Below are 57671 nucleotides of genomic sequence, written 5' to 3'. Positions count from 1 at the left end.
CCAGTGGATCTTCAACACGGGCCTGGCGATGATCGTGGCCCGGCTGGGCAGCAAGATGACCGACCTGGCACAGCTGATGCCGTTCATGCTCCGCACCTGGATGTACACCTCGGGCGTCATGTACAGCATCGAGAACCTGACCTCGCACGCCCCGCACTACGTCCGGATCCTGCTGGACATCAACCCTGCCGCGGTCTACATCGACCTGGCCCGGTTCGCACTGATCGACAGCGTCACCTCCTCGCAGATGCCGCCGCACGTGTGGATCAGCGCGGTGGGCTGGGCGGTACTGGCGGGCGCCGGCGGCTACATCTACTTCTGGAAGGCGGAGGAGCAGTATGGCCGTGGCTGAGCAGCAGCCTGTCGCGTCACCCACGCAGACGGCCGATGCCCGCATCCCGACGGTGATCGTCGACGATGTGCACATCGTCTACAAGGTCTACGGCGCCGGCACCGGCAAGGGCAGTGCCACCGCCGCGCTCGGCCGGCTGCTGCTGCGCCGCGGCTCACCGAACGTCCGCCGGGTGCACGCGGTGCGCGGGGTGAGCTTCACCGCCTACCGCGGCGAGGCGATCGGCATCATCGGCTCGAACGGCTCGGGCAAGTCCACCATCCTGCGGGCCATCGCCGGCCTGCTGCCGCCCGAGAGCGGAAAGATCTACACCGACGGCCAGCCGTCGCTGCTCGGCGTGAACGCGGCGCTGATGAACGACCTCACCGGGTCCACCAACGTGCTGCTCGGCGGTCTGGCGATGGGCATGTCGCAGGAGGAGGTGCGCTCGCGGTATCAGGGGATCGTCGACTTCTCCGGGATCAACGAGAAGGGCGACTTCATCTCGCTGCCGATGCGCACGTACTCCTCCGGCATGGCGGCCCGGCTGCGCTTCTCGATCGCGGCGGCCAAGAACCATGACGTGCTGATGATCGACGAGGCGCTGGCCACCGGCGACCGGGCCTTCCAGCGCCGCTCGGAGGCGCGGATCCGGGAGCTGCGCAAGGAGGCCGGCACCGTCTTCCTGGTGAGCCACAACAACAACTCCATCCGTGACACGTGCGACCGGGTGGTGTGGCTGGAGAAGGGCGAGCTGCTGATGGACGGCCCGACCGACGATGTCATCAAGGCCTACGAGGCACACACCAAGTAGCCGCGACACCTCGCGCCGCGGCGGCGCGAAAGACGACGGTCCCCGCCGGATGATCCGGCGGGGATCGTCGTGTTGTGGCAGGTAGTGTGCTTCGCGCCCCCGGCGTACGCCGGACAGTGGCCCGACGTAAGCTGTACCGGTGCTGGGAGCCCTCTGATGATCGATACCGGGTGTGCGACGCCCGGCGCGGCGGCGTGTCCGAAATGGGAAGATCCGACCGGGCGGTGTAGAACGGGGGATGTGGCGGCCATGACGAACGGGACCATCCTGCTCCGGGGCACGTATCCCGCCTTGCCGCCGGGCAGCTCGCGGTGACCGGGGACGACACGTCCCGGGCCGTGCTGGACAAGGCCGCGCGCGAGAACTTCCCGGTGGCCCCGGTCTTCCTGCCCCGAGCGTGGCGGCAGGACCTGATGGCGGTCTACGGCTTCGCCCGGCTGGTGGACGACATCGGCGACGGCGACCTGGCCGGCGGCGGCCGCCACGACGCGGCGCGGCTGGGCCTCGACCCGGCCGCGGCCGGCGACAGGATCGCGATGCTGGACGCCTTCGAGGCGGACCTGCGGCGGGTCTTCGACGGCACCCCGACCCACCCGCTGCTGCTCGCCCTGCAACCCACCGTCCGCCGCTGCGACCTGACCCCCGACCCCTTCCTCGGCCTGATCGCGGCCAACCGCCAGGACCAGCAGGTGGCCCGCTACGGGACGTATGACGACCTGCTCGCGTACTGCGAACTGTCCGCCAATCCGGTCGGCCGGCTGGTGCTGTCCATCACCGGCACCTCGACGCCGGAACGGGTCCGCTGGTCCGACGCGGTGTGCACCGCGCTGCAGATCGTCGAGCACCTCCAGGACGTCGCGGAGGACCTTGGCAGGGACCGGGTGTATCTCCCGGCGGAGGACATGAAACGCTACGCCGTGGATGAGGCCGACCTGGCAGCACCGCAGGCGGCCCCGCAGGTGAAAGCACTGGTCGCGTTCGAGGCCGAACGCGCCCGCGAGCTGTTGAATGAAGGTACCCCCCTGGTGGGTAGCGTCCGTGGCAGGCTTCGGCTGCTGCTCGCGGGATTCGTCGGCGGTGGGCGTGCGGCACTGAAATCGGTCGAGCGTGCCGGATACGACGTGCTTGCGGGTTCGCCCAAAGCCACCAAGAGCGGCCTGCTGCGCGAAGTGGGGTCGACATTGCGAAGAAAGGGGTGAGCCGGACCGTGAACGGTTCCGCCCACACGTCCGGACCGGTACTTGCCGCATACAGCTACTGCGAGACCGTGACCGGCCACGAGGCCCGCAACTTCGCGTACGGCATCCGCCTGCTACCCACCGCCAAACGGCGGGCGATGTCGGCTCTCTACGCGTTCTCGCGGCGCGTCGACGACATCGGTGACGGCGATCTCGCGCCCGCGGACAAGGCGGCCAGGCTCGATGTCACACGGCAGCTGCTCACCCGCGTCAGGAACGGCGAGATCCGCGAGGACGACACCGACCCCGTCGCGGTCGCGCTCGCCGACGCGGCCCGGATCTTCCCCCTTCCGCTCGAAGGCCTGGACGAACTCATCGACGGTGTTCTGATGGATGTTCGGGGCGAGACATATGAGACCTGGGACGACCTGGCGGTTTACTGCCGTTGTGTGGCCGGTGCGATCGGACGGCTCTCGCTGGGCGTGTTCGGCACCGTGAATGGGCACGATCATGAGCGTGCCGCCGAATACGCCGACACGCTCGGCCTTGCTCTGCAACTCACCAACATCCTGCGCGACGTCCGCGAGGACGCCGGCAACGGACGGACCTATCTTCCCGCCCAGGACCTCGCGAAATTCGGCTGCGCCGCCGGATTCCACAGCGACACCGCCCCGCCCGGCTCGGATTTCGCCGGCCTGGTGGAATTTGAAGTACGCCGTGCCCGCAGCCTCTTCGCCACCGGTTATCGGCTGCTGCCGATGCTCGACCGGCGCAGCGGCGCCTGCGTGGCCGCCATGGCCGGCATCTACCGCCGGCTGCTCGACCGGATCGCCGCCGACCCCGAGGCCGTCCTGCGCGGCCGGGTGTCACTGCCCGGACACCAGAAGGCCTACGTCGCCGTCCGCGGGCTGGCCGGCCTGGACGCGCGCCGCACCGCCCGCAACCCCCGGGAGGACACGTGAGACCCACCCGCGAGGGCGCGGGTCCACGGCACGCGGCACACCTGTCGAACCGTCACCGGACGCACCGCACACGCCAGCAGGCAACCCCGCGCCCGTGCACCGCGTCACTTCCCGCGACAGCGCTCCGCGACCTGCGGCGCCGGCACCGAGGGGAGGGCGAATGACGAGGCCCCAGGGCGGATCGCCGCAGTCGCCCGACCGGACCGCGGTGGTCGTCGGCGGCGGCCTGGCCGGCATCACCGCCGCGCTCGAACTGGCCGACGCCGGGCTGCGGGTCACCCTGGCAGAGGCGCGCCCGCGGCTGGGCGGGCTGGCCTTCTCCTTCAAGCGCGGTGACCTGACCGTCGACAACGGCCAGCACGTCTTCCTGCGCTGCTGCAGCGCCTACCAGTGGTTCCTCGACCGGATCGCGGCCCGCGACCTGGTCACCCTGCAGGACCGGCTGGACGTCCCGGTGGTCGACGCGAACACCGGCAGGACCGGCCGGCTGAGCAGGGCGGCCCTGCCGGTCCCGCTGCACCTGGCGGCCAGCCTGGCCCGCTACCCGCACCTGTCGCTGCGCGAGCGCGCCTCGGTCGGCCGGGCCGCCCTCGCGCTGCGCGGCCTCGACCTGGCCGACCCGGCCCTGGACGACGTCGACTTCGCCAGTTGGCTGGCCGGCCGCGGGCAGTCCGCCCGCACCATCGAGGCGCTGTGGGACCTGGTCGGGGTGGCCACGCTCAACGCGACGGCCGCGCACTCCTCGCTGGGCCTGGCCGCGATGGTCTTCAAGACCGGCCTGCTCACCGACCCGGCCGCGGCCGACATCGGCTGGGCCAACGCCCCGCTCGGCGACCTGCACGACGGCCGCGGCCGCAAGGCGCTCGACGCGGCCGGCGTCCGCACGCTGCTGCGCACCCGGACAAGTGACATCAAGCACTCCGCGGCGGGCGATTGGCAGGTCTCGCTGGAGACCGGACCCGGCCGCGGCGAGCAACTGACAGCGGACATCGTGGTGTTGGCCGTCCCGCAGCGCGAGGCGCATGCCCTGCTGCCGGAAGGCGCTGTCCAGCATCCGGAAAAGCTCTTGCAGATCGGCACCGCGCCGATCCTCAATGTCCATGTGATCTACGACAGACAGGTGCTGCGGCAGCCGTTTCTCGCGGCGCTCGGCAGCCCCGTCCAGTGGGTCTTCGACCGTACCGAGAGCTCCGGCCTGACCGGCGGCGGCCAGTACGTGGCCGTGTCGCAGTCGGCCGTCGAGGACGAGATCGACCTGCCGGTCGCCGACCTGCGCGACCGTTACCTGCCAGAGCTGGAACGCGTCCTGCCCGAAGCCCGTGGCGCCGTCGTCCGGGACGTCTTCGTCACCCGCGAACGCACCGCCACCTTCGCGCCCACCCCCGGGGTCGGCGCGCTGCGGCCGGGCCCGGTCACCCGGTCACCCGGGCTGTACCTGGCCGGGGCGTGGACCGCGACCGGCTGGCCCGCGACCATGGAGAGCGCTGTGCGCAGCGGTCTGCACGCCTCACGAGAAGCTTTGTCCGCCCTCGGCCTGCCGGTTGACAACGGCGTCCTGGAGACGGCATGAGTGCTATTGGTGCAACCAGAGGAGAGAACGTGACCGCTGCCGGCGTCATTGCGCTGCTGGAAAACGGCCGCATCCTGACCACCCCAGTGCTCCGCGCGGCAGTCGCACGCCTCGCACCCCCGATGAACACCGTGGCGTCCTACCACTTCGGCTGGATCGACCAGACCGGCAGGCCCGCGGACGGCGACGGCGGCAAGGCCGTACGCCCCGCGCTGGCGCTGCTCACGGCCGAGGCCGCGGGCGCTCCGGCGGAGACCGGCATCCCCGGCGCGGTCGCGGTGGAGCTGGTGCACAACTTCTCGCTGCTGCACGACGACCTGATCGACGGCGACGAGCAGCGGCGGCACCGCGACACGGTGTGGAAGGTGCACGGCCCCGCCCAGGCGATCCTGGTCGGCGACGCGCTCTTCGCCCTGGCCAACGAGGTGCTGCTTGAGCAGGGCACCCCGGAGGCCGGCCGGGCCACCCGGCGGCTGACCACCGCCACCCGCAAACTGATCGACGGTCAGGCCCAGGACATCTCCTTCGAGCACCTGGAGCGGGTCTCGGTCCAGGAGTGCCTGGACATGGAGGGCAACAAGACCGGCTCGCTGCTGGCCTGCGCCGCCTCCATCGGCGCGGTGCTCGGCGGCGCGTCCGACGCCGACGCCGACGCGCTGGAGGAGTACGGCTACCACCTCGGCCTGGCCTTCCAGGCGGTGGACGACCTGCTGGGCATCTGGGGCGACCCGGCGAGCACCGGCAAGCAGGCCTGGAGCGATCTGCGGCAGCGCAAGAAGTCCCTTCCCGTGGTGGCCGCACTGGCCGCCGGAGGTCCCGCATCCGAGCGGCTGGGTGAACTGCTCGCGGCGGATGCGAAGAATCCGGAAAACGATGCCTTCAACGAGGAAGAGTTCGCCATGCGCGCGGCGTTGATCGAAGAGGCCGGTGGGCGGGAATGGACTTCGCAGGAAGCCAGAAGGCAGTACGCAACCGCCGTCGCCGCGCTGGACAAAATGGACATGCCGGAAGAAATTAATCGTAAACTCGTAGGTCTTGCGGATTTTGTGGTGGTCCGCGAGAAGTAAAGAACAGCAACGTGGAGCGCTGACGTCGCCGGTCCCTCGCATGTGACGGCCGACGGCCGCCCCCGACGCCGCAGAAGTCTCAACTGCAAAGGGGAAGCCATGACAGCGACGACCGATGGCAGTCCAGGTACGCCAACACACCGGACACCCTCGGCCAGCAGCACCTCGGACCCGGATCCTGTTCCAGCCGGAGACACCGAGGCGGCGGCGCAGCGTGCCGTGCAGCGCGCCGCAGACCACCTTCTGGCGCGGCAGCACCCCGACGGATGGTGGAAAGGCGACCTCGAAACGAACGTGACCATGGACGCCGAGGATCTGCTGCTGCGTCAGTTCCTCGGCATCCAGGACGCCCGCACCACCGCCGCCTCGGCCCGCTGGATCCGATCCCAGCAACGCGAGGACGGCGCCTGGCCCACCTTCCACGGCGGCCCGGGCGACCTGTCCGCGACCGTCGAGGCCTACGTGGCGCTGCGACTCGCCGGGGACTCCCCGGACGAGGCGCACATGTCGCTGGCCGCCAAGTGGTCGCGAGGCGAGGGCGGGGTGGCGGCCAGCCGGGTCTTCACCCGGATCTGGCTCGCGCTGTTCGGCTGGTGGGACTGGGACCACCTGCCGGAACTGCCGCCCGAGGTCATCTACCTGCCCAAGTGGATGCCGCTGAACATCTACTCGTTCGGCTGCTGGGCCAGGCAGACCATCGTGCCGCTGACCGTCGTCGGCGCGCTGCGCCCGGTGCGCCCGGCGCCGTTCGGCATCGACGAGCTGCACATCGACCCCGAACGGCCCAACCCCAAACAGCGCAGGGCGCCCATCGCCAGCTGGGACGGGGTCTTCCAGCGGCTCGACCAGGTGCTGCACGTCTACCGCAAGTTCAGCCCGCGCCCGGTGCGGCGCGGCGCCATGAACGCGTGCGCCCGCTGGATCATCGAACGCCAGGAGGCCGACGGCTGCTGGGGCGGCATCCAGCCGCCCGCGGTCTACTCGGTGATCGCCCTCCACCTGCTCGGCTACGACCTCGAACACCCGGTGCTCAAGGCCGGGCTGGACTCGCTGGATCGTTTCGCCGTCTGGCCGGAGGAGGGCGTCCGGATGATCGAGGCCTGCCAGTCCCCGGTCTGGGACACCTGTCTGGCCGCGATCGCGCTGGCCGACGCGGGCCTGCCCGCCGACCACCCGGCGCTGGTCAAGGCCGCCGACTGGATGCTGGAGGAGCAGATCACCCGTCCGGGCGACTGGTCCGTGCAGCGCCCGCAGCTCGCGCCCGGCGGCTGGGCCTTCGAGTTCCACAACGACAACTACCCGGACATCGACGACACCGCCGAGGTCGTCCTCGCGCTGCGCCGGGTGGCCCACCCCGACCAGGCCCGGGTGGACACCGCCGTGGACCGTGCGGTGCGCTGGACGGTCGGCATGCAGTCCAGGAACGGCGCCTGGGGCGCCTTCGACGCGGACAACACCAGCCCGTTCCCCAACCGGCTGCCCTTCTGCGACTTCGGCGAGGTCATCGACCCGCCGTCGGCCGACGTCACCGCGCACGTGGTGGAGATGCTCGCCGCCCTCGGCGTCGAGAACGACCCGCACGCCCGCAGCGGCATCGACTGGCTGCTGGCCGAGCAGGAGGACAACGGCTCCTGGTTCGGCCGCTGGGGGGTCAACTACATCTACGGCACCGGCTCGGCCGTCCCGGCGCTCGCCGCGGCCGGCCTGCCCGTCGACCACCCGGCGATCCGCCGGGCCGTCAGCTGGCTGGAGTCGGTGCAGAACGCCGACGGCGGCTGGGGCGAGGACCTGCGCTCCTACTCCGACCAGGAGTGGGCCGGGCGTGGGCACTCGACCGCCTCGCAGACCGCCTGGGCGCTGATGGCGCTGCTGGCGGCCGGCCGCCGGGACACCCCCGCCGTCGAGCGCGGGGTGCGCTGGCTGGCCGAGACCCAGCTGCCGGACGGCTCGTGGGACGAGCCCTACTTCACCGGCACCGGCTTCCCGCGGGACTTCTCGATCAACTACCACCTCTACCGCATGGTCTTCCCGCTCACCGCGCTCGGGCGCTACGCCCGCAGCGAGCCCTTCGGTGCCGCGGGCCACACCGTCGCAGCCGCACCCGCAGGAAAGGGGGCTTAGTTCGTGGGTCATACCCGACCACCGCTGCTGGTGGTGTGCGCCCTGCGCATCGAGCGTTTCGCGCTGCGCAGGGGGGCGGCCAGGGGCGTCGCACACCAGGTCACCGTGCTGCGTACCGGCATGGGGCCCACCGCCGCGGAAGAGGCCGTCCGCACGGCGCTGCACGACCCGGCGCTGAGCGGGGCGGCCGTCGTCACCACCGGCTTCTGCGCGGGCCTTGCCCCCGGCATGCGGCCAGGTGACGTCGTGGTCTCCGACGAGGGGAACGACGGCACGGCGCTCGCCGCCGCGCTCAAGGCCGCCGGGCACACCGTGCACACCGGCCCTCTCGCGGAGTCCGACCATGTCGTACGCGGTGCGGAACGCGCCGCACTGGCGGCGACCGGTGCCATCGCCGTCGACATGGAATCGGCCGCCATGCGGCGTGCCGCGCTCGCAGAAGGAGCGCAGCACATCGCCGCGGCCCGCGTTGTCGTCGACACGCCCGAATACGAACTCGTGCGCGTCGGAACGCTTCGCACCGGGATCATCGCATTCCGGGTGCTCAGAGATCTTGTACCCGCCTTTCTCGATTGGCACCGCACTACCGCTGCTCCCCCGGAGGTGAGCTAGATGGCTATGCCGCTTCGTCAGACCGTCCGTATCGCGTCGTACCTCTTCGAACAGAAAATGGTCCGGCGGCGCGAAAAGTTCCCGCTCATCGTCGAACTGGAACCTCTCTTCGCGTGCAACCTCGCCTGTGAGGGCTGCGGCAAGATCCAACACCCCGCCGGGGTGCTCAAGCAGCGCATGCCGGTTGCGCAGGCCGTCGGGGCGGTGCTCGAGTCCGGGGCGCCCATGGTGTCGATCGCCGGCGGCGAGCCGCTCATGCACCCGCAGATCGACGAGATCGTCCGCCAGCTGGTGGCGAAGAAGAAGTTCGTCTTCCTCTGCACCAATGCCCTGCTGCTGCGCAAGAAGATCGAAAAATTCACCCCGTCGCCCTACTTCGCCTTCACCGTGCATATTGACGGCATGCGGGAGCGGCACGACGAATCGGTGGCCAAGGAAGGCACCTTCGACGAGGCCGTCGCGGCGATCAAGGAAGCGCAGCGCCGCGGATTCCGGGTGACCACCAACTCGACCTTCTTCAACACCGACACCCCGCAGACGATCATCGAGGTCATGAACTACCTCAATGACGATCTCAAGGTGGAGGAGATGATGCTGTCGCCCGCGTACGCCTACGAGAAGGCCCCCGACCAGGACCACTTCCTGGGCGTCACCCAGACGAGGGAGCTGTTCAAGAAGGCCTTCGAGGGCGGCAACCGGCGCAAGTGGCGGCTCAACCACAGCCCGCTCTTCCTGGACTTCCTGGAGGGCAAGGCCGACTTCCCCTGCACCGCCTGGGCGATCCCCAACTACTCGCTCTTCGGCTGGCAGCGCCCCTGCTACCTGATGGCGGACGGCTACGTCCCCACGTATCAGGAGCTGATCGACAAGACCGACTGGGACAAGTACGGCCGCGGCAAGGACGACCGCTGCGACAACTGCATGGCCCACTGCGGCTACGAGCCCACCGCGGTCCTGGCGACCATGGGTTCGCTCAAGGAGTCCATCCGCGCCGCCAGGGAGACCGTCGCGTCCAACCGCGCGAAGTGACCTCACGGTGAGAACGGGTACGAGCCACCGGCCGGGGCAAGCGGCCGGTGGCTCGTACCCGCACTGCCGCCGGCCGGCGAGCGGTCGGCGGCCCAGAGCAATCCCGGCAGGAACGAGGTCTGTACATGTCGATGCTGGAGAACATCAAGGGCCCGCGTGACCTGAAGGCGCTGCCCCACGGCCGGCTGGACGAGCTGGCCGCCGACATCCGCCACTTCCTGGTCCAGGCGGTGGCCAGGACCGGCGGCCACCTGGGCCCCAACCTGGGCGTGGTGGAACTGACCATCGCCCTGCACCGCGTCTTCGACTCGCCCGCCGACCGGATCCTGTGGGACACCGGCCACCAGAGCTACGTGCACAAGCTGCTGACCGGCCGCCAGGACTTCTCCAAGCTCCGCAGCAAGGGCGGCCTGTCCGGCTACCCCTCGCGCGCCGAGTCCGAGCACGACGTGATCGAGAACAGCCACGCCTCGACCGTGCTGGGCTGGGCCGACGGCCTGGCCAAGGCCAACGAGGTCCAGGGCCGCGGCGACCATGTCGTCGCCGTCATCGGCGACGGCGCCCTCACCGGCGGCATGGCCTGGGAGGCGCTGAACAACATCGCCGCCGCCAGGGACCGGCCGCTGATCATCGTCGTCAACGACAACGAACGCTCCTACGCACCGACCATCGGCGGCCTCGCCAACCACCTCGCCACCCTGCGCACCACCGACGGCTACGAGCGCTTCCTGTCCTGGGGCAAGCAACTGCTCCAGCAGACCCCGGTGATCGGCCAGCCGCTCTACGAGTCGCTGCACGGCGCCAAGAAGGGCTTCAAGGACGCCTTCGCACCGCAGGGCATGTTCGAGGACCTGGGCCTGAAGTACCTCGGCCCCATCGACGGCCACGACGTCACGGCGATGGAGTCCGCGCTGCGCCGCGCCCGCCGCTTCCACGGCCCCGTGCTGGTGCACTGCCTGACCGAGAAGGGCCGCGGCTACCCGGCCGCCGAGCAGGACGAGGCCGACCGCTTCCACTCCGTCGGCGCCATGGACCCGGCCACCTGCCTGCCGCTCGCCCCCTCCGGCGGGCCGTCGTGGACCTCGGTCTTCGGCAAGGAGATGCTCGCGATCGGGGCCGAGCGGCCCGACGTGGTCGCCATCACCGCCGCCATGCTCCAGCCGGTGGGCCTGGAGGCCTTCGCCCGCGCCTACCCGCAGCGGGTCTTCGACGTCGGCATCGCCGAGCAGCACGCCGCCACCTCCGCCGCGGGCCTGGCCACCGGCGGACTGCACCCGGTCGTCGCGGTCTACGCGACCTTCCTGAACCGGGCCTTCGACCAGGTGCTGATGGACGTCGCGCTGCACAAGTGCGGCGTCACCTTCGTGCTGGACCGCGCCGGGGTGACCGGTGTCGACGGCGCCTCGCACAACGGCATGTGGGACATGTCGATCCTGCAGGTCGTCCCGGGCCTGCGGATCGCCGCCCCGCGTGACGCCGACCAGCTGCGCGCCCAGCTGCGAGAGGCCGTCGCGGTCGAGGACGCCCCCACCGTCATCCGCTTCCCCAAGGAGACCGCGGGCGAGGCGCTGCCCGCGATCGGCCGGGTCGGCGGCATGGACGTCCTGCACCGCCCCGCCGAGGGCCAGGCCGAGGACGTCCTGCTGGTCGCCGTCGGCGCGCTGGCCGGCTGCGGCCGCTCGGCCGCCGAACTGCTCGCCGGGCGCCGGATCGGGGTGACCGTGGTGGACCCGCGCTGGGTCAAGCCGGTCGACCCCGCGCTGCCCGGACTGGCCTCCAGGCACCGCATGGTGGCCGTGGTGGAGGACAACGGGCGGGTCGGCGGCGTCGGTTCCGCCGTCGCGCAGGCGCTGCGGGACGCGGGCGTGGACGTGCCGGTGCGCGACTTCGGCATCCCGCAGCAGTTCCTGGCCCACGCCAAGCGCGGCGAACTGCTCGCCGACCTCGGCCTGACCCCCGCCGAGATCGCCGGCGGCGTCGCCGCGGCCCTGCTGCGTATCAACGCCAGGACCGCGGGACCTGCCGCCGACCCCGCGGCCGCCCCGGCGATCCCCGCGCCGCATACTGCCGGGAGCAGCACCCACGTACGCAAGGAGCAGCTGAGCGATGACATCGTCTGAACCGGCCGGTAGGCAGCCGATCGGTGCGGAGCCCGCCGCCGGCGGACCTGCGGCGGGCGAACCCGGGGCCCCGGGCGCGCCCGCCGGGCAGCCCAAGGGCTTCGACCTGGCGACGCTGCTGGCCGAGCGCGGCGGCGAGCGCTACGACCTGCACGGCAAGTACCTCAACCACCAACTGCCGCGCATGCTGCGCACCATCGGCTTCGACAAGGTCTACGAGCGCGCCGAGGGCGCCCACTTCTGGGACGCCGACGGCAACGACTACCTCGACATGCTGGCCGGCTTCGGCGTGATGGGCCTCGGCCGGCACCACCCGGTGGTCCGCAAGGCCCTGCACGACGTGCTGGACGCCGGGCTCGCCGACCTCACCCGCTTCGACTGCCAGCCGCTGCCCGGCCTGCTCGCCGAGCGGCTGCTGAGCCACACACCGCACCTGGACCGGGTGTTCTTCGGCAACAGCGGCACGGAAGCCGTCGAGACGGCACTGAAGTTCGCCCGCTACGCCACCGGCAAGCCGCGTGTGCTGTACTGCAAGCACTCCTTCCACGGCCTGACCACCGGCTCGCTGTCGGTCAACGGCGAGGCGGGCTTCCAGGACGGCTTCGCCCCGCTGCTGCCGGACACCGCCATCGAGATCGGCGACCTCGACGCGCTCGCCAGGGAGCTCAAGCGCGGCGACGTGGCCGCCATGATCATCGAGCCGATCCAGGGCCACGGCGTCTACATCCCGCCGCCCGGCTACCTGCGCGCCGCCCAGGAGCTGCTGCGCCGCCACAACGCGCTGCTGATCGCCGACGAGGTGCAGACCGGCATCGGCCGCACCGGCGCCTTCTACGCCTACCAGCACGAGGAGGGCGTCGAGCCCGACCTGGTGACGGTCGCGAAGACGCTCTCCGGCGGCTACGTCCCGGTCGGCGCCACCCTCGGCCGGGACTGGATCTTCAAGAAGGTCTACTCCTCGATGGACCGGGTGCTGGTGCACTCGGCGAGCTTCGGCTCCAACGCGCAGGCGATGACCGCGGGCCTGGCCACCCTCGCGGTGGTCGAGGACGAGCAACTGGTCGAGAACTCCCGCCTGATGGGCGACCTGCTGCGCACCCGGCTGGCCGCGCTCACCGACCGCTACGAGCTGCTCAAGGAGGTCCGCGGCCGCGGCCTGATGATCGCCGTCGAGTTCGGCCGGCCCAAGTCGCTCGGCCTGCGCAGCCGCTGGACGATGCTGCAGACCGCCCGCAAGGGCCTGTTCGCCCAGATGGTGGTGGTGCCGCTGCTGCAGCGGCACCGCATCCTCACCCAGGTCTCCGGCGACCACGTCGAGATCATCAAGCTGATCCCGCCGCTGGTGGTGAACGAGGCCGACGTCGACCGCTTCGTGGCGGCCTTCACCGAGGTGATGGACGACGCGCACGGCGGTGGCGGGCTGATGTGGGACTTCGGCAAGACCCTGGTCAAGCAGGCGGTAGCGAACCGCTAGGCCGTGGCGCGCCCCCCGCTCGCGGTGGGGCGCGCCGGCGCCGGCGGGCCGGCTCAGGCGGGCGTCAGCAGCCGCTCACGGAGCGCGGCCCGGCGCTCCGGGGTCAGGCCGAGGCCTTCCGCGAGGTAGCGGTCGACGGAGCCCCAGCGCTCCTCGATGGTGTCGAAGGCGGCCCGCAGATACTCCACCCGGGCCTCGAACAGCGGGCTGAGCAGCTCGCTCACCTGCGGGTCGATGGCGGTGCCCGTGCTGCCGTCGCCCCGCACCACCTTGTAGCGGCGGTGCCTGGCGTTGGACTCCAGGTAGTCCGCCTCGATCGCCGACCGCTGCACGCCCAGCGCCAGCAGGATGATCGCGATCGACGTCCCGGCGCGGTCCTTGCCCGCCGCGCAGTGCAGCAGCGCCGGAACGGCGGGGCCGTCCGACGCGCTGAGCAGGTCCAGCATCCGGGAGTGCTCCTCGGTGCGCTCCAGGATGAGCTTGCGGTAGGCGGCGACCATCCGGGCCTCGCCGCGGCCCTCGCCGAGCACCGCCTGCAGCGACGGCACGTCGCCGTCCCTGACGGTCTGCCAGAATCCGGCGTTGTCTGCCGGGTCGTTGAGCGGCATGCTCAGGTTGCGGGTGCCCCGCAGCGCGACGTCCTGGCCCTCCAGCGCGACGTCGTCGGGATTGCGGAAGTCGAAGATCGTGTTCAGGCCGAGCCCTTCGAGGAAGTCGGCGTCCTTCGCGGTGGCGTGCGCGAGGTGGCCGCTGCGGAACAGCACCCCGTGCCGGACCCGGCGGCCGTCGGTGGTCGGCAGACCTCCGACGTCACGGAAATTGCGTACACCGGCCAGGTCGGGCTCCGGGCCCGGCCCGGTCGGGGTGGACTGCCGCACTTCCTGCGTCACCTGTGCTCCTCCATAGGTCGCTCACCGCTCATGCTGGGGCACATCCGACGATACGGCAGCCGGGATGGCGCGTACCGGCTGGTATGTGTCCGTTGGACCACTCCTGGGGGTGCAACCATTGCCCCTCCGCGGGGGCGGGGCCGATGATGTCCGGACCCGATCGGGACAGGGGGCGTACCGATGATCGAAACGGGCCGGTCCGGCCGGCTCTGGCTGCTCTCCGGGCCGGCCGGCAGCTACGCCCTGCACGTCCCGGAGCGCGACGAGCTGCTGCACCTGCACTGGGGGCGACGGATAGCGCTCCGGGACGCCGAGGCGCTGGCCGCCGACCCGCTGCCCGCCGAGCGGCCCTACGCGTCCGCGCTTGACGGCCACGAGGAGTACCCGGTCGAGGGCGGCCCGCGCTCCGCCCGCCCCGCGCTGTCGGTACGGTCCGGCGGGGCGCGCGGCGCCGAGTGGTGCTTCGAGGAGTCCGAGACCGCGGCCGGCCAGGCCGGGGACGAGCTGCGGCTGCACTTCCACGACTCGCTGCACCATCTCGACCTCACCCTGCACTACCGCCTGCGCCCCGGCTGCGACGTCATCGAGCGCTGGACCACCGCCACGCACGTCCCTGGCGGCCACCGCGACCCGCCGGAGCTGCTGCGGGCCGACGCGGCCACCTGGACGCCGCCGTACCGCGACCGCTGGCGGATGTCCCAGCTGCACGGCCGCTGGGGCGCGGAGAGCCGCCTGGTGCGCGCCCCGCTGACGCCCGGCGAACGGGTGATCGGCAGCCGCCGCGGCCATACGGGCCACCAGCACCTGCCGTGGTTCGCGCTGGACGCCGGCGACGCGGGGGAGGAGCACGGCGAGGTGTGGACGGGGGCGCTCGCCTGGTCCGGCTCCTGGCGGATCACCGTCGCGGGCCTGCCGGACGGCCGGGTGCAGGTCACCGGCGGCGCCGGCCACGACGACGCGGGACCGGTGACGCTGGACCCCGGCGCTTCCTACACCAGCCCGGTCTTCGCCGGCCTGTGGACCGACGGCGGCTTCGGCGCCGCCAGCCGGGCCTGGCACGCCTACCAGCTGGCCCACGTCGTGCCCGGCGCGCGGCGGCCGCGCCCGGTGCGTTACGACTCCCGGGACGCGGCCGGCTTCGCGGCCGGCGAGCGGCGGCAGCGGGAACTGGCCCGCCGGGCCGCCGCGATGGGCGTGGAGCTCTTCGTGCTGGACGACGCCGGGCCCGGCGACCGGCTGACCGGCCGGGCGGCCGTCGGCGACGTGACCCCCGACCCCGATCGCTTCCCGAACGGCCTGAAACCGCTTGCCGACGAGGTGCACGCGCTCGGCATGCGGCTCGGCGTCCGGGTCGCGCCGGAGACGGTCGACCCCGACGGCGACCTGCACCGCGCCCACCCGGACTGGGTCAAAGGCCACAACGGCCCCCACGGCACCGGGTACGGCCACCGGCTGGTGCTCGACCTGGCGCGCACCGACGTACGCGACCACCTCGCCGAGCAGCTGGACGCACTGCTGCACAGCGCCCCGGTCGACCACGTCACCTGGGACTTCGACGGCTGCTCCGGCGGCCCGGGGAGCGCGGGAGAGCGCTGTCCGGAACAGTCGTGGAGCGGCCACGTCGAGGGCCTGTACGAGCTGGTCGACCGGTTGCGGGCCGCGCACCCCGGTGTGGCCTTCGAATCCTGCTCCGGTGGCGGCGGCCGGGTCGACCTGGGCATCCTGGCCCGCACCGAGCAGGTGTCGACCTCGGACAACACCGATCCGCTCGACCGGCTGCGGATCCAGCACGGCTTCAGCCAGCTGCACCCGGCCGCGGTGATGGCCACCTGGGTCGCCGACAGCCCGGGCCGGATGCTCAACCACCGCCGCAGCTCGCTGCGGTTCCGGTTCGTCAGCGCCATGGCCGGCGTGCTCGGCATCGGGGGCGACTTGCTGGACCGCAGCGCCGAGGAGCGGGCGGAGGCCGCGAGTTGGGTGGCGCTGTACAAGACGGTCCGCCCCGTCGTACAGCTCGGCGACCTCTACCGGCTGCGCCCGCCGGGCGGCGACGGGCTCAGCGCCGTCCAGTACGTGCACGGCCCCGACACCGTCGTGCTGGCCTGGCTGCCCGCGCAGGACTTCGGCGACCCGGTGCCGCCGCTGCGGCTGCGCGGCCTCGAACGGGAGGCGTCCTACCGCGATGTGACCACCGGTGTCGTCCAGCGCGGCGCGGTGCTGGCCGAGCGCGGTCTGCGCACCACGCTGGCCGGCGACCTGGACGCGGCGGTATTCCATCTGCGCCGACTTTGACCTGGTGGGATGAATCACGTCGCGTCAACCCCTCCTTACGGTCGCGTAGGTCACAAGGAAAGGAGAAAAATGTTCCGACGTGGCTGACGATTCGCAGGGACACCAGGGACACCGGGGAATCGACGATGGCGTGATCGGGTCGTACACCGCGGTGGGGGACAGCTTCACCGAAGGCGTCGGCGACATCGGCCCCGACGGGTCGTACGTCGGCTGGGCCGACCGGCTGGCCGTCCTGCTCGCCGACCGGCGCGAGGAGCACACCTTCCGCTACGCCAACCTCGCGGTGCGCGGCCGGCTGCTCGACCAGATCGTGGCCGAACAGGTGCCGCGGGCCATCGAACTGGCCCCCGACCTGGTCAGCTTCTGCGCCGGCGGCAACGACATCCTGCGCCCGGGCAGCGACCCCGACGCGGTCGCGGAGCGTTTCGAGGCCGCCGTCGCCGATCTGACCCGCTCGGTCGGCACGGTCCTGGTCTGCACCGGTTTCGACACCCGCGGAGTGCCGGTGCTGCGGCATCTGCGGGGCAAGATCGCCACCTACACCGCGCATGTGCGCTCCATCGCCGACCGCCACGGATGTCCGGTTCTCGACCTGTGGTCGCTGCGTTCCGTCCAGGACCGCAGGGCCTGGAGCGAGGACCGGCTGCACCTGTCGGCCGAGGGCCACACCCGGGTCGCGCTGCGCGCCGGGCAGGTACTCGGCCTCGACGTGCCCGCCGACCCCGACCAGTCGTGGCCGCCGCAGGGCCCGCGGCTGCCGTCCGAGGTGCGCAGGGACAACATCCACTGGGCGCGCGAGCATCTGGTGCCATGGATCGGCCGCCGGCTGCGCGGCGAGTCCTCCGGCGACCACGTCGAGCCCAAGCGCCCCGACCTGCTGCCGCTGCGCTAGGACGTATCCGAACACCGCGCGGCAGCCGGGGCTTTCCGGGCACTCCCCGGTGCGGGTCCGCCCCGGCTGCCGTCGCTCACCGGGGCCGCCGGGCGTACGTCGCCCAACGGCCCCCGGGCGGTAGCCATCGGGCCCGGCGGAGGCGGTCCGGTCAGCGGCCCAGGCGGTGCGCGGCCAGTTCGGCCCACACCACCCTGCCCGTACCGTCCTCCGCCGGGTCCGACCCCCATGCCAGCGAGAGCACGCTGACCAGCAGCAGCCCTCGCCCGCCCTCCTCATCGGCGCCGGCGAGCCCGGGCGCCGGCACGCCCGTTCCCCGGCCCTGATCGGTCACTTCGACCCGCACGACACTGCCGCGGTCGTACAGCACACAGGTGATCTTCTCGCTTTCCGTGTGCCGTACGGCGTTGGTGAACAGTTCGGTCACCACCAGACTCGCGTCATCGCGCAGTTCCGCGCCGGCGCCCCATTCCCGCAATCGCGCACGTATCCGCCCGCGGGCGTCCGCCACGGACGCGCTCAACGCGGGCAGCCGGAACACGTCACGGCGGCCGAGGTCGCCGACACCGTCGCGGCGCTCGCGCCGGAGGGCGTCAGGTGAAGGAACCACTCCGTAACTATGAGGCTCGCGCAGGACACATGGCAAGGTCCGTTCTGTAATTTACAGAATCGCTGCTACATGCTGTCGCGCGCGCTGACAACATGACAGACTGCTTCTCAGCCAAGGAAGTTGGAGGATGAGCCACGTGATGGACCCCCGGCCGGGAGGAGCCCCGACCGTCCTGCGCATGGTGCTCGGCAAGCGCCTTCAGGATCTGCGGGAGCAGGCCGGAATCAGCCTGGAGGAAGCCGGCCGGGCGCTGGACGTCACGCACGCAACCGTCCGACGGATGGAAAAGGCCGAAGTCGGGCTGAAGATCCCGTATGTCGAGAAACTGCTCATCACGTACGGAATCACCTCACCCGAGGAGATCAGCGGCTTTCTCGCCCTCGCCCGGGAGGCCAACAGGCCCGGCTGGTGGCACAGCTTCCGCGACGTCCTCCCCGACTGGTTCAGCGCCTTCGTCAGCCTCGAAGGAGAGGCCGCGGTCATCCGCGCCTACGAACCGGCCTACGTCCCCGGCCTACTCCAGACCCCGGCCTACGCCCGGGCCACCCTGCGCGCGGGCTTGCCGCACGCGGCGGCCCCGGAGATCGACCGGCTCGTCACGCTGCGGACAGAACGCCAGGCCCTGGTCACCCGGGAGGAGGCGCCGCCGCTGTTGTGGGTCGTGATGGACGAGACGGTGCTGCGCCGCCCGATCGGTGGACTGCGCGTCATGCGCGAGCAGTTGGACCGCCTGATGGAGGCCACCGAACTGCCCAACGTCCGGCTGCAGATCATGCCGTTCGCGGCCGGGCCGCACCCGGCCATGTACGGCCCGTTCCACATCTTCCGTTTCCAGCTCCAGGAGATCCCGGACATCGCCTACGCGGAAAGCCTGGTGGGCGGCGTCTACTTCGACGAACGCGACGACGTGTCGGCGTTCCTGGAGGCGCTGGACCGGATGTGCGCGCAGGCCGCGCCAGCACAGAGCACCAAAGCCATCCTCGATGGCATGCGCAAGGAGATCTGAACGATGGATCGCGTCGGCAATGACGGCATATGCGGGTACGAGGACATATACGACGGTATCTACAACGGAATGCCCGCCAACCAACTCGGTGTCGAGGGCTGGCGGAAACCGTGGAGCGGCGGCAACGGGGGCTCCTGCGTCGAGGCGAAGAGACTCAACGACGGCAGGGTGGCGCTGCGCCAGTCCACCGACCCCGACGGCCCGGCCCTGATCTACAGCAATCACGAGATCACGACTTTCATCCTGGGCGCCAAGGCCGGCGAAGCGGACTTCCTGCTCGGCTGATCCGCACCACAGCGCGACGGCACGACCCACGTAGGACGCACCGCTTCTTCCCGGCACCACCCGCGCACCACCCATGCATCCACCACGCACCACGCACCATGCACCGCGCACGAGCTGGCGCAGGCAGCGAAGGAACGGAGGACGGCCTTGACCGACCAGGGATTTACCGCCGAGCAGATAGACACCAGCAGGCCGCATCCGGCCCGGATGTACGACTACTACCTGGGCGGCAGGGACAACTACGAGGTGGACCGGGAGGCCGCCCAGCGGGTGATCGACCTCTTCCCGGACATCGTCTCCATGGCGCAGGGCAACCGCCGCTTCATGCACCGGGCCGTGCGGTTCATGGCGGAGAGCGGTATCCGGCAGATCATCGACATCGGCACCGGCATCCCCACCTCGCCGAACACCCACCAGGTGGCGCAGCAGGTGTCACCCGACGTCCGCGTCGCGTACGTGGACAACGACCCGATCGTGGCGACGTACGCCGGGGCGCACATGCTGGGCGCGGGGAACACCGGGTTCTTCCTCGGCGACCTGCGCGACCCGGAGAGCATCCTGAAGCACCCGACCATCGGTGAGCTGATCGACTTCGGCCGGCCGGTCGGGCTGATGCTGGTGGCCATCCTGCACTTCATCAAGGACGACGAGGACCCGGCGGGGCTGGTCGCCGCGTATCGGGACGCGCTGCCCGCCGGCAGTCACCTGATCCTCAGCCACACCACCGGCGACTTCCACCGGCTCGACGGCGACGCGGGCGAAGCCCGTGACGTCTACCGGGACAAGGGGGCCACCGCCACCTTGACCCTGCGGTCCCACGAGCAGGTGCTGAGCTTCTTCGACGGCTTCGAACTGGTCGAACCCGGCCTGGTCCAAACGCCGCTGTGGCGCCCGGACGGTCCGGTGCCCTCGGACCAGGAACTGGCCCACGTCGGCTTCTACGGCGGCGTCGGCATCAAGCACTGATCACCGCACCTCGGCATCGCCGCACCACGGGCACGACCACGCACCACCCCGCCAGACCACCAGGCAGCACGGCGCCGCGCACCACGCGTCGCGCGGCGAGAAGAAACCGGAGGACGGTGTTGACCGAACAGGGATACCCAGTCGGGGAGATCAACACCAGCCGGGCGCACCCGGCCCGGATGTACGACTACTACCTCGGCGGCAAGGACAACTACCTGGTCGACCGCGAGGCCGCCCAGCAGATCATCAAGGCCTCGCCAGAGATCGTGGACAGCGCCCTGGCCAACCGCGAGTTCCTGCGCCGCACCGTCGCGTACCTGGCGGGCCTCGGGATCAGCCAGTTCATCGACATCGGCACCGGCATCCCCACGTCGCCGAACACCCACCAGATCGCCCAGTCGGTGAACCCCGACGCCCGCGTCGCGTACATCGACAACGACCCGATCGTGGCCGCCCACGCGGGGGCCAGGCTGCTGCGCGCGGGCAACACCGCCTTCGGGCTGGTGGACCTGCGCGACCCGCAGGCCATCCTGGACCACCCGGCGGTCACCACGCTGATCGACTTAGCCGAGCCGGTCGCCGTCCTGCTCGTCTCCGTCCTGCACTTCGTCAGCGACGACGAGGACCCGGCGGGCACCGTCGCGCTGCTGCGGGACGCCGTGCCGTCCGGCAGCCACCTGGTGCTCTCGCACGGCACCGCCGACTTCCACGCCCAGCAGGTCGGCGAGGCCGTCTCCGTCTACGGCAAGGCCACCGCGAGCCTGAGCCTGCGGCCCCACGACGAGGTCCTGGCCTTCTTCGACGGCTTCGAGCTGCTGGAGCCCGGCCTGGTCCGGGTGCCGCTGTGGCACCCGCACGGGACGGAACCCGGGCCCGACGAGCTGCGCAACATCGGCATCTACGGCGGTGTCGGCCGCAAGCCCTGAGCCGGCCCGCCCACCCACAGACCAACCATCACCGGGGAAGGGAAGGACGGCGGCCGCAGCGGTAATCTCGTGCCGCTCGGCCGCCGTCCGGCCACCACCGGGACCAGCGGGCTCACCGCAGCGCGGCCATGGTGACGGTCACCCCGTCCAGGGTGCCCGCGAAGTCCGCGCCCAGCGCCCGCGACGGAGTCTGGAAGCCGGCCGGCAGCTCCGGCAGCCGCCCGACGATCCGCAGCACCGAGTCCACTGTCAGCCGGTACGGGTTGGGTCCGGTGAGCGTCGCCGACACCGTGTTGCCCGCCGCGTCCCTGGCCCGCCCCCACACCTCGCACCCGGAGCCGTTCAGCGACCGCTCGCCGGGACCGCGCACCAGCCGCCCCACCGCCCCGCCGACCGCCCCCCGCAGCGGGCCGAGCCGCAGCACCCGGGTCGCCGCCAGCGCGGCCGCCGGCACCGCCGTGTAGGCGGTGATGTCCGGGATTCCCGTCGAGTGGTACGCCGTACTCACGTCGCCCCACGGCACCGACACCACCATCCGCGCCCCCGAGGGGAAAGCCGCCCGCACCTGCCGCGACCCGAACGGCACGACACGGATCTCCCCGCCGGAACGGATCCGCCCGCCGTCCGCCGCGCTCTCCACCGCGGTACGCACCGTGCCCGGGCTCGCGCCACCGCCGGTGAGGAAGGCCAGGTCCAGCTGGGTGGCGTCCGGCAGCCGGGCCGCGAGCAGCGCGGCCACGCAGTCCGTGGGCACCACGTCGAATCCCGCGCCGGGCAGCAGCGTCACTCCGGCCGACGCCGCCCGGGCGCCCAGCGCGTGCAGCGACTCGAAGACGTCGATCTCCCCGGTGATGTCCAGATAGCCGGTCCCCGTCTCCAGGCAGGCCGTCGCCATCGGCAACGCGGTACGCGCGAAAGGCCCCGCGCAGTGCGCCACGCTCTCCACACCCTTCAGGCCGCGGCGTATCGCGCCGGCCTCCTGCAGGCCGAACACCCGATGCTCCAGGCCCAGTTCGGCCGCCAGCGGTACCACCTTCGCCGCGCTGCGGCCCGCCAGCACAGGGCGCATACCAAGAGCGACGGCGCGGCGGGCGATCAGGCGGCCGGTGTAGCCGGAAGCGCCGTACAACAGCCAGGTCATGGGTCTGATCCTCCTCCGAGGGCGTGACCGGAACCGTACACGCGCCACCCACGCCGGCGATATCGGGTGGGCCGCGGGGCTGCGGCGTGCGACTCTTGATGGCATGACCGACCAACAGCAGCAGGCCGCTGCGGCCCCCGCGGCCGCCGAACCTTCCACCGAGGAGCCCGAAGTCGCGGCCCCCGCCGAGGACGAGGACGAGGACGAGGTGAAGCGGAAGTTCCGCGAGGCGCTCGAACGCAAGCAAGGCGCCCGCCGCGGGGCCGGCGCCACCGGCACCGGACCCGACCAGTCCAAGATCCACGGCGCCCACGGCCGCGCCGGCGGCGCCCGCGAATTCCGCCGCAAGAGCGGCTGACCCCACCGCCCGCCCGGCCTCCCGGGCGGGCTCTCTCCTTCCTGCCCGAGACCGCGCACCCCGGGGCGCCCGGATCCACGGCGCCCGGACGCGCCCGATGCCGCCCGGCGCCCCGCGGGCGGCAACCGCCCGCGCGACCACCGGCCCCGCAAGCCCCTCCACCACCCCGGGGAAGATCCGTCCAGGCCCGCATAATGGAACAGGCGGATCTTCCGCCGATCAGAAGAGTCCCTGCCTGGAGGAAACGTGACCGGCGCCGGCCGACAGCCGTCCCGCCTCGTGAAGGCGCGCCCCGCCCCCTTCGGGGCCGACCCCGCCGGCGCGCGTCTCGAACGTATCCTGCGGTCACCGAACTACGCGGACGGCGTGTTCGTGAACCCGGTCGCCGCCCACCAGGGCCCGAGCCGCGAGATGTTCAAGTCGCTGCCCGCGACCCTCCGCAAGGAGGCCCGGGTCACCAGGAAGCCGGCCAGGCCGGTCCCGGTGCACCCCACCACCCTCGCCGACCTCGCCGTACCGCCCGCCTCCGGGCTCCGGCTGACCTGGATGGGACACTCCACCGTGCTGGCCGAGATCGGCGGCCGCCGGGTGCTCTTCGACCCCGTCTGGGGCGATCGCTGCTCGCCGTTCTCCTTCGTCGGCCCCAAGCGCGTCCACCCGGCGCCGGTCCCGCTGGGCTCGCTGACCGGCCTCGACGTGGTGGTCATCTCGCACGACCACTACGACCACCTCGACATGCCGACCATCGCCCAACTCGTCCACAGCGACGTCGTCTTCGCGGTGCCGCTGGGGGTCGGCGCGCACCTGGAGCACTGGGGTGTCCCCGCGGCCCGGCTGCACGAGCTGGACTGGAACGAGTCCACCGGGATCGCCGGCCTGCGCCTGACCGCCACCCCGGCCCGGCACTTCTGCGGGCGCGGCCTGCGCGGCCGCCAGCAGACCCTGTGGGCGTCCTGGGCGGTCACCGACGGCACCCACCGGATCTTCCACAGCGGTGACACCGGCTACTTCCCCGGCTTCGGCGACATCGGCGCCGAACACGGCCCCTTCGACGCCACGATGATCCAGGTCGGCGCCTACAGCGAATTCTGGCCCGACATCCACATGACGCCGGCCGAGGGCATGCAGGCGCACACCGACCTGTCCGGCGGCACCCCGCACGGCGTGATGCTGCCCATCCACTGGGGCACCTTCAACCTCGCCCAGCACGCCTGGGCCGACCCCGCCGAGGGCACGGTGGCCGCCTCCCGGACGACCGGCGCGAAGATCGCCACCCCTCGGGTCGGCGCGCCCTTCGAGCCCGCCGACCCGCAGCGGGACGACTGGTGGTGGCGCGAGGTCGCCGTCGTCCCGGCGGGCGGCTGGCCGGTGCACCCGGAGCGCCCACCCGGCACCGACCACCCGGCCGCCCCGGCGGCTCCGGCCGCCCTGGCGGCTCCGGCCGCCCCCGCCGACACGGCCGACACCGCCGGCGACTACGAGGCAGCCCGCCCCGAGTAGCCACCGGCCGCCTCTGCCACGTCGGCACACGTACGTGCCGCGCGCACCGGCCAGGGGCGCCCCCGCGCCAGACACCTGCCGGTGCGCGCCTCGGCACATGTGGCGAAGAGCGGCCCGGCACACGTATCCGCACGCCGGGCCGCCACGACCGCTACGAGGTGGCCCGGCCCAGATACGTCAGCGCACCCGGGTCCGGCACCGCGATCTCGTGGAAGCCGAGCCGGTCGTAGAAGGCCCGGGCGGCGGCGTTCTCGGTGAGCATTCCCAGGTGGACGGCCGGCACCCCGCGGGCGGCCAGTGAGCCGAGGAAGGTGTTCATCAGCGCCCGCCCGTGGCCCGCGCCCTGATACTCGGGCAGCACGTCGATGTGCAGATGCGCCGGGTAGCCGGCCAGCGCGGGCAGCACCATCCGCTCCGGGGTGTGCAGCAGCCAGGCCATCACCTCCGTGGGTGTGACCGGTTCGCCGCCCGGCGCCGGCCAGCGGGCGGCGACGGTGGGCAGCCATTCCTCGCGGAAGCGCCGGACGAAGCCGGCCGTGTCCGCCGCACCCAGCACGTACCCGACCGCGTGCCCGTGCCCGGCGTCCAACACGAAGGTCGACTCCGGCTCCAGGACGGCGTAGGGCGCGGCGAAGATCGTCCCGAGCAGGTCGCGGTCCTCCTCGGGATAGTCCGCGCTCGCGTCGCCGCCGGCGGCCCCGGTCCGCAGGCAGATCTCGTGGAGCGCCGGCAGGTCGGCCGGCCGGCAGGGGCGGACCGAGACGCTCACTGCTGCTCCAGGTCGGCCGGTGGGAACTGCCCGGTGGCCTCCAGCGGGACCAGGGTGAGGGAGAAAGCGGCTGGCGCGGCGTCCAGGCGGAAGCCCGGCAGCACCTCGGGGCCGCAGGACCCGCTGCCCAGCCCGTGCAGCGCGTGGTCCACGTGCACCCACAACGTGCCGGAACGCTCCAGGTCGTACGTGTGCTCCGCCGCGTCCAGCGCCTCGGTGCTCCACGGCCGGGCGGTCAGCCAGAAGGCCGGTTCGCCCTCGATCCGCACGCCCGAGCCGTCGGCCCTGCGCAGTTCGGCCCACCGCACATCGGACCTGGCGCCGTTCTCCTGCGGCCGCACGTACGGGGTCTGCATCTCGTCCACCGATGCGTGCCACCGCCCCATCCTGGCGGCGCTCCGGCTGTCGGGGTACGCCTCGCCGGGGCCGCCGCCGTACCACTCGACGGCGTCCAGGGTGGGGCACAGCCCCAGCCGTACGCCGAGCCGGGGGAGCGGCACCCGCCAGTCGCCCTCGGGCGTGACCGCGACGTCCAGCCGCAGCCGGCCGCCGGTCGCGCTCCAGGTGCTGACCGTCCGCAGGGCGTGGCCGGCGGCGGCCGGGGCGACCCGGGTGGTGACGGACAGCGTGTCGCCGCCCACCTCGACCCGCACCACCCGGTGCTGCATCCGGTGCAGGCCCGACTCCCGCCACTGGCGGTCGAGTTGGCTGTCGGTGTGCCAGGGCATGCCGCGGTCGTTGTCGGTCGCCGCCCGCCACACGTCGAGGCGCGGCGCGTGCACCTGGGCGGCGCCGAGGTAGCGCAGGGCGCCGGTGGCGGCGTCGAAGGTGCCGGGGCCGAGGATGATCATGCCGCCCTCGGCCAGCCGGGGGGAGTGCGGGCCGCCGGTGCGGCCGGCTGGGGCGGGTGTCGGGGGCGCCTGAGCGGGTGTCGGGGCGGGTGCCTCAGCGGGCTTCGCGGCGGGTTTCCCCGGCGTCGCAGCGAACTGGGACCAGGCCACCTCGTGGCCGGCCGGCGCCCACGCGGTGTCCTCGGCCAGCACCGCGCGTACGGTCCAGCGGGCCTCGCCGTACTCGGGTACGTCGCCGGTGCCGGTGCCGGTGCCGTCCTGGTCGCCGTCGCGGCCCGGGGCGGCGTCACCTTCGCTCCCGTGCCCGCCGGGGGGGCAGGGCGTCCGCGGCAGCTCCAGGAGAGCGCTCTCCCCGGGGCCGGTCGGCGGCACCGTGAAACGCCCGCCGTCGCCGGCGATGCCGTCCACCTCGTAGGACCAGCTGAAGGCCAGCCCGGAAAGGTCGGCGAAGTCGTGCCGGTTGGTGACCGTCACCACCCCGCGCTCCGGGTCGCCCTCGATCCGCACCGGCTCGATCACCTTCTTGTACTCGACCAGCCCCGGCGACGGCGTACGGTCCGGGAACAGCAACCCGTCGCAGACGAAGTTCCCGTCGTGCAGCTCCTCACCGAAGTCGCCGCCGTAGGCGAAGTACGCGGTCCCGTCCACCGTCCGCCGGCGCAGCCCGTGGTCGATCCACTCCCAGACGAAACCGCCCTGGCAGCGTTCGTACGTCTCGAAGATCCGCTGGTATTCGGCAAGCCCGCCGGGCCCGTTGCCCATCGCGTGCGCGTACTCGCAGAGCAGGAACGGCATGTCGCGCCGGCGCTTGTCCAACTCCGCGTCGACCAGTGCCGGTTCGGTGCGGCGCCCGATCAGCTCGGACTCGGCGTGGTCGGCGTACATCCGCGAGTAGACGTCGGTGTCCGCGCAGCTGAGATCGCCCTCGTAGTGGATCGGGCGGGCCGGATCGCGGTCGCGGATCCAGGACGCCATCGCGGACAGCCCCGCGCCGGTGCCGCACTCGTTGCCCAGCGACCACATCACCACCGACGGATGGTTCTTGTCGCGCTCCACCATCCGGGCCGCCCGGTCGAGCAGCGCCGGCGTCCAGCGCTCGTCGGCCACCGGATTGCCGCGCCAGCCGACCTCCTGGAAGCCGTGCGTCTCCAGGTCGCACTCGTCGATCACCCACACGCCCAGCTCGTCGCACAGGTCGAGGAACGCCGGATGCGGCGGATAGTGGCTGGTGCGCACGGCGTTGATGTTGTGCCGCTTCATCAGCAGCAGGTCGTCACGCATCGTCTCCTGGTCCAGGGCGCGCCCGTGGTCCGGGTCGAACTCGTGCCGGTTCACCCCGCGGAAGGCGATCCGGCGCCCGTTGACCTTGAGGACCCCGTCCTCGACGGCCACCGTACGGAAACCGATCCGCAGCGGAATGCGCTCTCCCTCGGTCGCCAGCTCCGCGTCGTACAGCCGCGGCAGCTCCGCCGACCACGGCTCCACGGCGACGGTCACCGCCTCGCCGGTCGGGATGTCCAGGCCCAGCTCCGGCACGGTGACGGTGCCACCGGGCTCGCAGTCCACGCGCAGGGTGCCGCTGCCGGTGGTGTGGTCGTACCCGCAGTGCACGAAGAAGTCGGTGACCGCGCCCTCCGGCCGCTCGATCAGCGTGACCTCCCGGAAGATCCCGGGCAGCCACCACATGTCCTGGTCCTCCAGGTAGCTGCCCGAGGACCACTGGTGCACCCGCACCGCCAGCACGTTCCCGCGCGGCTGCAACAGCTCGCCGACCTCGAACTCCACCGGCAGCCTGCTGCCCTTGAAGGTCCCCAGCTCGGTCCCGTTCAGCCACACCCGGGCGCAGGAGTCCACCCCGTCGAAGCGCAGCACCGCGGCGCCACCGGGCCAGTCGTCCGGCAGGTCGAACATCCGCAGGTGGTCCCCGGTCGGATTCTCGGTCGGCACATGCGGCGGATCGACCGGGAAGGGGTAGCGGACATTGGTGTACGCCGGCCGCCCGTGCCCCTGGAGCGGCCAGTGCGAGGGCACCGGGAGCACGTCCCAGCGGGCGGCGTCGTAACCCGGCCGGGCGAAGGAGTCGTCCTCCGCCTCCGCGGTCGCCGACAGCCGGAACCGCCACGCCCCGCCGAGCCCCACCCGCCGGGCGTCGGACACCGCCCACCAGGCACGCGGCGGGAGCGCTCCCGCGCTGGGGGCGACGTCCTCGTAGTACGGAACGGCCGCGGACGGCTCCGCCTCGTGCATCTCTGCTGCTCCTCAGTTCCCGGATCCGCGAAGGCGCGCGCCGGGCCTGTCCGGTCCGGCTGATCCGCAGCACCGATTCTGCTGAGGTCACGGGTCCGCCGCCAGGTGTAGCGGTCACCGAATTGACCCGCGCCCCGCCCCCGCCCCGCCTGGCAGGGACGAATCCCCCCACCCCGTACGGGACTTGACCATCCCGCCGGCCCGCTGGGATCCTGCCCGCCCGGAAAGACTGGGGGGACACTGCAATGACGTACTCACCGGGCGTGACCGCGCTCACGTCGACGGCGGCCACCGCCGCGGAGCCGATCAGCGGCCTGAAAGGCGGCTCGGCCCTCATCCTGATCGCGGTGGTCGTCGTGGTCGTCGCCGGGATCGCCGTGGTCCCGCTGATCATGGACGTCCGCCGCGCCACCGCCTGGCGCCGCCAGCTCACCGACCACCTGATCGACAGCGCGGCCACCGACCGCGAGGTCCGCGACTTCCTGCGCGACCTGCGCGAGCCCCGCGGTGTCCGCGGCCTGACCCGGAGCATCATCGCCCTGCTCATCCTGGCCCTGGTCGGCTTCGCCCTCGCGGTCGCGATGCTCTCCTCGGGCCCCGACTCCGGCGACCTCCGCAAGACCATCGTGACCTCCCTGATGACCGTCCTGGCCACCGTCTCCGGCTTCTACTTCGGCAGCCTGGGCGCCCAGAACAGCGCGGAGGACGCCCGCCGCCAGTCCACCCCCAAACCCCCCAAGCCCACCCCCACCCCACCCACCACCACCCCCACCCCACCCCCGTCACCCCTCGACCACGAGGCGTAGCCCCCCACCCCCCAGGGTGCGAGCGAACACCCCCCGATGTGAGGTATTGTTCTCATGCACGGCCCCCCGGGAACCACCCCCCGGGACCGGCCAAGCACCGGGACGTGGCGCAGCTTGGTAGCGCACTTGACTGGGGGTCAAGGGGTCGCAGGTTCAAATCCTGTCGTCCCGACGGTGCAGAGAGGCCCGCTGACTGGCATTTGGCCAGGTCGGCGGGCCTCTTCTCGTTTCTGGGAATCATGCCCGTCTGATGACGCGTCAGTAGCTGGGGACCACTTGGGGACCATGACTCTAGAAAAGCCGCAGGTCAGAGGCTATTTTTCTGGGGACCATGATCACGTGATTCTGGTGCGGATTGTTCGGTTCCTACAAGCGGCGGAGGGTTGCTGAGAGCCCCGGGGAGGGCGGGGGCAGTTCAGCACCCAGGTCACCGGCCCGCAGGCTGCTGACCTGCACGGACGAATTATCGACACCCACACAGCTTGATCTTTATCGTCGGCGGCCGTAGTGCTCGTCGAGTGACTCGGCGCGTTTGGCGGTTTTCCCCGGTGTGTGGCGGGGTGCTCTCGTACGGTTGCTCGATCCGCGGGGGCGTCCTGGGCCGGGGCGGGAGGGTTTTGGCGCTGCCGCGGGACGGGCTGTCTTCGCGCGGATGTTGCGAAACCCTCGCCGGACCCTGGCGGGCGTCAACTTGTGTGGAGGTAGCGGGCGTTCCCATGGGCGACGCAGGTCCTGTGCGGCTGGTCGGGCGAGCCACAGTTGGGTGTGTGCGGCGATGATCAGCATCGTCCACAGGTCCGCGCTGGTCGGGTCACGGAGCTTGGGCACGGTCCAGCCGAGTGTCTGCTTCATCAGGCGGAAGGTGTGCTCCAGGTCGAATCTGCGCAGGTAGGCCCGCCACAGTTGGTCGACGTGGGAGGGGCCGGCTCCGGTTCGGGAGGACCACAGCCACACCGGGTCGGGATCCCGTCCGCCGGGCAGGTGCTCGACGTGCAGGCGGACCACGAGGCCGTGCAGAACGGGAAGTTCGACGTTCTGGTCGGTGATCCAGGCCGAGCGGCGGGTAAGCCGGGGGTGGAGCCGGTCCCATGCCTGGGCGGTCGCGGTGCCGTAGCGGGTGGTGTCGGTTCGGGTCTCGGTCTGCGGGTCCCCCCAGGTGGTGGGCCTGGCGAGGGCGAACGGGGCCCCGTGCATGCGGGGGCGGCCCGGCCGGGGTGCCGCGTTGTGCGGGGCGGGGTCACGGGCCAGGACGCGGTCCGAGGGGAGCCTGCCGCATACCTCCACGGGTAGGTCGGCGAGCAGGAAGGCCAGACGGGCCAGGTCGTAGCCGGCGTCGGCGACGACCAGCAGTTCGGGGTCGCCCTCGATCCAGTGTCCCGCCGTGATCAATCCCGTGACAACGTCGCGTAGTTGGGCGGCGGTGACGGCTGCGGCGTCGTCGGCCGGGCCCAGCCGGGCCGCGTCCAGCAGTCGGCACCAGGAGGTGCGGCCGGACTCCAGGGCGGCGACGAAGGAGTAGGGCCAGCCAGGGATGAACTGGTCCTTGCCGCGGCCACGTCCGTAGACGTGGCAGAACAGCCGGTCGGGGCTGGTCTCGGCGTCGGGGCGCAACCAGGTGGAGACGTCCACGGCCAGCACGATCCGGCCGTCGACCGCACGCGGCACGGGCAGCGAGGCGAGCAGGCTCCGCAGCCGGGACGGCTCGGCCCAGCCGGCGTTCAGTGCCTGGTAGAGGGCCACCCGTAGGAGTCGTCGTGAAAGATCGACTCCGTCCTGGGCTCCAGCGTCAGAGCGACCACCGTCTGAGCTATTCGATCGGCCACCGTCGGCACCCCGAGGATTCTCGTTCCCCCGGGCTTTGGGATCTCGACCTCCTTCACCGGAGGAGGAAAGTACGTGCCCAGGACATCCGGTTCCAGATCTTGTACAGGTTCCCCCGCAGATCCTTCTCGAAGTCCTCGATCGAGCACCCGTCCACTCCGGCCGCACCCTTATTGGCCTTGACTCTCTCGTATGCCTCCCACACCAGCAGCTTCGAAATAGCGAACGGCTTGTCCGCCAGACCTGACATGCTCACCCGCTTCCTCCCGGAGTAAATCCGGTTGTTCGCGCGAACAGATCACCAATGAGCCGGCCCCTTCGCTCCACCCCGATTACCAGGGCTTCATCACTACTACGGGCCGGTCCGCCAGCGCGTGCCGCATCGGTACTCAACGCCTCACGGTTTCCGCCGCCCGGCGCACTCCCTCTCGCCGCCTGAGCCATTCGAGGCCCAGACGGCCGTATCGGCACTCGCCTTCCCACGTTCCATGCAGAAGCCGCAGACCGGACTCGCGCCGCCTCCATGCCGGACACCACCTGGCCAATAGACGGGCTCCCGCCAGGCTCATCCCGGCGCCATTTAACCGCTCCGGTTTTGATGTCAGTTGCTTGTTTCGACACGTCGTCAGCGGTTCGCTCTCGCTCGCCTTTCCGATCCCCACCTGACGCCTCATGGACGCCTTTTCCTCAACGCTCACCACGACGGTCTTCAGCCAACGCAGCTTGAGGTGGTTTGACGCCTCCCCCCGAGGGCGACGCCGAAGGGCCACAAAACCTTCATCATCTGCACAGCACCGCATCAAGTGGGCTTATCTACATCAACCTCACTCTCTGCGCTCGTGGCGCACTTAAACAACAAGTACAGTCGAAGCAGCACAGTTGATCATCATTCCCTGGCACCACCGTGCAGGCCAAGGCGCCGCCCGTACCCGGACACGCCGCATCTCGCACACACCCTCCCACCAGGGTGGATGGGGTTATCGGCAGGGGCAAGGTCCGGGCCGAACACCTCGGTCGCCGGGACAACGCAGTCGGTGATCGTCGAGACGGCGGCATCGAGGAACAGGCGGAAGCAGCCCGGCCGGAACGCGACGCCGAAGACGTGGCCGCGGCCCTCGAGAGCCTGGATCCGGTAGCCACTGCGCACGCCGTGGACGTCCGCGTGGCCGCCGCCGAAAGACAGCTGCACGTTCGGGTAGGGCACGATCTTCCGCCGGTAGGGCTCGTCGTAGTCCCAGCGAACCTCCCCGTACCGCTCCACAACATGGCGCGAGCGCCTGCGACAGGCTGTGGAACGCGTGGCGCTGATAGCTGGCCCACGCACTCCGCAGTTCGCGAACGTCCCGCTCCACACAGCAGAGTGTATGTCGCGTTTGTTCAATACCCCTCCGGCCCGCGCCGCCTAGGGTCGCTGCCATGTCACATCTATCCAATGCTGCCGAGGCCATGGCCGCAGTCGCCCGCACCATCACCGACGACCAGCTCGCCAACAAGACTCCGTGCACGGAGTACGACGTGCGGGCACTGGTCAACCACCTCCTGTTCTGGGGCCCGTCGCTCGCCGGCGGTGGCCGCAAGGAGTCCGTTCCGCAGCCGGCGGCCGCCGAGTCCGATGTGGACCTGGCGGCCGGCGACTGGCGCGGCCGCCTGCTCGCCCTGCTGGACGACATCACGTCGTCGTGGGCGCCGCCGAGCGCCTGGCAGGGCGAGACGAGCATGGGCACGCCGCAGAAGCTGCCCGCGCCAGTCTTGGGCGACATGATCGTCGGCGAGCTGGCCATGCACGGCTGGGACCTGGCGGTCGCGACCGGGCAGCGGCTGGAACTGCCCGCCGACCTGCTGGCGCATCTGCACGACACGGTGTTCGTCGGCGTGGAGCAGGGGCGGAAGATGGGCATGTACGGACCGGAGGTCGCGATGCCGGCCGACGCACCCACCTTGGACCGTATCCTCGGCCTGACCGGCCGTGATCCCGCCTGGGCGTAGTCCCCGGCTGGCGATATCGGTCCCACCTGGCGCGAACTGTCGAAGCGTGGCGCGGCAGCAGCCCTCCCCCGTCGCCCTGGCCAGCCCGCTCGACCGGCTGGCCCAGAGCGCGGCATAGCACGGCTGAAGTCCTGACAGATCTTCCGCAGATCCCGCATCGCCCCAACCGCATGAGTGTCATCACCAAAGCCGTCCTCATCCTGGAGAGGCAACGCTGAAGAAGCTCAGTGATGGCCGCGATGGTGACAGTGGCCTCTTGGCGGACAGTGAGCTTGTCGTATCTCGTGGCCACCGCCCGGTGACGTTTGAGGCGATTGATCCCGCACTCGACTGCGTGGCGCTCGCGGTAGTCGGTCTTATCGAACTTCGGCGGACGACCGCCGCGGGCGCCCAGTTTCTTGCGGTTGTGAACCTGGTCTGCCGTTTCCGTAATTGTGCAGCGGATCCCGCGTTTGCGCAGGTAGTCGCAGTTGGCCCGTTCCCCGTGGGCGTTGTCGGCCCGGACGCTGTCTCAGGTTCGGGAGCCCCCGGGTCAGCGGTGGGTGAAGATGGGTTCCCAGTGGGCCGGGGAAGGCTCGCCGGTCTTTGTGTCCTGTGTTCCGGTGAGGGGTGTCTCTTCGTTGCTGCCTACGGTGACGATTACCAGCCGGTTTGCGAACTCGCTCGTGCCGCCGGTGGTGTCCCAGGCGATGAGGTGGGAGTTGTCGGCCCAGGCGAGCAGTTGCTGGCCGCGCTGCACCGCGGCCCGCTTGCCCGTGGCCGGGTCGAGGACCTCGGTGGCGGTTGTGCCGTCTTTGTCGGCGAAGTCTCCTGCCATCAGGGTTCCGTCGGGGGACAGGCCTGCCGGTGCGATGGCGGGATCCTCGTGTTCCTCCTTCGGCGGGGCGGGGACCGTGGCGCCGTCGAGGCGGTGGAACACCAGGTGGAGGGAGGGGCTCCGCTCGGCAAGGAGTGTGCCGTCGGCGTTGAACTGGAGGGCGGCGCCGGAGTCGGGGGAGCCCAGCATGGAGGTGTCGGGTGCGAGGGCGTGCCACTGGGCCGCTCCCGACGGCAGGTCGACGACGGCGAATCCGGTGCGGGAGTATTCCGGCTGTGGTTGTTGGCTGCCGCCGTCGTCCTCGATGACTGCGCCTCGGTTGGCCCAGAAGAGGCGGTTGGGGTTCTTGTCGTAGGTGGTGATGACCAGCTTGCGGCCGTTCGGCGAGAGTGCCACGGTTCCCGCACCGTGGGGCACGGGGATCCAGCGGGTGATCTTGCCGGTGCCGAGGTCGAGGATGCCCACCCGCTCTGCCGGCAGCGCCTGTTCCACGACGATCGCGGTCTTCAGGCCGGGGACGACGGCCGCATCGGACCAGCGCGTGTCCTTCGTGTAGCGGCCGGTGCCGGGGTTGAGGAGACTGTAGGTGCGGGTCTGGATCTCGTCATGGTCGGGCTGGGGAACGGTCCGGGTGGTGTAGTAGGCCGCCAGCACCTGGTTTCCGGCCGCGATGCGGTCACGGGGCGGGCTCTGCGAGGGATGGCTCTCGATCCTGTTGACAACGGGGCTGCGGTGCCGGTCGGCGGGGTCGTGCTTGTCGCCCGAGTCGAGCACGCCGGGTGTGACCGCCGCGGCGATGGCGGCAATTGCCACGATGGCCGCGACCGTGAAGCCCGCCCTCCTGCGCCGTGCGCGGCGTGCCAGGACCTGCCCGGCGAGGCCGGGGTGCGCGGGCCCGGCGGACCGCGCCTGCTCACGGAGCGTGTCACGGATGAGATCGTCGATGTTCACGGCCGTGCCTCCAGGCGCGGGACAGGGGACGCCGGACCGTTGCCGCCGCGGGAGGCGTGGGACCGGCCCGCGGGGGCGGACGTCCGGGCAGGGCCCGTGGGGCTGCTCTGCGGCGGTGGCGGGTCGGCCGGCTCGTCGAGAGCGGCGAGCTCGGGCGCCAGCGTGCGCAACCGGGCGAGCGAACGGTGGGTGGTGGAGCGCACCGTTGCGACCGAGCAGTCGAGCATGCGGGCGACCTCGGCCTCGGGCAGGTCCTCGAAGTAGCGCAGTACCAGGACGGTGCGCTGGCGGGTTGTCAGGCGGGCGAGCGCTTCGTGCATCAGCACCCGCAGATCGGCGGCACCGGTGCGGTCACCGTCGACCGCACCCTCCGGCGGCTCGGCGACGAACAGTTCCCTGCGCCGTCCCTTGAGCCGCAGTCGGGTGATCTGCTGGCGGTACAGGACCTTTCGGACGTACGACTCGGGCTCGTCGATCCGGCGCCAGCGGCTGGCCACCTTGATCAGCGCGTTCTGCAGCAGATCCTCGGCCGCGTGGCGGTCGCCGCCGCTGAGCAGCACCGCCGTCCTCAACAGGACGGTAGACCAGTTCGCCACGAACTCCCGGAAACCGTCGAGGTCTTCGGCCTCCATGCCCACCTTCACTCTCCGGCGGCCTGATGCCCCCTCTACCCCTAATGACGCCTCCAGGCGGCTACGGCTATGCCACCTGCCTGGGCCGTCGCGGCGTCCATGCACGGCGCGCTGCCGCACACCCGTCACCCTCGGCAATTGCCACCTGCCGTGGCGCCCAGGGCGCGGTCGGCATTTGTGGGGGTCATGTCCGCTGGAGTGTGTGGGTGCCGAAAACACCATCCAGGCAGGTCAGCAGACATTTCGGCAATCGGCGGCGATCAACAGTGGACAGGCCTGCTTGAACGAGTTCATGTTTAGCTGACCCTACGTTGAACGCGTTCAAGTGGAGCGCTCTCGGCTCTCGCTCGGGATGAGCCGATAGTGGCGATGACCTGCATCGATGAGGTTGTCGACAGGGACAGGGCTGTCCACGATCACTAGGACGGTGCCGAACTTTGCGGCCAGTTTCTCGAAGACGGCCCGCAGTTCGGGCTCGCTGACTACTTCGGGGCGCCGTACCCCGGTGGCGCCGGGATGGAACCGGCTGGAGCGTTCCGACCATCCTTCCCGGCACAATCGCTTCGGCCTGGAGCGGTCAGTTCGGGGGGCGAGATGTTCGCAATCGGTGGCGTCTTCGGTGTGGTCTTCGGGATGATCGGCCTGCTCTTCGCCTGCGCGGGGGCGGCGTTCGGGCTGACCCTGGTCCGCCGGACCAGGTGGCGGAGACGGGCGCTCGCCCAGGGGCTGACCGCGGAAGCCCGCTGCCTGGAGACCTACGTGGCCCGCGACCACTCCGCGATCTCAGCTGGCGGTTTCAGCACGAGCAGTGCCACCCGGCACGTAATTCTCGGATTCCGCACCAGGGACGGCCGCGACATCCGGATTGAGGAGACCTCTCGGGTGCCCCGGGTCGTCGGCGACTTCGTCGAGGTGCGGTACCTGACCGAGCACCCCGAACGCGCGACGGTGGCCGGGGCATCGCCGTCGGGCGTGTCTCTCGGGCTGGTGGTGGGGCTCGCCTTCTGCGCGGTCTTCACCTGCGTGGGGCTGCTCTTCGCCGCGACAGGTTTCGGTATAGGCTACTTCGGTCTCGCCACGTCATCCGGCTCCTCGGCCGGTTTCTCCGACCCCGGCACGATGCCCTGAGCCCGTTTCGGGCCACCTGAGCCGGCCTTAGCTTGACTCTGTCGGGGATCTTGGACGCGGTCAGGTGCCGAGGGTGCGCCAGGACTTTGGCCGGGGTAATCCCTGCTGGTCCAGGAAGGTCTGGAAGGCGGTCGGCGGTCTCGATGATGAGGCTTCCCCGGTCGCTGGCTGGCTGCTGAGTCGTTCGATGTTCACGGCGATGGCGGTGAGTACGTGTTGCAGGTGGGCTTTCGGCTGTCCTCGGTAGCGGCAGTGGCGCATGCCGTGTCCGTGGGCGAACTCGTTGATGGTGCCCTCGACTCCGGAGCGGACCGCGTAGCGGGCCTTCCAGTCGGGTGTCTGCTGCTCGGTACGAACGCGGAGTTGCAGGTCGCGGAGTTCCCGCGGGGGAAAGCCCACGGTCCGGGCGCTGTCGGCGGTGGTGGTGCAGCGGGTGCGCGCCGGGCAGGGGCGGCACTGGCTCTTGGTGAACCGGGCCATGATCAGCGGTGCCGCGGTGGGCGATGAGGCCGGGTAGGGGCCGTGCCAGCCCGCGCTGACCTGGCCCTGGGGGCAGGTGACCTGGCGGCGGTCGAAGTCGATGTGGAAGTCGTCCCGGTCGAAGCCTTCGTTCCTGCGGTGCTGGCTGGTGGGGTTGCCCGGCAGGGGCCCGGTGACGGTGATCTGGTGTTCGCGTGCGGCTTGTTCCAGGTGGACCAGGGAGGTGTAGCCGCCGTCGACAAGGTGCTCGGCGGGCTGCAGGGCGCTACGGGCCAGGCGGGTGTGGATGCCGGGCAGGGCCTGGCCGTCGCTGGTGGCGGCCGAGGTGGTGGCCACGTCCGTGATCACGTTGGTGCTGTCGGAATCACACGTCTCGGTGACGTGCGCAGCGAACCCCTTCCAGCGGATGATGTGCCCGTGGCGGACGTAGCGTGCGGTGATGTCGTAGGGGGAGACGATCGCGCTGGAGGATGGCGGCAGCCCGCCGTCGTCGGCGGTGCGCCAGCTCAAGCGTCCTGCCGGGTCGCGATAGTAGTTCTGCACGATGATCTGCCGCAGGGCCTGGGCCGCTGGGCCGGGCCGGTAACCGGAGCCGTCGTGGTGGAGGCGCTCCAATAACTGGTATGCGTCGCTGCCGGCGGACAGGATCCGGGTCTTGGGCCGGGTGGGATTCTTGCCCAGGCGGACCGGGCGGCCGTAGCGGCGCCCCCATTCCTCGTCGACCAGGCCGACCAGCAGGTGTCCGGCCGTGCGGGCTGCTTCTTCGAGCGTGGCACGGACCGCTTCAGTGACCAGCTCCAGCCGGGTCAGGTCGCGGACTGCGGCCAGAACGTGGGTGGAGTCGGTGCGCTGCGTGGTGCGCTCGCGCACCAGCCCTGCCTCTTTCAGGCGGGCGAGTGCCAGGTCGAGGAGGCGGTCCGCGCGGTCGTCTTCAGTGAGGCGCTCGCGGAAGTCGGCGAGCACGCTGTGGTGGAAGCCCGGATCGTCCAGCTCCGTGGCCATGGCGTACTTGAAATCGATGCGGCAGCGGACCGCCTCCGCTGCTTGCCGGTCCGACATGCCCAGCAGGAACTGTAGAACGCAGACGGTGGCAAGTTGGGCCGACGAGAGGCCGGGGCGTCCGTCGCGCGGGTACCAGCCGGCGAAGTCCTCGTCGCACCACAGCCCATCCAGCCGGTCTCTCACCCACATCACCGTGGTACCGCCAGGGTTGCTCGCCGCGCGATTTGCGCGGTCAGAGGCGGGACTTGCTCACCGGAACGGGGATGGAGGGACAACGGGCACCTCGGAAGCTGTATTGGTCGACGAAACGGCCCCGAGCATGCCCGCTGATCACGCTGGCGTACCGGGAAACTCCAAGATCCCCGACAGAGTCAAGCCGAGTCGCTGTTGTCGTTCCGCCATGGGTTCTGTACGCCTCTCTGCACACCCAAGCAGGTCGTCCGTGGGCCGCTGATCTGCGCGGATGAGTTATCGGCACTCGCAGAGTCGGGGGCTGTGCTCATCCATCAGCAGCCACGGACTCCCGGCGCCGAACATCGGCACTCGGATGAAGACCATTTCGGCAACCGAGAGATCCGTCTCCACCGCATTCTGGGCTTGTTCGCTTGCGGTGGGGCGGAGACTGTCCATCGCCTCGGCCCGTTCCTCTCCGCTGATGCCGACGTTCACGAACCAGGTTTGAAGGGTGTCGGTGGGCTCGGAGGGGGCCAGGCTGTGTTCGCTGCGGTAGGTCAGGCGGATCAGCGTCGGAACTTCGGACGGCAGCTGGGCCGGCAAGGTGGTCACGGGCGGCTCCGTATCTCTGTGGGCACGCCGCGCTTGTACCTCGGCACGCCTTTCCGGCATGTTCAAATGGTGTGCGCACAGCGAGGGCGGTGATCAGAAACGGTTCAGCGGTTCAAAGTACGGGGGCAGACGGACTGGTGGCGGCAGGGCAGGAGTGACGCTGCCGAGCACCTCGGCAGCAGCTGCGAGGGCCCCGGGTGGTCGTCGGATCCGAGGATATGAACGGGACAACCTCTGGTCCGGCAGTCACCGCCCGACGGAGTACGGTGTCCGCCGCGCACGTGGCCCAGTGCGTCGGTGGCGAAGTCGGCACGCACGGCGTGCCAGCGGCCCACCCGGTGAACCTCCGGGATGCCCGCGGCCACCTCCGCCCGCATGGGGAGGAAGACCGTTCCTTCGTGCTCCCGGACCAGCAGGACACGGTCGATGTAGTCGACAGTGTCGCCCTGCGGCTGATGCTCTTCCACCCACGCCAGCGCCTCCCCGCGGCTGCCGGGGCCCCACAGGTAATTGGCCGGGTACGCGGTGGTCTCGAAGCGGGCATCGAAGTCGAGGAGATCATGGTCTTCCGGGTACGTTCCTTGCTGGGCAACGGCCCGCACCAGGATGAACGTCTCGGCCTGGTCCTCCTGATAGTTCTGGTCCCGCAGGGCGTCGATGCTCCAGACGGTGCGGCCGGTGCTGTTCCAGCTCAGCGCTGCCACGGTTCGGTGGACGGGGGCGGAATAGAGGTGGCCACCCGGGGTGGGGCTGCCCCACAGTTGGTTGATGAACCAATCACCCACCCTTCTGACCTGCGGCGAAGCCGCCGACCCGGCGCTGACCAGGCATTTTCCCGACGGCCAGCGTTGGCCCCCGACGGCCGTTTTCGACTGTCCTGCGGACCGTTTGCGGACCGCTCCGGGTGGGGCCGGCGGTCACGCCGCCGTCCTACCGTTGCGTCGGGATGATCTTTGGCGCCCGACTCGTAGTCTCTCCGCGAGCGAAGAAGCCGACACCTCTTGCTGCTTAAGCCACCGCGCCATAGCGTCGGGTCTCCGCCATCAAGCAGTCGACGAGCGGCCCGGTTCCGCCAGGCCGTCGCAGCAACATTCTGCTCTGCCTGCTTGGCCTCCCGGGGTTCGCCGACCTCGCCATACGGCTTGGGTAGTTGAGTCAGGGCGCTTCGTGGTGGTGAGTGATCGGCCAGGGTGTTACTGCCCACGTTGCCCGGCCGCAGTAGCGCTGCCACCGGCGGGCCGGACCCGGCCGGGCCGTGGTCGACGAACGTGACCAGCGGACGATCACGCTCGGCGGAGGAAGAGGTGCTGGCAGGTCCCGCCGACAGTGCAAGATCCGCCCGTCGCTGACACCGGCCGGGCCCCACCTCATCCCTCGTCGAGGGACTCGTCGTCCTGCTGGTAGTCCCGGTAAGACGCTAGGGACATACCCGCCTCATCGTTCTGCTTTGGCGGCTGGAGCGCCACGAGCATGCTCGTCATCATCTCGGCGAGGGTCGGCTTGCGTCCCTCCGTCTCCGCGATGTTGAGGACGTGTTGCGGATGATCCCAGTTCACCAACTGCGACCAGTCGACGGCTGATACGTCCTCGACGGGCACCGCTCGGTATGCCTTGATGATCAGTGGGGCGTGGTCGTCTCCAGACCGCGCAGGGAAGAGAATGCGGGTCTCCCAAACACACGCGCCCATCTCTACAGTGCCCGGCGCAACTACCAGGCCGGCGAACTGCCAGCGAGCTGTCGCCACGACCCAGCTATTCGTTCCGAGCCGATAGGCATTGATGTCGCTGACGTCGAAGAGCTCCGCCTGAACCCTGTCTGGGAACACCCATCTCTGGGCCGACAACACCCCGCCCCCCTGAGTTCGGGCGTCGAAAGGTGTGATGGCCCTGCTTGACCTCCAGCTCCTCCTGGCGCGCATGGTGACGTACCCTGTGTGCAGTCTGAGTAGGCCGCGCACGTCCGACGCATCGACCTCGACCCGCGGGGCGACGACGTCCAGCAGCTCGTCGAGGTTCGTCAGGTGCACGAATCGGTCGCCTAACCCCGCGACATCGCTATCCATGGGCGGGGGGTAGCCGCCACGACCCGTGGGGAAGTCCCGGTCGTTGCTGACGAAATAGACTGTCTCGTCCAGGTTCGCCCGGGCGTATTGGATAGCCGTGAGCCAAATGGCGACATCTCGCGTGCCGACCTTCACCCTCTTGTTGCCGCCGGCCTGCTTCGTCCCAGCAGGCGGCAGAATGTTGGCCTCCCGGTACACGCCTTCACGGATGGCGCTGTCGCTCGTCGGGAGGATCTCGAGGAAACTGGCGTACTCCTTACGCCACTTCTCTCGAACAGCCTCCGCATCGGGGCTGACGAGCTTCGCCTCCGTCTGGTAGCTCTTACCTTCCAGCGTTGCGAGGGCCTTCGCTGCGGCCCTGTGAGCCTCGAGGTATTCCAAGGCCCTTTGCGCTGCTAGCTCCTCGATGGCCATCCACGGCGCGCCGACGCGCTCGGTCTTCGTTCGAACAATGGCGCGGAGGACGTCCACCTCGCTGCTGTCGAGCTTCATGCTGCGTATGACGCAGCTATCCAGGATGATCACGCTGTTGCCTCAACTCTTCTCAAGGGTCCAGCAACGATTACCACCTGGCCCCTATCACTCGCAGCCGAGTTGAACAGTTCGGTTGATGGCGTACCGACGGTAGAGCCCGCAGGCACACCGGAGGGGTTGGTGTGCTTGGGACTGACCCGGCACAACGTGACAACATGGGCCCGGAACGCAGGCGAGTACTTCGACTTCCCCAGGGAATTCCTGTTCTATGGACCGTCACGATCCACATCGTCTCGCACGCATGTCGCACCCGATCACCCTGTCCGGGCTGGTGGTCTTTCCTTCTGGTAACTCGTGGCGCAGGTCAGCCCCAAGGGAGTGATCGGACGACGGTGACGGTCAGGTGGCGGCAGCGAATGCGCTCGTCAAGCCAGTGGACGACCTTTGGGCCGTCCAACACCTTGAGCAGCTCCCGGCAGCGTGCCACTCCGCCTGTCAGCGGCTCCGCCACGATCAGGTGATTATCCACGGCGACTGGCTGTTCGCCCTCGATAAGCACTCCTGTTCCACGGGAGCCTCCTTTTGCTCCTTGCCCTGGTCGGGACGTACGGCGCATGACTACGAAGGGGGGATCAAGCAAACGCCCGCTGAAGTGGCGCCTGCGAGATGGAAGCCCCATCGCGCCTTGGCCCGGCAGCTCCTTCGCCGTGAGGTAGGGAACCTCTGGCCCGTCTAGAGAGTCCCGGTTGTCGACGACGGGGCCGACTCCAATGCGGAAATGGTCACCTACAGCGCCGTCCGTGGTGATGGCGGACGGTGGCCACCAGGCGACTGCGCCGGGGTGGCCGCCTGTCCTACGGACGGCAGAGAGCAAGAAGACGTCTACGTCTGTGTGATCGTCGAAGAGGCCGTGCGGGCGAATCTCCTCCAGCTCCAGTCGCTCGGCAAGCTGGCTTCGCCAGGACCGGTAGCGGCTTCCGCTGCGAAGTACATCGGGCAAGACGGCGAAGAGTGTCCCGCCCGGAGCCATCGCGACTGACGCCTGAGCGGTGAACGTCGCAGCCAAGGATGTCCTACCGGTCGACCAGGTACAGCCGGAGAGTGCCGCATCCATGCCGTAGGGGGGATTCAGAAGCAATCGGCCTCCAAAGCCGCGGCCTTGGGACGCTTCACGCAATGCCAGCAGACCGTCGCCGACCTGCACTCTTGGGAAGGCGGCGCGCCACCGGTCTTCCGTGAGCGGGACATCGGAACCAACAGCCCGATGACGTTCCAACATGGCCAGGAGCAGCCGCATGCGCGCCACTGCCACATAGGGATCGTGAAGGTCGTGGCCTCTTACTCGGCGGTTCCACACAGTTAGCGTCTCTGCTGGTGACACCCCTACTGGGAATTGTGTGGTAGCGGCAATGAGGAGGTCTCCGCCGCCACAGGTGGGGTCCCAAATCACTGGCGTCTGTCCGGAGGGCGTGCTGCGCGTCAGCAGTCCCTCGTAGGATTCCCGGACCCTGCCGGTCGTGAAGAAGGATCCGGTGGCTCGGCGATCGGCGCGTGGAACCATACGCCGCAGTTCCGTCGACGCCTGACCGTTGAGAGCATGCGTCACGTCATCTCCCACACGGCGCCAATGACCTGCGGCCACGTCAGTCACCAAGGTCTCCAGCTGACGTGCGTACTTGCCATAGGCCGCAATACTCATTAGTTCCCCTCCTGCTGATCCGGAAGGGATGGCGTCCTGGATCAAGTGTCTGGAACGGCTTCGGTGTCATTCTGCAGCAGGATCAGGGGCGTTGGGAACGGATCACTGATCCCGTCGTGCTACGTCTCATCAGCCACGTCGCCTCGGCGAGCGTTACTGGGAGCCTTGCGCGGACCGGGGATAGGGAGTCGGCAGAGCGGGTTGGCCACCGTACCGCCATCCACGAACGACCGATGGGTCTCCAGTGGCGGGTCAAAGCGCAGTCCTGCCTCGGCGTGTGTCACGGTCAAACTGCCCGCACAGGACCGGCCGGACTTGCGACCCGCTGCCGGGAGGACTGTCAGGTGCCGGTCGGTGACGAGTTGCTTCTCATCATGGCAATGCACCGACAGTTGCGTGCATGCAATGTGCGCGTCCGGAGCAGCCAACCGCACGCCCGCCATGATCTCCCGATTCGGATTGGCCGGGCGCAGTCCGCCCCGGATGGAGAAGATGACCAGTCGAGGGGCCACTAGTTCCGTCAGGTCTTTGGCGAAGGACTGCGGATCAGCCCTGCCAGGGAGTCCTCCGTGGTGGGGGAAAACGAGGACAGGCGCTGACAACTGATGGCCGTTCTCCTGAATGTGCTTGAGTGCCACCGCGTCAATGTCGGCTGCGAGGAGGACGGCGGGCTCCTCCAGCAGATGCACTCGGACTACGATGCAAATGGTGTTGGTGTTCAGGTTTCCGAAGATCGGGGATGTCTCCGTCGGGCCGGTGCCGGCCATGAGGAAGCTGGGATGGCAAATTTCGAGCCTCGCCCGACCGCAGTACAGCGTCTGAGGCGTCTCTGTGTGCAACATCTGGTGCCCGCCGAAGCCACCGTGCCTGTAACGGGTGTGCACGGCTCGGATCAATCGTTCCCAGATTCGGCTGTTCTTCTTCGCGTCCGGGTTGAACCAGGCAGTTCCCACTGTGCGCGCAGGATCGAGCAGAATCTGCGGGCCGCCACCGGCGTGATCCTGGTCTGAGTGCGAGATGATCAGGTGCTCGATGTGTTCGCATCCCACACGATCCAATTCACGCTGCACGATGTCGCCTGGGGCCGTGTCAATGACGGCGCAGGTCGAACCATCGCGTACAACAGCAGAATTTCCGTGTCCGACGTCCAGGACACTGACAGCTAAGTCTGCTTCTGCTTGCTGGCCGAGCGGCAGTTCAGTGGGAGCGGTCGGGGCGCTCATGCGGTGAGCCACTCCTTCGGCAGATCGGGAGCAAGGACGATGTTGCGATAGAAGAGGTCGGAGGCTTCCTTCGCGTAGCAGTTCACCTCGGCCTCAAGCCATCGGCCGGGCAGTTCTTCCGGTCGGAGGCCTGTGGATTTCTCGATGGGACGCAACGGCATCCAGACGGAGGAGTCGATCTTCCAGCCGACAACGACCACCTTCGCCTGTGGTTCCTCCCCCTCGGACCGCACGGCGAGGACCTCGATCGGAGTCGCGAAGGCACGCCGTTCTCGGGCGAGGTTTCCGGCCAGCTCGTCTAGGGTGTAACGGAGCGCGTCCACCACTGCATCGGAGGCGTCACTCTTGTCGACAACGCTCGGGATGCCTTCGCGCCAGCGCAGAATCGCCCCGTTCTGATCGGTGTTGACGTGGCTGCTGATGAGGACCGCTGGCAGCGGCCTGCCCACTCGTTGGTTCGCTTTGCACACCAGCTCGGCGCCTGTGAAGCGGGCGTTGCCGCGCCCTCCAAGGATGTGGTCGCACACCACGGCGTCGTAGCGATCGCCCAGAGAAGCGAGAAACGCGTCGGCGTCCTGACCCGATGTGAACTCGGTGATCATCTCTGTACGGAAACCCGCGTCCTGAAGGGGATGGGTGATGCTACTCGCGTCCATCACGTCATCGTCGATGACTACGACCGACGATCCCTCTGCCAACGGGCGTACGCTCACTCGTCCCCCATCTCACTCCCCTTGGCCCCGGCGGCTTGGGCCGGAAGCCAGACCATGATACGCGCGCCACCCAACTCGCCGTACTCACGCGCCTCTTGGGTGCCGCCGAGGTCGGCGACGATGTCCCGGACGATCGTGAGACCCAGGCCGGTCCCGTTGTCGCGTGTTGTCTTGCCCGGCAGCCAGATCGCGCTCAACGAGATGTCCTTGATGCCGGGACCCGAGTCATCGACGCAGAGGCACAGGCGAGTTGTGTCTCCTTCGACGGCCAGGCGCGTTCTGACGCGGATCGCACGCTCTGGCCGGATGGCATCTGTGCGCGTGAAGGCATGTGCGGCATTCACGATGAGATTGGACAGGATCGACTCAATGTCGGCGATAGTACTGCGGACGATCGCACCTTCCGCGTCAAGATCGTATTCGACCTGAATTCCACGCTCATCGAGATAGCGAGAGAAAAGCCGGACGATCGCCGGACACTCCCGGTCGATGTGAATGTCGGCGATCTGCCGCTTATTTTTCGCCAGAAGGGTCAGCGGGAGGCGGGCGAAGGTCTCCAGGGTCTTGGCGCTGTCGATCGAGTTCTCAACCGACGAGTGGAATCTTTCTTTGTATTCGTCCTCCGAAACGTACTGCTTGACCCGGCGACTGACCGTCTTGACCTCGTTGATGATGCGGGCCGCCGGCTTCATCGCCTCGTGCGCGAAAACTGCGGTGCTGGTGCCGACCGTTGCCAGGGTGCGGTACAGGAGAAGGTCTTCGCGGAGCGCTTCGATTTCCTGACGTTGAGAGTCGAATACTTCGGAGGCTCCGGCGGTGAAGGACTCCAATACCGCAGAGTCAGCGGCGCCATCCAGAGTTGGCGTTTCGGGGTCCCTCGGACTGACGGCCTGCAATAGATTACGGAACTGTTTCTCAGCTTCCTTGACCCGGTCGCGCGCCTTAGGCGCCGCGCCGATGCGACGCTGCTCACGCAATTCAAGTCGCTGCTCCGCCGACCAGTCCAGGGCACGTCTTGCGAATTCCTGCAGCTCAAGGAACTGTAGGTTGTCGACGAAACCGCTACGGTCCGTCTTGGGCTGGAGAAGCTCATCAGGGTCCTCCACCTGGATGCGGCCAACAGAGTTGTTCGTGGACGCACGACCCTCGGGGCTCGCTGCACGCCTTAGGTTGATTACCAGCCAGTCGTTCCCCACGTCTCCGTATGGCTGCACGCGGAGTTCCCGATGGTACAGATGAACTCCGCCCACCTGTTTGAGCCACTCCTTGATTTCCGCTGTGGGCTGCTGGGCGAACCGAACCTCCTTGGAAGCCCCAGGGTTGAGGTTGAACATCCACATCTCGAACGCGGCCGACGGCGCGGAGAACGTCAGAGGTGCGTCGCGATTTCCACGCCCTTGGCGCTTCCTACCCACTTCATCGTGTCCCGCCGACTTGATGATTTCACCGCGCCAGTTGTAAAGGGTTGCGGAAGCCTTTCCGTGCTCGTCCAACTCTGCCACGAGGCGAAATTCGACCCACTGGAGCAGATCTGAAGTGATCACCCTGGAAAGGGTCTCGAATTCCGGGGAATCACAGGTCACTCGGAACGCCGAGCCATCAGCGAAGGGACCCGTCAGCATGAGCACCGACCGCGCAAGACGGTCGGCGTCCCGCTGAGCGATTCCCTGGCGAAGCCCCGTTATCTCGACGGTCGTTCCGGTCTCCCCCTCACATTTTTGGCTCCTGATTGCCAGAGGGACATCTTCCACCGCTTCAGACGCATCGATTCGATTCCAGTCGATCGTCAGCGAATGCTCGATGTTAGGCTCGTCCTTGGAGCGTGAGCGTACGGTGACATTAGTACCGAGGCGCAGGGCAGCAATTCTACCCAAACCCTTCTCGCCCACCTTGCGCCGGCCCGTACGGGTATAGATGTCCGACGATTTTCCGGATTTTCCAATGAGGAGAAATCCGCTGGAGAGCTGCTCCGCCGTCATTCCATCGCCGTTGTCCGAAACGACAAGTGTGCCGCCGGGCTGCTCGGCTTCACTCATCCGTAGTCGACAAATCGTGGCGTCCGCGTCGTAAGCGTTGCGGACGAGTTCCATGATGCCCAAGTCCGCGTGAGGGACCAGTTCTTCACCGAGCCGGGCGAGGATCTGCGGGGCGAAGCGGAGGTGGTGCTGCGTCAAGGCGTTCCTCCCGAACAGCGCGGCCAAGGCACCGCCGCTCGATCGATCAGGCGGGCCACCCGGAAATCGTAGCGGCTTCCTCCTCTCCCAACATGACTTCGATCGGCGCACTCGCTACGGAAGATCCCGCCAGTAGTCCGGACGAGGCTGATGGACAGCAGCGGCGCTACTGATCAGCACTCATCGTGCAGAAGGGGATTCGATCTCGATGGCAGTGAGCCGAAGGCTTCCTTGTCTGGCGGGTGGATGCGCGAAGGTTGTCGAACTGCTTCTCCCGTGTGGTGTCGGGTTGACCTTTGCTGCACCTTCGTCGTCGAGAGAGGCCTCGATGTTGGGCTACCAGCAGTCCACTTGACCTTGACTTCGCACATCGCGCCTGGCTTCCTGACCAGCCACTTCAAGTTTGCGCAGCTTCATGATTCAGGAGGCCCAGCCCATCCTCTTCCAAGCGGCGCCGAGGACGCCAGGTTGGCGAACCGAGGCGATCGCACTTCAAGGCCATGTCAATGCAGTCGGATGGCGGCGGTCCGGAGAGCGTCTCCGAAGTGTTCCAGGCCCACTGAGCGGCTTGCCTTGATCAGGGCGACGTCGCCGGGGACGAGGAGCGAGGTCAGGGTCGCAAGGAGGGATTCGGCGTCGGGGGTGGTGAAAGTTGTGAGGGCGGGGTTGGTCACCAGGGCTGCCATCGTCAGGGCAGTGGCGTCCGGGGTTGTGCCGACCGTGACGAGGATGTCGATAGCCAAGGTCGCGACGAGGTGGCCGATCCCCTCGTGGGAGGCGATCGATGTGGGGCCGAGTTCCTTCATCTCGCCCAGGACGGCGATCGTGCGGCGGCCTTGAGCGAGGGAGACGAGGGTTTCCAGGGCGGCGCGGGTGGATTCGGGGTTGGCGTTGAAGGCGTCGTTGATGATCGTGACGCCGTCGGGGCGTTCCAGGATCTCCAGGCGGGCGGCGGAGATAGGTGCTGCGGAGGACAGGGCCTCGGCGATGGCGTCGGTCGGCATGCCCAAGGCGTGGGCGGTGGCTGCGACGGCCAAGGCGTTGTGGACCTGGTGGGCGCCGAGGAGTTGGAGGGTGACGGGGGCGTTGCCGTCGGGGGTGTGGAGATTGAAGGTGGCGCGGCCGACGGTCAGGTGGATGTCGGTGGCGCGGATGGTCGCCTGCTCGCTCGTGCCGAAGTACGTGACTGCGGCCTTCGTGCGGTCGGCCATCGCTGCGACTAGGTCGTCGTCGGCGTTCAGGACCGCGACGCCGCCCTCGGAGGCGGGCGGGAGGGCTTGGACGAGTTCGCTTTTCGCCTCGGCGATGGCTTCCCGGCTGCCGAACTCGCCGACGTGGGCGGAGCCGACGTTCAGGACGATGCCGAGGGTGGGTGGGGTCAGGGTCGCGAGGTAGGCGATGTCGCCGACGTGGCGGGCGCCCATCTCCAGCACGAGGTAGCGGGTGTCCTCTTAGGCGGACAGGACGGTCAGGGGCAGGCCGATCTCGGTGTTGAAGCTGCCGGGCGTGGCAACGGTCCGACCGTGGCGGGCCAGCACCTGGGCGAGCAGGTCCTTCGTAGTGGTCTTGCCCGCTGAGCCGGTGAGCGCGACGACCTGCGCTCCCGTGCGCGTCAGGGCGTACTGCGCCAGCCGGCCGAGGGCGGCCGTCACGTCGGGCACGACGACCGCCGGCACGCCTACCGGGCGGGAGGCCAGGACGCACACCGCCCCGGCGTCCACCGCCTGGCCGACATACTCGTGGCCGTCCACCCGCGCGCCCGTCACGGCGACGAACATCCCGCCCGGTGCGACCTGCCGTGAGTCGCTGGCGCTCTGGCCCGTGACGCGTACCTGTTCCGGATCGGGCGCGTCGTGGACGCTTCCTCCGGTGGCTTCGGCGATCTCGGCGAGCGTCAGTGTGATCACGTACAAGGCCTTTCTCAGTGCAGGGGCGGGAAAGTGATCGCGCGGCCGGAGTACGAGGCCGCGACTCGGCTGAGCGGTACGCGGTCGTGGGTCTGGCCCCATCGGGAGGGGTCGCGGATGAAGACGGCAGGGTCAGGGGCGTCGCAATAGCCGCGTACGACGATCAGATGGCCTCCGCGCCGACCGTCGTCGGGGAACTGCTCGGTGATCGAGACGATCAGCGGCGCCTCAGCCGCTCGCGCCAGCAGCTCCTCCACCTCGACCGGTTTGGCGCGGCCGGGGACTCCGTGCGAGGCCGCCAGCTCGGCAAGACCTGCGTGCAGGGCGCCGCGCGGCGTCATGACCTCGTTCTTGACCGCGAGCTTCAGCAGCTCGGTGATGGTCGGCGCCTCGCGGCCGTACGCCAGCAGGATCATCCGCAGGGAGGCGAGGCCGCAGGCCCGGTCGGACCACTTCTCGCGGTCCCCAAGCTCCCACCCGCCGTGCTCCTCCCACTCATCCGGCGCGATGAGCTGGCGGCACATGGGCACGTCGTGGAGGTGGGACACGGTCGCGGGCTCCCGGGGCGCGTCAGGCGGCGGTCTCCCCCACCTCCGCCGCGGCGCCGAGCGCGGGAGTGGGCAGGGGGACATCGTACGGTCGGCGCGTCAACGCCTCGTGGAGGATCGCCCGTACGACGTCCGCGTGGCTCAGCCCGGCCAGGCCGGCACCGACGGCGAAGTTCGACTCCGCCGACATGCCGGGTGTCGTGTTCACCTCCAGGGCGTACGGCTGGCCGGTCCCTGTGATGACGAAGTCGATGCGTGCCCAGCCGCCGCAGCCGAGCCCGTTCCACAGGGCCAGGGCGTGACGGATGAGATCAGTCCGGACCGCTGCGGGCAGGTCCGCGGCCGTGACGGAAACGGCCCCGCGCCCGTTGGTGTCGACCTTGGCCTCGGCGTCGTAGAACTCCGCTCCGATCGCCTCGGTGGCCAGCGGCGGGAAGACCAGGAGGCCGCTGGGCAGCTGGAGCACGCCGACGGTCACCGGCAGGCCGACCACGTACTCCTCGACCAGGACGTGGGACGGGTCGCAAGCCCACGCGTACTCCAGCGCGGGCACGAGCGCTGCCACGTCCTGCACCAGACTCATGCCGACGCTCGACCCGCCGAGCACGGGCTTGGCCATGACCGGGCGGCCGGGCCACTCGGTCTTCTGGCCTGGCCACCACACCTGCCAGTCCGGCGTTGGTACGCCGACGCTCCGCATGAACCGCTTGCACAGCAGCTTGTCCGCGCACACCGCGGATGCGGCGACTCCGCTGCCGCAGAACGGGATGCGCAGGTAGTCCAGCAGGCCCTGCAGGCGGCCGTCCTCGCCGTAGGGGCCGTGGAGGTTTGGCAGTGCGATGTCGAAGGCGGGCAGCGAGCGTACGAAGCCGGGGTCGCAGGGGTCGAGGACGGTGAAGTCCGCGCCGATCTCCGTCAGGGAGCGGCGGAGTGTGGTGTCCGAGCGCTGCTCGGGCGGGCAGTGTGCCAGGTAGAGCCGGTCCTCTTGCGACCCGCCGCCGTAGACCATCGCAACCTTTAGCGGCTCGGTGAGGCCGTCATGCCATCGCCGTAGCGCCTCGGCCTCGCGGTGCACGGCTTCGCGGTCGCGGGCGTCGATCACGGGCAGCATGTGAGTTCTCCTCGGTAGACCTGGGTGACCGGGCCGCCGACCCAGAAGATGCTTCGGTTTTCCGCGTGCGGGCGCACTTTTAGCGGTGTCCCGGAGCGGTTGTGGACGGTGACCTGCTCGTCCCCGATGAGTCCGCGCTGCCGGGCGATCACTACCGACGCGACGGCGCCGCTGCCGCACGACAGCGTCTCGGCCTCCACACCCCGCTCGTAGGTGCGGACGCGCAGCTCGTGGCGGCCGGTGACCTGGGCGAAGTTGACGTTCGTGCCGGTCGGGGCGAGCTGGGGGTGGTGGCGCATCATCCGGCCGCAGCGGTCGGCGTCGATCGCGTCGACGTCCTTCACGATGGCCACGACGTGCTCGGTGCCGGTGTGGGCGAGGTCGTACCAGAAGGTCTGGCCGTCGATCACGCCCTCAACCTGCCGCAGCGCCGTCTCGCCGACCTCGGCCGTCACCCAGACGTCGTCGCCGTCGACCAGCGCCTCGTGTTTCACGCCGGCCATCACCAGAGCCAGCGTCCGGCAGTTGTACGTCTCGGCCGCGGACCAGGCCACGCAGCGCAGGGCGTTGCCGCACATACTGGCCACGGATCCGTCGGCGTTGAAGCACGCCACGTCGAGGACCAGGGGGTCGGTGCTCTTGACGGCGGTGAGCACAAGACCGTCCGCCCCGATGCCAGTGCGACGCGCGCATAACCGTCGTGCCGTCGCGGGCCAGTCCCGGTGTACGCCGGGGAGGGGGCGCGCGAGGAGGACGAAGTCGTTGCCAGCTCCGTGGAGCTTCTGGAAAGACACGGGATGCGCCTCTCCTTCAGCCGTGGGTCGGTGCGGGGTGGTGGGCCGCCCAGTCGCTGCGGGCGCTGAGCAGGAGGGGGCGCATGTCGTTCTCGACGCGGTCGGCAAGCGTGTGCAGGGTGGCGGCCAGGGTGGTGAGGGCATCCGGGTCGAGGCCGGTCATCCAGCAGTCGGGGGTGATCTGGACCTCGGCGAAGGGGAGGGAGCCGTGCTCGGGGTCCGGGAAGGGGTGGCACATGATGCTGCTCGCGAAGACGACGGTCTCCGCCGGCGATCCGGTCGCGCCGCCCGTCTCGCTGGTGTGGGCGTGGAGAAGGGCGCCCTCGAAATCCGCCCAGTGCGTCATGTCGGCTAGAACGCCGGGGAGTTGGCTGACGCGGACGCCGTAGGCGGTGGGGTCCTCCTGTGCCCACTCGGGCAAGTGGCCCGCGATGACGGAGCCGTCGTCCGCGATGATCGTCCAGCGACGGGGCGTCGCGGTCGCCTTCGGGGCGTGAGGAGAAACGGGAGCGTCGGGTGTATCGGGGGCGGGGCTACGGGTCTGCGTAGCCGTGGCGGCAGCAGGCATGGTGGTGGGTCCCTTCGGGAGATGCGGTGTGAAGAGCCCGGTTGACGCCCAACCGGGAGAAGGTCTTATGGCGATCACGCGGAGCAGTTGTTGGGCGTGAGGCGGGCCAGGTCAGCCAACTCCCAGCTGTGGCCGCCCGGGTGGCCTTCGAACTCACTGCACGCCTCGCCGTCGCGTACGACCGGGCAGTCCGGCAACTCGGCGACGGTGATCGGGTCCGTGCCGTCACGCCATGCCGTCCACAGGGACCCGGCATGTGGCCCCTGGAGGCCCAGCACAACGGCCTGGTGCTCCGCCGAACCGGTGTGGTCGATCGCGCAGACGAGTTCCGGCTGGGCGTCGTCGCCCGAATACGTTCCCGGTGCGCGGGCGTTGGCCATGGCGAGCGCGGCCGTTGTCAACACTGGCGGCGCGAGCACGCGCCGGCCGCAGATGAGCCGCTCTTCCTGGGCTCCGGGCATGAATCGTTCTTCCTTCATCGGGGGAGAGCCGCTCTCGGCGGCGTACGGGTAGCCCGCTCCGGAGGTGGCCCTACGGCTCGTCCCCAAGTCGGCCCAGGTCGATCGAGGCCGTGCGGCCGAGGCGGAGTCTGCTAGCCGGTTGTCGGTCAGGGGGACCTGCAGGCCGTAGACGCAGCGCGGCGGGGCTGTGGCCTCATACGCCGGCTCCAACCGCGGAGGCGGACGGCGGGAGCAGACCAGCCCGCTCCGAGCCGAGTGCGTCGCGCGGCACCGCGCCGGGCAAGGAGAGCCGGGCCCAGACGAGCTTTCCGGCGTCGTGAACGGCGTAGACGAAGCCCCAGGCGCCTTCGGTCAGAGCCGCGACGAGCAGCAGCCCTCGTCCGCTCTCCGCCTCCTCTGACGGAGGCTGGAGGACGGGCGCCCGCCGACTCGCGTCGTGCACGACCACGTAGAGGTGGCCGGCGACGACCCGCAGCTCCAGAACGGAAGGCGGCTGCGAGTGACGCCGGAGCGACTCCTCGGCCTCCGCATGCCGGATGGCGTTGGCGACCAGCTCCGTGACGATGCTCAGCGCGTCGGCCAGCACCTCATCCGGCACTCCCCACGCACCGAGAACGTCCCGTGCGTGATGTCGGGCGTCGAGGGCACCGACCAGCTCAGGCCTCAGATCGAGTCGATCGTGAAGGAGCGCCGTTGCGGTAACCATCGCTTCACCTCCCTGCTCCGGCATGTGTCGCGGAGCTGGCCTGTCAGCCGCTCCGGCGGGTGTTTCTGCAAGTCAACGGCGACAGCGGGGCCAGCGGCAGCGTTCACCAGGGAGTTCGCGAGTACGGGAGGTTCACCGCGCATCGAGGGGGTTCACCCATGAACCCCCTCCCCCGGCTGATCGGAGCGTGACACCATTGCCACTCGCCGTCATCACCCGAGGGCAGGGGGGACCATGGACAGAGAACCCAACCGCCGCCTCGCCGCCCTGATGGCCGAGGCCGGTGCGTCCAACAAGGGCCTGGCTCGCCGCGTCCGCGACGCCGCGCTACGGCACGGTGTCCACGTCGGCACCACGCATGTGTCAGTGCAGCGCTGGCTCGACGGCGCCGGCATCCAGGCGGAGAGCGCGGCGTTCGTGGCCGAAGCGCTCGGCGCCAGGTTGGGCCGCAGGATCACCTCCGCCGACTGCGGCTTCTCCACCGTCACGATCAGCCCCGCCCCGAACGGCACGAGCTACGCGGCGACGCTCGCGGAAGCCCTGGGCGTACTGGACGGCTTGACCCAGCTGCGGCCCGAAGACAAGCCGCCGACCGGGGAGCTGCTTCACGCCAATGAGGTCAACGCAGCCGTCCTGTCCTGGCTCGTGTCGCGACCGGACGGATTACCGTCCGACAAGTCGGCGTTTCGCCACGTCGGGATGCGCGATGTCGCTGCCGTGAGGACTGAAGTTCCCCCCTGATCTTGGACAGCGGATGCTTACGCTGCGGGGGTGAGGTCGTGCCGCAATCTAGCTCGGGTTTCGAGTGGGGTGAGGTACCCGAACTCGGGGTGCTTGCGGAGCCTGGTGCGGTTGTACTCGACTTCGATGAAGCAGAAGACGTCGGCTCGGGCCGCCTCACGGCTTTCCCAGACGGTGGTGCCGATCTCCGCTTTGAGCAGTCCGGAGAAACTCTCGGCTGCAGCATTATCATAGCATATGCCGGTTCGTCCCATACTCTGCCTCAGATTCAACTCCCTTATCACGGTGCGAAATTCGCCACTGGTGTACTCGCTGCCGCGGTCGGTGTGCATGATGCAGCCGGGCTGCAGGCCGCCGCGGCCGGCAGCCATGCGCAGGGCGTCGGTGACCAGTTCGGCGCGGTGGTGGTCGGCCATCGCATACCCGATCACCTCACGGGTCGCCAGGTCGATGACCGTGGCCAGGTACCACCAGCCCTCGACCGTGGGGAGATACGTGATGTCGCCCACCAGCTTCCGGCCTGGCTCGTATGCGGTGAAGTCGCGGCCGACCAGGTCCGGGGCAGGGGCTGCCTCGGTGTCCTGCTGCGTCAGGTAGCGGCGCCTGCGGCGGGTGACACCGCGAATGTCGCGCTCGCGCATGATCCGCTCGACCCTTTTCCTGTTGATCGCGAGGCCGCCCCGCCGCAGCTCCGCATGGACGCGCGGGGCGCCGTAGGCACCTCGCGAGGTGGCGTGGATCTCACGGATCCGGTCGGTCAACCCGTCTTCGGCGCACTGCCGTTCGGCGGCTGCGGGCCGTGAAGCGAGCCAGGCGTAGTAGGTGGAGCGGTGGAAGCTCAGCACTCGGCACAGCCGGGCGACGCTGTAGCCATCGGGGTTCTCCTCGGTGGCCTTCTCCGCATCGATGAAGCGGCACACAGCGCCTACTTCACGATCTCCTTCGCGAAGAAGGCCGCGGCTTTTACCAGGATGTCGTTCGCCTTCTTGGCCTCAGCCAGCTCGCGGCGCAGGCGCCGCAGCTCCTCACGTTCCTCGCTGGTCAGGGCGCCCGCCGGCCCCTCGCCCTGGTCGATTTTCGCCTGCTTGACCCAGCCACGCAACCCCTCGGGGCTCACTCCCAGTTCCCGGGCGATCTCGGTGACGTTCCGATGCGGCGACGACCGGACGAGCGCGACCGCGTCCCGCTTGAACTCGGCCGTGTACCGCTTGCTCATGTTGCTCTTGCCACTCAACTTGGACTGCTTCCTCCGGGACGAACCGTCCCAGTATCAGGCTGTCCAACTCACTGGGGGAACTTCACCCCTGTCAAGGGCGGTCCCACAAGACAGTGGAGCGATAGCGCGACCTACTGGACCAGCAGTCCCTACACCTGCAGAATCATGGCCTCTGCCTGGGTGAGTACCGTCGCACTCTTCTGTGCGGTCTCACGTGCGGACGCCAGACGTTCCATCCACTGGATCCTCTGGTCGGCAGGCAGCGGATCCTCTCCCAGCCCGGAGCGCAGGCGGCTCGCTTCGTCGAAGTCCGCCAGGAGTGCGTTTGCCGCCCCGATCGCATGCTGGTAGATGCCTTCGGCCAGCTCGATCCGGGCGGGCAGCTCCCGCCGGAGTTCAGCCAGGCGGTCGCGGGGGTCGGCCGGCGGTGACTGTCCCTGCACCGTGGTGGTGCTGTCGTCCGACTGATCGGTGCTGTCGGAACCTGCCCCCGCGCCGCCGGTGTCGCTGCCGGAGCCACTCGTTTGCTCACTGCGGCCCAGCTCCGTCGGGAAGAGCTGGTCGAACCACTCCTTGTCGGCGATGAAGGAGGTGGCATTGCCGTTGAGGTCTGGCGTTGGTCGCGGCGAGGTAGGCCAGACGCAGCAGCACAACAGATCATGATGCCTTCATGCCCCGCGCAGGTGAAGACGTCGAGGGTGAGGAGCAGGCACAGCCGGAGACCGGCATCAAGGCCGTGACCTGGCCGGATGATTTATCGGCACCCGCAGGGTTGCGGGGAGAGGACTGGTGGATCCGGCGGGCCGGCGTGGGAATCTGGTGGAGTACTGCCCTCTCCTGCATCGGGGTCAGGACAGCGCCGTGCATCGGCTGGCCCGGCACCGTGGTGGGCACCACCGCCCTGAGTCTCTCGTCGGCGGCCACCAGCCGGGGCGCGGGCATACGGCGACGCGTACCTTCTTCACTCCGAGGGCCGAGGCCTGGGAGCAGCGCTTCGCCGCCGACGGCCCCCGTTACGCGGCGGCCGTCGTCCGGATGGGGCTGCGCCCCGGGATGCGCGCGCTGGACCTGGGCTGCGGCACCGGGCGCGCCCTGCCCGCGCTGCGCGTGGCCGTCGGCGAGACGGGAGCGGTCCTCGGCGTGGACGTCACCGAGGCCATGCTCACCGCCGCCGCCCGCTCAGCCCCGACGACCCGCTGGCCGAGCCGAACCTGCGCCCGGCGCTGGACGGTTCCGGCTGGCGGCTGGCCGACTACGACGACACCCCCGAGCACTTCCTGGCCAGCGCGGTCCGCACCGGCTGACCAGGGGCTCCCAACGCCGGGCGTGCCCTCGCCGTCACATCTGCGGGCTGCTGCGGTCCGCGGCGATGTCGAACGGCAGCCACAGGACGGGGGGCAGGGCCGCGGGGGCCGTACCGTCGTGCAGTGCGGACACCTCGTCGGCGGACAGCGCGCCGGCGAAGACCCGTACGTCGTCCAGCGACCCGGTGAGCCCACTGCTGCTGTCGGGGGCCTCGCCCAGGTGCAGGCCGTCCAGCGCGAAGGTGTCGGTGCGGGTCAACGAGCCTGTCGGCAGGGTGTCCTGGGCCAGCGGCTTGCCGTCCACGTACAGCAGCAGGGTGTCGCCGTCGCGTACCAGGGCCAGTTCGTGCCAGTCGCCGTCGCCGAATGCCGTCGTGTCGGTCTTGTCCTCGGCGGCGAGCCTGACCTGCCCGGTGCCGGTCTGCGCCACCGCGTAGAGGCGGTCGTGCAGCGGCTGCGCCCTGATCCAGAACTGGCGTGCGTACGTGCCGGACCCGTCGGCCCACAGCAGGACCTGGTCCGGTGTCGCCGAGGTCGCCCGGTAGCGGAACCAGGCCGTCACAGTGACGTCGCGATCTGTGGCGAGGGATGCGCTGCGCGGGACGAGCGCGCCCCCCGAGCCGTCCAGCACCAGTGCCCCGCCGCCGGCCCGCTGGCCGGGGGTGACCTGGGCTCCGCCGGTCAGGTAGGCGTTGTTGCAGCGGTCGGACCCGTCGGGGGTGGCAGGGGTGTCATCGGGCAGCGGGCGCGTCGCCGATGCGGAGTAGGTGTACTTCCCGTCGAAGCTGTAGCGCACCGCTATGCCGGCGTACGAGCCGAGGCCGCCGTCCGCGTACACGGTGTCCAGCGCCGGCTGGCTCAACGCGCTCCGGTAGAGCCGGAATTCGTCGACCGAGCCGTTCATGACCTTGGACCCGTCCAGCCGTGACCCGATCCGCAGGCCGCGGATGCCGTCCGCACGGCCGGGAGTGAGGGAACCGCTCAGCCCCGTCCCGGTGTCGGTCAGGGCGGGCGAGTCGTCCACGATCAGCTGGACCTGGCCGCCTGCCCTCCGCAGCACCATCTGGTGCCATGTGCCGTCGCCGAAGCCCGCGGTCGACGTCTTGTCCTGCACCTCGAGGAAGCGTGCGCCCGCGTCCGTCTGCACCATGGCAGCGAGCCGGTCACTGCCCGGCTGCGCCTGCACCCACAGCTGCGGCGGCGCCGAGCCCATCCCGTACGCCCACAGCAGCGACTGCTCCGTATTGTTCACGTCCGGCTGGTAGGAGAACCACATCGAGAAGGTGAAGTCGCCCGACCCGAGGTCGAGTTGGGGACTCAGCGGAGCCTCTACGCCCGGGTGGGCGGCCTCGATGCGCAGCGCCTGTCCGCTGGGCGAGGTGGCGGTGGTGCCGCGGCCGCCGAGCAGCCACGCGTCCGAGCAGCCCTCCGCCTCGTCGTCCACCCCGGCAACCGGCGCACGGGTCACCGGTGTTGCCGCGTCCACCACCTGGAAGGGCAGCCGCAGGGCGAGGGCCGCGTCCGCGCTGTCGCCCAGCGGGTCACCCGA

The 57671-nt window shown here is 69.8% G+C and carries 49 protein-coding genes, 1 tRNA gene and 5 pseudogenes (2 of these 55 cut by a window edge); 25 read left to right on the top strand and 30 right to left on the bottom strand.

Annotation, left to right across the window (positions count from 1 at the left end; genetic code table 11):
* The 11 genes from OG702_RS07225 to OG702_RS07175 form a co-directional block, all read left to right on the top strand.
* Window positions 1-352, top strand: partial view of an ABC transporter permease gene (locus OG702_RS07225; protein WP_327288026.1) — the 3' end only. Its footprint begins 578 nt before the window's first position; the window shows 352 of its 930 coding nt (coding positions 579-930); the start codon falls outside the window, past its left edge; the stop codon is at window positions 350-352.
* Window positions 339-1145: an ABC transporter ATP-binding protein gene (locus OG702_RS07220; RefSeq protein ID WP_327288025.1), complete on the top strand. Its 807-nt coding sequence runs from the start codon at window positions 339-341 to the stop codon at window positions 1143-1145. The genes OG702_RS07225 and OG702_RS07220 overlap by 14 nt, the downstream gene beginning before the upstream one ends.
* Before the next feature lie 311 nt (window positions 1146-1456).
* Window positions 1457-2344 carry a squalene synthase HpnC gene (gene hpnC, locus OG702_RS07215; RefSeq protein ID WP_327288024.1) on the top strand — a complete coding sequence of 296 codons (888 nt, stop codon included), beginning with the start codon at window positions 1457-1459 and terminating at the stop codon, window positions 2342-2344.
* Window positions 2341-3285 carry a presqualene diphosphate synthase HpnD gene (gene hpnD / locus OG702_RS07210; RefSeq protein ID WP_327288023.1) on the top strand — a complete coding sequence of 315 codons (945 nt, stop codon included), beginning with the start codon at window positions 2341-2343 and terminating at the stop codon, window positions 3283-3285. Before hpnC ends, hpnD begins: the two co-directional genes overlap by 4 nt.
* A gap of 160 nt (window positions 3286-3445) precedes the next feature.
* Window positions 3446-4855, top strand: coding sequence for a hydroxysqualene dehydroxylase HpnE (gene hpnE / locus OG702_RS07205; RefSeq protein WP_327288022.1), 1410 nt, complete (start codon window positions 3446-3448; stop codon window positions 4853-4855).
* A complete protein-coding gene (locus tag OG702_RS07200) occupies window positions 4852-5922 on the top strand; it encodes a polyprenyl synthetase family protein (RefSeq protein ID WP_327288021.1) in 1071 nt (356 codons plus the stop codon). The genes hpnE and OG702_RS07200 overlap by 4 nt, the downstream gene beginning before the upstream one ends.
* A 99-nt stretch (window positions 5923-6021) precedes the next feature.
* The gene (gene shc / locus OG702_RS07195; protein ID WP_327288020.1) at window positions 6022-8043 is read left to right on the top strand and encodes a squalene--hopene cyclase; all 2022 of its coding nucleotides are present in this window, start codon (window positions 6022-6024) and stop codon (window positions 8041-8043) included.
* Window positions 8044-8046: 3 nt separating this feature from the next.
* Complete coding sequence (locus OG702_RS07190) at window positions 8047-8655, top strand: phosphorylase family protein (protein ID WP_327288019.1); 609 nt, start codon at window positions 8047-8049, stop codon at window positions 8653-8655.
* The gene (gene hpnH, locus OG702_RS07185) at window positions 8656-9684 is read left to right on the top strand and encodes an adenosyl-hopene transferase HpnH (protein WP_327288018.1); all 1029 of its coding nucleotides are present in this window, start codon (window positions 8656-8658) and stop codon (window positions 9682-9684) included.
* A gap of 125 nt (window positions 9685-9809) precedes the next feature.
* Window positions 9810-11804, top strand: a complete 1995-nt coding sequence (gene dxs, locus OG702_RS07180; RefSeq protein ID WP_327288017.1) for a 1-deoxy-D-xylulose-5-phosphate synthase — start codon at window positions 9810-9812, stop codon at window positions 11802-11804.
* Window positions 11791-13278, top strand: a complete 1488-nt coding sequence (locus OG702_RS07175; RefSeq protein ID WP_327288016.1) for an aspartate aminotransferase family protein — start codon at window positions 11791-11793, stop codon at window positions 13276-13278. Before dxs ends, OG702_RS07175 begins: the two co-directional genes overlap by 14 nt.
* A 53-nt stretch (window positions 13279-13331) precedes the next feature.
* Here the strand turns inward: OG702_RS07175 and OG702_RS07170 are convergent, their stop codons facing one another.
* Window positions 13332-14168: a tyrosine-protein phosphatase gene (locus OG702_RS07170; protein WP_327288015.1), complete on the bottom strand. Its 837-nt coding sequence runs from the start codon at window positions 14166-14168 to the stop codon at window positions 13332-13334.
* A gap of 180 nt (window positions 14169-14348) precedes the next feature.
* Between OG702_RS07170 and OG702_RS07165 the strand changes: the two genes are divergently transcribed.
* Both OG702_RS07165 and OG702_RS07160 read left to right on the top strand, forming a co-directional pair.
* Entirely contained in the window at window positions 14349-16460 is a 2112-nt protein-coding gene (locus tag OG702_RS07165) for an alpha-galactosidase (RefSeq protein ID WP_327288014.1), read from the top strand.
* Between the two features lie 79 nt (window positions 16461-16539).
* Entirely contained in the window at window positions 16540-17352 is an 813-nt protein-coding gene (locus tag OG702_RS07160; protein ID WP_327288013.1) for an SGNH/GDSL hydrolase family protein, read from the top strand.
* A gap of 151 nt (window positions 17353-17503) precedes the next feature.
* Here the strand turns inward: OG702_RS07160 and OG702_RS07155 are convergent, their stop codons facing one another.
* Window positions 17504-17962: an ATP-binding protein gene (locus OG702_RS07155; protein ID WP_327288012.1), complete on the bottom strand. Its 459-nt coding sequence runs from the start codon at window positions 17960-17962 to the stop codon at window positions 17504-17506.
* Window positions 17963-18140: 178 nt separating this feature from the next.
* Here OG702_RS07155 and OG702_RS07150 point away from each other — a divergent pair, with 178 nt between their 5' ends.
* The 4 genes from OG702_RS07150 to OG702_RS07135 all read left to right on the top strand — a co-directional run bounded on the left by OG702_RS07150 (window position 18141) and on the right by OG702_RS07135 (window position 21145).
* Window positions 18141-18968, top strand: a complete 828-nt coding sequence (locus OG702_RS07150; protein WP_327293112.1) for a helix-turn-helix domain-containing protein — start codon at window positions 18141-18143, stop codon at window positions 18966-18968.
* Window positions 18969-18971: 3 nt separating this feature from the next.
* Window positions 18972-19253, top strand: a complete 282-nt coding sequence (locus OG702_RS07145) for a DUF397 domain-containing protein (protein ID WP_073502553.1) — start codon at window positions 18972-18974, stop codon at window positions 19251-19253.
* 147 nt (window positions 19254-19400) lie between these two features.
* Window positions 19401-20219 (top strand): SAM-dependent methyltransferase, encoded by an 819-nt coding sequence (locus tag OG702_RS07140; protein WP_327288010.1) that lies wholly within the window; start codon window positions 19401-19403, stop codon window positions 20217-20219.
* A 119-nt stretch (window positions 20220-20338) separates the two neighbouring features.
* On the top strand, window positions 20339-21145 hold the full coding sequence (locus OG702_RS07135; RefSeq protein WP_327288009.1) for an SAM-dependent methyltransferase: 807 nt from the start codon (window positions 20339-20341) through the stop codon (window positions 21143-21145).
* Window positions 21146-21257: 112 nt separating this feature from the next.
* Here OG702_RS07135 and OG702_RS07130 read toward each other — a convergent pair whose 3' ends face one another.
* Window positions 21258-22286: a saccharopine dehydrogenase family protein gene (locus OG702_RS07130; RefSeq protein WP_327288008.1), complete on the bottom strand. Its 1029-nt coding sequence runs from the start codon at window positions 22284-22286 to the stop codon at window positions 21258-21260.
* A 103-nt stretch (window positions 22287-22389) separates the two neighbouring features.
* Between OG702_RS07130 and OG702_RS07125 the strand changes: the two genes are divergently transcribed.
* A complete protein-coding gene (locus tag OG702_RS07125) occupies window positions 22390-22644 on the top strand; it encodes a DUF5302 domain-containing protein (protein WP_327288007.1) in 255 nt (84 codons plus the stop codon).
* Window positions 22645-22890: 246 nt separating this feature from the next.
* Window positions 22891-24144, top strand: a complete 1254-nt coding sequence (locus OG702_RS07120) for an MBL fold metallo-hydrolase (protein WP_327288005.1) — start codon at window positions 22891-22893, stop codon at window positions 24142-24144.
* A gap of 151 nt (window positions 24145-24295) precedes the next feature.
* Here the strand turns inward: OG702_RS07120 and OG702_RS07115 are convergent, their stop codons facing one another.
* On the bottom strand, window positions 24296-24913 hold the full coding sequence (locus OG702_RS07115) for a GNAT family N-acetyltransferase (protein ID WP_327288004.1): 618 nt from the start codon (window positions 24911-24913) through the stop codon (window positions 24296-24298).
* Window positions 24910-28011, bottom strand: a complete 3102-nt coding sequence (locus OG702_RS07110; RefSeq protein ID WP_327288003.1) for a glycoside hydrolase family 2 TIM barrel-domain containing protein — start codon at window positions 28009-28011, stop codon at window positions 24910-24912. Before OG702_RS07110 ends, OG702_RS07115 begins: the two co-directional genes overlap by 4 nt.
* Before the next feature lie 245 nt (window positions 28012-28256).
* Between OG702_RS07110 and OG702_RS07105 the strand changes: the two genes are divergently transcribed.
* Both OG702_RS07105 and OG702_RS07100 read left to right on the top strand, forming a co-directional pair.
* Complete coding sequence (locus tag OG702_RS07105; RefSeq protein WP_327288002.1) at window positions 28257-28817, top strand: hypothetical protein; 561 nt, start codon at window positions 28257-28259, stop codon at window positions 28815-28817.
* Between the two features lie 98 nt (window positions 28818-28915).
* A tRNA-Pro gene (locus OG702_RS07100) sits at window positions 28916-28989 on the top strand.
* Between the two features lie 317 nt (window positions 28990-29306).
* Here the strand turns inward: OG702_RS07100 and OG702_RS07095 are convergent.
* The 3 genes and pseudogenes from OG702_RS07095 to OG702_RS07085 all read right to left on the bottom strand — a co-directional run.
* Window positions 29307-30554, bottom strand: a pseudogene (locus tag OG702_RS07095) (NF041680 family putative transposase); the annotation flags it as partial.
* A 139-nt stretch (window positions 30555-30693) separates the two neighbouring features.
* Complete coding sequence (locus tag OG702_RS07090; protein WP_327288001.1) at window positions 30694-30894, bottom strand: hypothetical protein; 201 nt, start codon at window positions 30892-30894, stop codon at window positions 30694-30696.
* Between the two features lie 630 nt (window positions 30895-31524).
* Window positions 31525-31899 (bottom strand): DUF6597 domain-containing transcriptional factor, encoded by a 375-nt coding sequence (locus tag OG702_RS07085; RefSeq protein WP_327288000.1) that lies wholly within the window; start codon window positions 31897-31899, stop codon window positions 31525-31527.
* 155 nt (window positions 31900-32054) lie between these two features.
* Between OG702_RS07085 and OG702_RS07080 the strand changes: the two genes are divergently transcribed.
* Window positions 32055-32624, top strand: a complete 570-nt coding sequence (locus tag OG702_RS07080) for a TIGR03086 family metal-binding protein (RefSeq protein WP_327287999.1) — start codon at window positions 32055-32057, stop codon at window positions 32622-32624.
* Window positions 32625-32841: 217 nt separating this feature from the next.
* On the opposite strand, the pseudogene OG702_RS07075 reads toward OG702_RS07080, so the two are convergent.
* The 3 genes and pseudogenes from OG702_RS07075 to OG702_RS07065 form a co-directional block, all read right to left on the bottom strand.
* Window positions 32842-33129, bottom strand: a pseudogene (locus OG702_RS07075) (IS5 family transposase); the annotation flags it as partial.
* Between the two features lie 27 nt (window positions 33130-33156).
* A complete protein-coding gene (locus OG702_RS07070) occupies window positions 33157-34392 on the bottom strand; it encodes a hypothetical protein (protein ID WP_327287998.1) in 1236 nt (411 codons plus the stop codon).
* Window positions 34389-35024: a SigE family RNA polymerase sigma factor gene (locus OG702_RS07065; RefSeq protein ID WP_327287997.1), complete on the bottom strand. Its 636-nt coding sequence runs from the start codon at window positions 35022-35024 to the stop codon at window positions 34389-34391. The genes OG702_RS07070 and OG702_RS07065 overlap by 4 nt, the downstream gene beginning before the upstream one ends.
* A gap of 594 nt (window positions 35025-35618) precedes the next feature.
* On the opposite strand from OG702_RS07065, the gene OG702_RS07060 reads away from it, so the two are divergent.
* Complete coding sequence (locus tag OG702_RS07060) at window positions 35619-36152, top strand: DUF3592 domain-containing protein (RefSeq protein ID WP_327287996.1); 534 nt, start codon at window positions 35619-35621, stop codon at window positions 36150-36152.
* A 60-nt stretch (window positions 36153-36212) separates the two neighbouring features.
* Here OG702_RS07060 and OG702_RS07055 read toward each other — a convergent pair whose 3' ends face one another.
* From OG702_RS07055 to OG702_RS06985, 15 genes and pseudogenes are all read right to left on the bottom strand, one after another.
* A complete protein-coding gene (locus OG702_RS07055) occupies window positions 36213-37817 on the bottom strand; it encodes an IS1182 family transposase (RefSeq protein WP_327287995.1) in 1605 nt (534 codons plus the stop codon).
* A gap of 285 nt (window positions 37818-38102) precedes the next feature.
* Window positions 38103-38420 (bottom strand): hypothetical protein, encoded by a 318-nt coding sequence (locus OG702_RS07050; RefSeq protein WP_327287994.1) that lies wholly within the window; start codon window positions 38418-38420, stop codon window positions 38103-38105.
* Window positions 38421-38524: 104 nt separating this feature from the next.
* Window positions 38525-39205 (bottom strand): hypothetical protein, encoded by a 681-nt coding sequence (locus OG702_RS07045; RefSeq protein WP_327293487.1) that lies wholly within the window; start codon window positions 39203-39205, stop codon window positions 38525-38527.
* Window positions 39206-39555: 350 nt separating this feature from the next.
* Window positions 39556-39699, bottom strand: a pseudogene (locus OG702_RS07040) (IS1380 family transposase); the annotation flags it as partial.
* Window positions 39700-39787: 88 nt separating this feature from the next.
* Complete coding sequence (locus tag OG702_RS07035) at window positions 39788-41008, bottom strand: PIN domain-containing protein (protein WP_327287993.1); 1221 nt, start codon at window positions 41006-41008, stop codon at window positions 39788-39790.
* A gap of 1767 nt (window positions 41009-42775) precedes the next feature.
* Window positions 42776-43879: a ComEC/Rec2 family competence protein gene (locus OG702_RS07030; protein WP_327287992.1), complete on the bottom strand. Its 1104-nt coding sequence runs from the start codon at window positions 43877-43879 to the stop codon at window positions 42776-42778.
* A complete protein-coding gene (locus OG702_RS07025; protein ID WP_327287990.1) occupies window positions 43876-44481 on the bottom strand; it encodes a response regulator in 606 nt (201 codons plus the stop codon). The genes OG702_RS07030 and OG702_RS07025 overlap by 4 nt, the downstream gene beginning before the upstream one ends.
* Before the next feature lie 107 nt (window positions 44482-44588).
* Window positions 44589-46766 carry a sensor histidine kinase gene (locus OG702_RS07020; RefSeq protein ID WP_327287989.1) on the bottom strand — a complete coding sequence of 726 codons (2178 nt, stop codon included), beginning with the start codon at window positions 46764-46766 and terminating at the stop codon, window positions 44589-44591.
* 503 nt (window positions 46767-47269) lie between these two features.
* Window positions 47270-48673, bottom strand: a pseudogene (locus tag OG702_RS07015) (UDP-N-acetylmuramoyl-tripeptide--D-alanyl-D-alanine ligase).
* 14 nt (window positions 48674-48687) lie between these two features.
* Window positions 48688-49221: a C39 family peptidase gene (locus tag OG702_RS07010; RefSeq protein WP_327287988.1), complete on the bottom strand. Its 534-nt coding sequence runs from the start codon at window positions 49219-49221 to the stop codon at window positions 48688-48690.
* A 22-nt stretch (window positions 49222-49243) separates the two neighbouring features.
* Complete coding sequence (locus tag OG702_RS07005) at window positions 49244-50332, bottom strand: D-alanine--D-alanine ligase family protein (RefSeq protein WP_327287987.1); 1089 nt, start codon at window positions 50330-50332, stop codon at window positions 49244-49246.
* Window positions 50320-51126, bottom strand: a complete 807-nt coding sequence (dapF, locus tag OG702_RS07000; protein WP_327287986.1) for a diaminopimelate epimerase — start codon at window positions 51124-51126, stop codon at window positions 50320-50322. Before dapF ends, OG702_RS07005 begins: the two co-directional genes overlap by 13 nt.
* Window positions 51127-51142: 16 nt before the next feature.
* Window positions 51143-51694, bottom strand: a complete 552-nt coding sequence (locus tag OG702_RS06995) for a DUF6907 domain-containing protein (RefSeq protein ID WP_442814319.1) — start codon at window positions 51692-51694, stop codon at window positions 51143-51145.
* A 74-nt stretch (window positions 51695-51768) separates the two neighbouring features.
* Complete coding sequence (locus tag OG702_RS06990; RefSeq protein ID WP_327287984.1) at window positions 51769-52155, bottom strand: hypothetical protein; 387 nt, start codon at window positions 52153-52155, stop codon at window positions 51769-51771.
* A 193-nt stretch (window positions 52156-52348) separates the two neighbouring features.
* Entirely contained in the window at window positions 52349-52861 is a 513-nt protein-coding gene (locus OG702_RS06985; RefSeq protein ID WP_327287983.1) for an ATP-binding protein, read from the bottom strand.
* Window positions 52862-53095: 234 nt separating this feature from the next.
* On the opposite strand from OG702_RS06985, the gene OG702_RS06980 reads away from it, so the two are divergent.
* Window positions 53096-53602 carry a hypothetical protein gene (locus tag OG702_RS06980; protein WP_327287982.1) on the top strand — a complete coding sequence of 169 codons (507 nt, stop codon included), beginning with the start codon at window positions 53096-53098 and terminating at the stop codon, window positions 53600-53602.
* A 17-nt stretch (window positions 53603-53619) separates the two neighbouring features.
* Here OG702_RS06980 and OG702_RS06975 read toward each other — a convergent pair whose 3' ends face one another.
* The 3 genes from OG702_RS06975 to OG702_RS06965 form a co-directional block, all read right to left on the bottom strand.
* Complete coding sequence (locus OG702_RS06975; protein WP_327287962.1) at window positions 53620-54522, bottom strand: IS3 family transposase; 903 nt, start codon at window positions 54520-54522, stop codon at window positions 53620-53622.
* 5 nt (window positions 54523-54527) lie between these two features.
* Window positions 54528-54836, bottom strand: a complete 309-nt coding sequence (locus OG702_RS06970) for a transposase (RefSeq protein ID WP_327286743.1) — start codon at window positions 54834-54836, stop codon at window positions 54528-54530.
* Between the two features lie 131 nt (window positions 54837-54967).
* Window positions 54968-55471: a hypothetical protein gene (locus OG702_RS06965; protein ID WP_327287981.1), complete on the bottom strand. Its 504-nt coding sequence runs from the start codon at window positions 55469-55471 to the stop codon at window positions 54968-54970.
* A gap of 286 nt (window positions 55472-55757) precedes the next feature.
* On the opposite strand from OG702_RS06965, the pseudogene OG702_RS35430 reads away from it, so the two are divergent.
* Window positions 55758-56000 (top strand): annotated as a pseudogene (locus tag OG702_RS35430) (class I SAM-dependent methyltransferase); the annotation flags it as partial.
* 156 nt (window positions 56001-56156) lie between these two features.
* Here OG702_RS35430 and OG702_RS06955 read toward each other — a convergent pair.
* On the bottom strand, window positions 56157-57671 hold the 3' end of the coding sequence (locus OG702_RS06955) for a LamG-like jellyroll fold domain-containing protein (RefSeq protein WP_327287980.1). The gene runs 2001 nt beyond the window's last position; only the last 1515 of its 3516 coding nucleotides appear in the window; its start codon lies off the right edge, out of view; the stop codon is at window positions 56157-56159.

The sequence above is a fragment of the Streptomyces sp. NBC_01198 genome (assembly GCF_036010485.1).
Lineage (GTDB): Bacteria > Actinomycetota > Actinomycetes > Streptomycetales > Streptomycetaceae > Actinacidiphila.
The sequence above is the reverse complement of the archived record's forward strand: the minus strand, read 5'-3'. Positions and strand labels throughout refer to the sequence as shown.

Coding starts and splice junctions, on each gene's coding strand:
- OG702_RS07220 (WP_327288025.1), top strand. CDS start 339: ATGGCCGTGGCTGAGCAGCAGCCTGTCGCGTCACCCACGCAGACGGCC.
- hpnE (WP_327288022.1), top strand. CDS start 3,446: ATGACGAGGCCCCAGGGCGGATCGCCGCAGTCGCCCGACCGGACCGCG.
- OG702_RS07200 (WP_327288021.1), top strand. CDS start 4,852: ATGAGTGCTATTGGTGCAACCAGAGGAGAGAACGTGACCGCTGCCGGC.
- shc (WP_327288020.1), top strand. CDS start 6,022: ATGACAGCGACGACCGATGGCAGTCCAGGTACGCCAACACACCGGACA.
- hpnH (WP_327288018.1), top strand. CDS start 8,656: ATGGCTATGCCGCTTCGTCAGACCGTCCGTATCGCGTCGTACCTCTTC.
- dxs (WP_327288017.1), top strand. CDS start 9,810: ATGTCGATGCTGGAGAACATCAAGGGCCCGCGTGACCTGAAGGCGCTG.
- OG702_RS07175 (WP_327288016.1), top strand. CDS start 11,791: ATGACATCGTCTGAACCGGCCGGTAGGCAGCCGATCGGTGCGGAGCCC.
- OG702_RS07165 (WP_327288014.1), top strand. CDS start 14,349: ATGATCGAAACGGGCCGGTCCGGCCGGCTCTGGCTGCTCTCCGGGCCG.
- OG702_RS07150 (WP_327293112.1), top strand. CDS start 18,141: ATGGTGCTCGGCAAGCGCCTTCAGGATCTGCGGGAGCAGGCCGGAATC.
- OG702_RS07145 (WP_073502553.1), top strand. CDS start 18,972: ATGGATCGCGTCGGCAATGACGGCATATGCGGGTACGAGGACATATAC.
- OG702_RS07130 (WP_327288008.1), bottom strand. CDS start 22,286: ATGACCTGGCTGTTGTACGGCGCTTCCGGCTACACCGGCCGCCTGATC.
- OG702_RS07125 (WP_327288007.1), top strand. CDS start 22,390: ATGACCGACCAACAGCAGCAGGCCGCTGCGGCCCCCGCGGCCGCCGAA.
- OG702_RS07110 (WP_327288003.1), bottom strand. CDS start 28,011: ATGCACGAGGCGGAGCCGTCCGCGGCCGTTCCGTACTACGAGGACGTC.
- OG702_RS07105 (WP_327288002.1), top strand. CDS start 28,257: ATGACGTACTCACCGGGCGTGACCGCGCTCACGTCGACGGCGGCCACC.
- OG702_RS07080 (WP_327287999.1), top strand. CDS start 32,055: ATGTCACATCTATCCAATGCTGCCGAGGCCATGGCCGCAGTCGCCCGC.
- OG702_RS07065 (WP_327287997.1), bottom strand. CDS start 35,024: ATGGAGGCCGAAGACCTCGACGGTTTCCGGGAGTTCGTGGCGAACTGG.
- OG702_RS07060 (WP_327287996.1), top strand. CDS start 35,619: ATGTTCGCAATCGGTGGCGTCTTCGGTGTGGTCTTCGGGATGATCGGC.
- OG702_RS07030 (WP_327287992.1), bottom strand. CDS start 43,879: ATGAGCGCCCCGACCGCTCCCACTGAACTGCCGCTCGGCCAGCAAGCA.
- OG702_RS07025 (WP_327287990.1), bottom strand. CDS start 44,481: ATGATCACCGAGTTCACATCGGGTCAGGACGCCGACGCGTTTCTCGCT.
- OG702_RS07005 (WP_327287987.1), bottom strand. CDS start 50,332: ATGCTGCCCGTGATCGACGCCCGCGACCGCGAAGCCGTGCACCGCGAG.
- OG702_RS06995 (WP_442814319.1), bottom strand. CDS start 51,694: ATGCCTGCTGCCGCCACGGCTACGCAGACCCGTAGCCCCGCCCCCGAT.
- OG702_RS06990 (WP_327287984.1), bottom strand. CDS start 52,155: ATGCCCGGAGCCCAGGAAGAGCGGCTCATCTGCGGCCGGCGCGTGCTC.
- OG702_RS06985 (WP_327287983.1), bottom strand. CDS start 52,861: ATGGTTACCGCAACGGCGCTCCTTCACGATCGACTCGATCTGAGGCCT.
- OG702_RS06980 (WP_327287982.1), top strand. CDS start 53,096: ATGGACAGAGAACCCAACCGCCGCCTCGCCGCCCTGATGGCCGAGGCC.